General features: G+C 56.3%; 53 protein-coding genes (2 of these 53 only partly in view). 23 read left to right on the top strand and 30 right to left on the bottom strand.

All coding sequences use genetic code 11. The features are described 5' to 3' along the window. From ACR0NW_RS10715 to ACR0NW_RS10700, 4 genes are all read right to left on the bottom strand, one after another. On the bottom strand, window positions 1–999 hold the 5' portion of the coding sequence (locus ACR0NW_RS10715; protein WP_480791735.1) for a sigma-54-dependent transcriptional regulator. It extends 342 nt beyond the left edge of the window; 999 of the gene's 1,341 nt are visible here — the first part of the coding sequence; its start codon is at window positions 997–999; the stop codon falls past the left edge of the window. After that, window positions 996–2,726 carry a sensor histidine kinase gene (locus ACR0NW_RS10710; RefSeq protein WP_480791734.1) on the bottom strand — a complete coding sequence of 577 codons (1,731 nt, stop codon included), beginning with the start codon at window positions 2,724–2,726 and terminating at the stop codon, window positions 996–998. The genes ACR0NW_RS10715 and ACR0NW_RS10710 overlap by 4 nt, the downstream gene beginning before the upstream one ends. Window positions 2,727–3,090: 364 nt before the next feature. Continuing rightward, window positions 3,091–3,444, bottom strand: a complete 354-nt coding sequence (locus ACR0NW_RS10705) for a Rieske (2Fe-2S) protein (RefSeq protein WP_480791733.1) — start codon at window positions 3,442–3,444, stop codon at window positions 3,091–3,093. A gap of 16 nt (window positions 3,445–3,460) precedes the next feature. Beyond that, window positions 3,461–4,543, bottom strand: a complete 1,083-nt coding sequence (locus tag ACR0NW_RS10700) for an amidohydrolase family protein (protein ID WP_170817893.1) — start codon at window positions 4,541–4,543, stop codon at window positions 3,461–3,463. 125 nt (window positions 4,544–4,668) lie between these two features. Here ACR0NW_RS10700 and ACR0NW_RS10695 point away from each other — a divergent pair, with 125 nt between their 5' ends. From ACR0NW_RS10695 to ACR0NW_RS10685, 3 genes are all read left to right on the top strand, one after another. Then, window positions 4,669–5,544 carry a LysR family transcriptional regulator gene (locus tag ACR0NW_RS10695; RefSeq protein WP_480791732.1) on the top strand — a complete coding sequence of 292 codons (876 nt, stop codon included), beginning with the start codon at window positions 4,669–4,671 and terminating at the stop codon, window positions 5,542–5,544. A gap of 78 nt (window positions 5,545–5,622) precedes the next feature. Beyond that, window positions 5,623–6,681 carry an FAD-binding oxidoreductase gene (locus ACR0NW_RS10690; protein WP_480791731.1) on the top strand — a complete coding sequence of 353 codons (1,059 nt, stop codon included), beginning with the start codon at window positions 5,623–5,625 and terminating at the stop codon, window positions 6,679–6,681. A 27-nt stretch (window positions 6,682–6,708) separates the two neighbouring features. After that, the gene (locus ACR0NW_RS10685) at window positions 6,709–8,388 is read left to right on the top strand and encodes a BCCT family transporter (protein WP_480791730.1); all 1,680 of its coding nucleotides are present in this window, start codon (window positions 6,709–6,711) and stop codon (window positions 8,386–8,388) included. A 99-nt stretch (window positions 8,389–8,487) separates the two neighbouring features. Here ACR0NW_RS10685 and ACR0NW_RS10680 read toward each other — a convergent pair whose 3' ends face one another. Beyond that, complete coding sequence (locus ACR0NW_RS10680; RefSeq protein WP_480791729.1) at window positions 8,488–9,378, bottom strand: LysR substrate-binding domain-containing protein; 891 nt, start codon at window positions 9,376–9,378, stop codon at window positions 8,488–8,490. Window positions 9,379–9,479: 101 nt separating this feature from the next. On the opposite strand from ACR0NW_RS10680, the gene ACR0NW_RS10675 reads away from it, so the two are divergent. Together ACR0NW_RS10675 and ACR0NW_RS10670 are read left to right on the top strand one after the other, a co-directional pair. After that, entirely contained in the window at window positions 9,480–10,265 is a 786-nt protein-coding gene (locus ACR0NW_RS10675) for a HalD/BesD family halogenase (protein WP_480791728.1), read from the top strand. Further along, the gene (locus ACR0NW_RS10670) at window positions 10,262–11,512 is read left to right on the top strand and encodes a M24 family metallopeptidase (protein ID WP_480791727.1); all 1,251 of its coding nucleotides are present in this window, start codon (window positions 10,262–10,264) and stop codon (window positions 11,510–11,512) included. The genes ACR0NW_RS10675 and ACR0NW_RS10670 overlap by 4 nt, the downstream gene beginning before the upstream one ends. Window positions 11,513–11,667: 155 nt before the next feature. On the opposite strand, the gene ACR0NW_RS10665 is transcribed toward ACR0NW_RS10670, so the two are convergent. Further along, the gene (locus ACR0NW_RS10665) at window positions 11,668–12,531 is read right to left on the bottom strand and encodes an MBL fold metallo-hydrolase (RefSeq protein ID WP_480791726.1); all 864 of its coding nucleotides are present in this window, start codon (window positions 12,529–12,531) and stop codon (window positions 11,668–11,670) included. 131 nt (window positions 12,532–12,662) lie between these two features. Here ACR0NW_RS10665 and ACR0NW_RS10660 point away from each other — a divergent pair, with 131 nt between their 5' ends. Then, entirely contained in the window at window positions 12,663–13,565 is a 903-nt protein-coding gene (locus ACR0NW_RS10660) for a LysR family transcriptional regulator (protein ID WP_480791725.1), read from the top strand. A gap of 181 nt (window positions 13,566–13,746) precedes the next feature. Here the strand turns inward: ACR0NW_RS10660 and ACR0NW_RS10655 are convergent, their stop codons facing one another. Continuing rightward, on the bottom strand, window positions 13,747–14,298 hold the full coding sequence (locus tag ACR0NW_RS10655) for a TetR/AcrR family transcriptional regulator (RefSeq protein ID WP_480791724.1): 552 nt from the start codon (window positions 14,296–14,298) through the stop codon (window positions 13,747–13,749). Window positions 14,299–14,412: 114 nt separating this feature from the next. Between ACR0NW_RS10655 and ACR0NW_RS10650 the strand changes: the two genes are divergently transcribed. Both ACR0NW_RS10650 and ACR0NW_RS10645 read left to right on the top strand, forming a co-directional pair. Beyond that, entirely contained in the window at window positions 14,413–14,565 is a 153-nt protein-coding gene (locus tag ACR0NW_RS10650; RefSeq protein WP_480791723.1) for a hypothetical protein, read from the top strand. A gap of 19 nt (window positions 14,566–14,584) precedes the next feature. Beyond that, a complete protein-coding gene (locus ACR0NW_RS10645) occupies window positions 14,585–15,421 on the top strand; it encodes an SDR family oxidoreductase (protein ID WP_480791722.1) in 837 nt (278 codons plus the stop codon). A gap of 107 nt (window positions 15,422–15,528) precedes the next feature. Here the strand turns inward: ACR0NW_RS10645 and ACR0NW_RS10640 are convergent, their stop codons facing one another. Together ACR0NW_RS10640 and ACR0NW_RS10635 are read right to left on the bottom strand one after the other, a co-directional pair. Continuing rightward, window positions 15,529–16,164 (bottom strand): NAD(P)-dependent oxidoreductase, encoded by a 636-nt coding sequence (locus tag ACR0NW_RS10640; protein ID WP_480791721.1) that lies wholly within the window; start codon window positions 16,162–16,164, stop codon window positions 15,529–15,531. Window positions 16,165–16,171: 7 nt separating this feature from the next. After that, window positions 16,172–17,269: an NAD(P)/FAD-dependent oxidoreductase gene (locus ACR0NW_RS10635; protein ID WP_480791720.1), complete on the bottom strand. Its 1,098-nt coding sequence runs from the start codon at window positions 17,267–17,269 to the stop codon at window positions 16,172–16,174. A 114-nt stretch (window positions 17,270–17,383) separates the two neighbouring features. Between ACR0NW_RS10635 and ACR0NW_RS10630 the strand changes: the two genes are divergently transcribed. After that, the gene (locus tag ACR0NW_RS10630; protein WP_480791719.1) at window positions 17,384–17,785 is read left to right on the top strand and encodes a MarR family winged helix-turn-helix transcriptional regulator; all 402 of its coding nucleotides are present in this window, start codon (window positions 17,384–17,386) and stop codon (window positions 17,783–17,785) included. Between the two features lie 196 nt (window positions 17,786–17,981). On the opposite strand, the gene ACR0NW_RS10625 is transcribed toward ACR0NW_RS10630, so the two are convergent. From ACR0NW_RS10625 to ACR0NW_RS10615, 3 genes are read right to left on the bottom strand one after another with little or no spacing between them, the layout of a single operon-like run. After that, a complete protein-coding gene (locus tag ACR0NW_RS10625) occupies window positions 17,982–20,450 on the bottom strand; it encodes a GcvT family protein (protein ID WP_480791718.1) in 2,469 nt (822 codons plus the stop codon). Window positions 20,451–20,462: 12 nt separating this feature from the next. After that, a complete protein-coding gene (locus tag ACR0NW_RS10620) occupies window positions 20,463–21,638 on the bottom strand; it encodes a mandelate racemase/muconate lactonizing enzyme family protein (protein WP_480791717.1) in 1,176 nt (391 codons plus the stop codon). Beyond that, complete coding sequence (locus tag ACR0NW_RS10615) at window positions 21,625–23,145, bottom strand: trimethylamine methyltransferase family protein (RefSeq protein WP_480791716.1); 1,521 nt, start codon at window positions 23,143–23,145, stop codon at window positions 21,625–21,627. The genes ACR0NW_RS10620 and ACR0NW_RS10615 overlap by 14 nt, the downstream gene beginning before the upstream one ends. A gap of 92 nt (window positions 23,146–23,237) precedes the next feature. On the opposite strand from ACR0NW_RS10615, the gene ACR0NW_RS10610 reads away from it, so the two are divergent. Further along, window positions 23,238–24,146: a LysR substrate-binding domain-containing protein gene (locus ACR0NW_RS10610; RefSeq protein ID WP_480791715.1), complete on the top strand. Its 909-nt coding sequence runs from the start codon at window positions 23,238–23,240 to the stop codon at window positions 24,144–24,146. Between the two features lie 5 nt (window positions 24,147–24,151). Here the strand turns inward: ACR0NW_RS10610 and ACR0NW_RS10605 are convergent, their stop codons facing one another. Beyond that, the gene (locus tag ACR0NW_RS10605) at window positions 24,152–25,627 is read right to left on the bottom strand and encodes a M81 family metallopeptidase (protein WP_480791714.1); all 1,476 of its coding nucleotides are present in this window, start codon (window positions 25,625–25,627) and stop codon (window positions 24,152–24,154) included. A gap of 83 nt (window positions 25,628–25,710) precedes the next feature. Then, window positions 25,711–27,312 (bottom strand): ABC transporter substrate-binding protein, encoded by a 1,602-nt coding sequence (locus ACR0NW_RS10600; RefSeq protein WP_480791713.1) that lies wholly within the window; start codon window positions 27,310–27,312, stop codon window positions 25,711–25,713. A 120-nt stretch (window positions 27,313–27,432) separates the two neighbouring features. Between ACR0NW_RS10600 and ACR0NW_RS10595 the strand changes: the two genes are divergently transcribed. Beyond that, window positions 27,433–28,197 (top strand): helix-turn-helix domain-containing protein, encoded by a 765-nt coding sequence (locus ACR0NW_RS10595; protein WP_480791712.1) that lies wholly within the window; start codon window positions 27,433–27,435, stop codon window positions 28,195–28,197. Between the two features lie 227 nt (window positions 28,198–28,424). On the opposite strand, the gene ACR0NW_RS10590 is transcribed toward ACR0NW_RS10595, so the two are convergent. From ACR0NW_RS10590 to ACR0NW_RS10560, 7 genes are read right to left on the bottom strand one after another with little or no spacing between them, the layout of a single operon-like run. Next, window positions 28,425–29,210: an SDR family NAD(P)-dependent oxidoreductase gene (locus ACR0NW_RS10590; RefSeq protein ID WP_480791711.1), complete on the bottom strand. Its 786-nt coding sequence runs from the start codon at window positions 29,208–29,210 to the stop codon at window positions 28,425–28,427. Further along, window positions 29,207–30,307, bottom strand: a complete 1,101-nt coding sequence (locus tag ACR0NW_RS10585; RefSeq protein WP_480791710.1) for an NAD(P)/FAD-dependent oxidoreductase — start codon at window positions 30,305–30,307, stop codon at window positions 29,207–29,209. The genes ACR0NW_RS10590 and ACR0NW_RS10585 overlap by 4 nt, the downstream gene beginning before the upstream one ends. Further along, entirely contained in the window at window positions 30,304–31,725 is a 1,422-nt protein-coding gene (locus tag ACR0NW_RS10580) for an FAD-dependent oxidoreductase (protein ID WP_480791709.1), read from the bottom strand. Before ACR0NW_RS10580 ends, ACR0NW_RS10585 begins: the two co-directional genes overlap by 4 nt. Then, on the bottom strand, window positions 31,722–32,021 hold the full coding sequence (locus ACR0NW_RS10575; RefSeq protein WP_480791708.1) for a (2Fe-2S)-binding protein: 300 nt from the start codon (window positions 32,019–32,021) through the stop codon (window positions 31,722–31,724). The genes ACR0NW_RS10580 and ACR0NW_RS10575 overlap by 4 nt, the downstream gene beginning before the upstream one ends. Further along, a complete protein-coding gene (locus tag ACR0NW_RS10570) occupies window positions 32,018–32,917 on the bottom strand; it encodes a dihydrodipicolinate synthase family protein (protein WP_480791707.1) in 900 nt (299 codons plus the stop codon). Before ACR0NW_RS10570 ends, ACR0NW_RS10575 begins: the two co-directional genes overlap by 4 nt. A gap of 10 nt (window positions 32,918–32,927) precedes the next feature. Then, window positions 32,928–33,815: an SMP-30/gluconolactonase/LRE family protein gene (locus ACR0NW_RS10565; RefSeq protein WP_480791706.1), complete on the bottom strand. Its 888-nt coding sequence runs from the start codon at window positions 33,813–33,815 to the stop codon at window positions 32,928–32,930. Further along, window positions 33,812–34,978: a CaiB/BaiF CoA transferase family protein gene (locus ACR0NW_RS10560; protein ID WP_480791705.1), complete on the bottom strand. Its 1,167-nt coding sequence runs from the start codon at window positions 34,976–34,978 to the stop codon at window positions 33,812–33,814. The genes ACR0NW_RS10565 and ACR0NW_RS10560 overlap by 4 nt, the downstream gene beginning before the upstream one ends. 101 nt (window positions 34,979–35,079) lie before the next feature. Between ACR0NW_RS10560 and ACR0NW_RS10555 the strand changes: the two genes are divergently transcribed. Genes ACR0NW_RS10555 through ACR0NW_RS10545 form a run of 3 tightly spaced genes read left to right on the top strand, consistent with a single transcriptional unit; the run spans window position 35,080 to window position 38,477 of the window. Then, on the top strand, window positions 35,080–36,411 hold the full coding sequence (locus ACR0NW_RS10555; RefSeq protein ID WP_480791704.1) for an aspartate aminotransferase family protein: 1,332 nt from the start codon (window positions 35,080–35,082) through the stop codon (window positions 36,409–36,411). A gap of 1 nt (window position 36,412) precedes the next feature. Continuing rightward, the gene (locus ACR0NW_RS10550; RefSeq protein ID WP_480791703.1) at window positions 36,413–37,291 is read left to right on the top strand and encodes a beta-keto acid cleavage family enzyme; all 879 of its coding nucleotides are present in this window, start codon (window positions 36,413–36,415) and stop codon (window positions 37,289–37,291) included. Window positions 37,292–37,298: 7 nt separating this feature from the next. Continuing rightward, window positions 37,299–38,477 carry a cytochrome P450 gene (locus ACR0NW_RS10545; RefSeq protein WP_480791702.1) on the top strand — a complete coding sequence of 393 codons (1,179 nt, stop codon included), beginning with the start codon at window positions 37,299–37,301 and terminating at the stop codon, window positions 38,475–38,477. Between the two features lie 5 nt (window positions 38,478–38,482). Here ACR0NW_RS10545 and ACR0NW_RS10540 read toward each other — a convergent pair whose 3' ends face one another. Then, window positions 38,483–39,271, bottom strand: coding sequence for an IclR family transcriptional regulator (locus tag ACR0NW_RS10540; protein ID WP_480791701.1), 789 nt, complete (start codon window positions 39,269–39,271; stop codon window positions 38,483–38,485). Window positions 39,272–39,348: 77 nt separating this feature from the next. Here ACR0NW_RS10540 and ACR0NW_RS10535 point away from each other — a divergent pair, with 77 nt between their 5' ends. The 3 genes from ACR0NW_RS10535 to ACR0NW_RS10525 are packed head-to-tail and all read left to right on the top strand — an operon-like array spanning window position 39,349 to window position 41,174. Beyond that, on the top strand, window positions 39,349–39,954 hold the full coding sequence (locus ACR0NW_RS10535) for a dioxygenase family protein (RefSeq protein WP_480791700.1): 606 nt from the start codon (window positions 39,349–39,351) through the stop codon (window positions 39,952–39,954). A gap of 15 nt (window positions 39,955–39,969) precedes the next feature. Beyond that, a complete protein-coding gene (locus ACR0NW_RS10530) occupies window positions 39,970–40,638 on the top strand; it encodes a dioxygenase family protein (RefSeq protein ID WP_480791699.1) in 669 nt (222 codons plus the stop codon). Further along, window positions 40,635–41,174, top strand: coding sequence for a gamma carbonic anhydrase family protein (locus ACR0NW_RS10525; protein WP_480791698.1), 540 nt, complete (start codon window positions 40,635–40,637; stop codon window positions 41,172–41,174). Before ACR0NW_RS10530 ends, ACR0NW_RS10525 begins: the two co-directional genes overlap by 4 nt. A 25-nt stretch (window positions 41,175–41,199) precedes the next feature. Here the strand turns inward: ACR0NW_RS10525 and ACR0NW_RS10520 are convergent, their stop codons facing one another. The 5 genes from ACR0NW_RS10520 to ACR0NW_RS10500 are packed head-to-tail and all read right to left on the bottom strand — an operon-like array spanning window position 41,200 to window position 46,126. After that, complete coding sequence (locus tag ACR0NW_RS10520; RefSeq protein ID WP_480791697.1) at window positions 41,200–42,612, bottom strand: FAD-binding oxidoreductase; 1,413 nt, start codon at window positions 42,610–42,612, stop codon at window positions 41,200–41,202. Window positions 42,613–42,615: 3 nt separating this feature from the next. After that, on the bottom strand, window positions 42,616–44,139 hold the full coding sequence (locus ACR0NW_RS10515; RefSeq protein ID WP_480791696.1) for a tripartite tricarboxylate transporter permease: 1,524 nt from the start codon (window positions 44,137–44,139) through the stop codon (window positions 42,616–42,618). An 11-nt stretch (window positions 44,140–44,150) separates the two neighbouring features. After that, window positions 44,151–44,576, bottom strand: a complete 426-nt coding sequence (locus ACR0NW_RS10510; protein ID WP_480791695.1) for a tripartite tricarboxylate transporter TctB family protein — start codon at window positions 44,574–44,576, stop codon at window positions 44,151–44,153. Between the two features lie 57 nt (window positions 44,577–44,633). Then, the gene (locus tag ACR0NW_RS10505) at window positions 44,634–45,581 is read right to left on the bottom strand and encodes a tripartite tricarboxylate transporter substrate binding protein (protein WP_480791694.1); all 948 of its coding nucleotides are present in this window, start codon (window positions 45,579–45,581) and stop codon (window positions 44,634–44,636) included. Further along, entirely contained in the window at window positions 45,578–46,126 is a 549-nt protein-coding gene (locus ACR0NW_RS10500; protein WP_480791693.1) for a MarR family winged helix-turn-helix transcriptional regulator, read from the bottom strand. Before ACR0NW_RS10500 ends, ACR0NW_RS10505 begins: the two co-directional genes overlap by 4 nt. 155 nt (window positions 46,127–46,281) lie before the next feature. Here ACR0NW_RS10500 and ACR0NW_RS10495 point away from each other — a divergent pair, with 155 nt between their 5' ends. Both ACR0NW_RS10495 and ACR0NW_RS10490 read left to right on the top strand, forming a co-directional pair. Beyond that, on the top strand, window positions 46,282–47,115 hold the full coding sequence (locus tag ACR0NW_RS10495) for a universal stress protein (RefSeq protein WP_480791692.1): 834 nt from the start codon (window positions 46,282–46,284) through the stop codon (window positions 47,113–47,115). Window positions 47,116–47,126: 11 nt separating this feature from the next. Further along, window positions 47,127–48,740: an alkaline phosphatase family protein gene (locus ACR0NW_RS10490; RefSeq protein ID WP_480791691.1), complete on the top strand. Its 1,614-nt coding sequence runs from the start codon at window positions 47,127–47,129 to the stop codon at window positions 48,738–48,740. Window positions 48,741–48,801: 61 nt separating this feature from the next. On the opposite strand, the gene ACR0NW_RS10485 is transcribed toward ACR0NW_RS10490, so the two are convergent. Continuing rightward, window positions 48,802–49,419 (bottom strand): TetR/AcrR family transcriptional regulator, encoded by a 618-nt coding sequence (locus tag ACR0NW_RS10485; protein ID WP_480791690.1) that lies wholly within the window; start codon window positions 49,417–49,419, stop codon window positions 48,802–48,804. A gap of 100 nt (window positions 49,420–49,519) precedes the next feature. Here ACR0NW_RS10485 and ACR0NW_RS10480 point away from each other — a divergent pair, with 100 nt between their 5' ends. Genes ACR0NW_RS10480 through ACR0NW_RS10465 form a run of 4 tightly spaced genes read left to right on the top strand, consistent with a single transcriptional unit; the run spans window position 49,520 to window position 55,071 of the window. Next, complete coding sequence (locus tag ACR0NW_RS10480; protein ID WP_480791689.1) at window positions 49,520–50,668, top strand: efflux RND transporter periplasmic adaptor subunit; 1,149 nt, start codon at window positions 49,520–49,522, stop codon at window positions 50,666–50,668. Between the two features lie 3 nt (window positions 50,669–50,671). Beyond that, window positions 50,672–53,800 carry an efflux RND transporter permease subunit gene (locus ACR0NW_RS10475; protein WP_480791688.1) on the top strand — a complete coding sequence of 1,043 codons (3,129 nt, stop codon included), beginning with the start codon at window positions 50,672–50,674 and terminating at the stop codon, window positions 53,798–53,800. Next, a complete protein-coding gene (locus tag ACR0NW_RS10470; protein ID WP_480791687.1) occupies window positions 53,797–54,216 on the top strand; it encodes a DUF2141 domain-containing protein in 420 nt (139 codons plus the stop codon). The genes ACR0NW_RS10475 and ACR0NW_RS10470 overlap by 4 nt, the downstream gene beginning before the upstream one ends. Window positions 54,217–54,222: 6 nt before the next feature. Further along, the gene (locus ACR0NW_RS10465; protein WP_480791686.1) at window positions 54,223–55,071 is read left to right on the top strand and encodes an ABC transporter six-transmembrane domain-containing protein; all 849 of its coding nucleotides are present in this window, start codon (window positions 54,223–54,225) and stop codon (window positions 55,069–55,071) included. Between the two features lie 100 nt (window positions 55,072–55,171). Here ACR0NW_RS10465 and ACR0NW_RS10460 read toward each other — a convergent pair whose 3' ends face one another. Both ACR0NW_RS10460 and ACR0NW_RS10455 read right to left on the bottom strand, forming a co-directional pair. Then, entirely contained in the window at window positions 55,172–55,918 is a 747-nt protein-coding gene (locus ACR0NW_RS10460; RefSeq protein WP_480791685.1) for a hypothetical protein, read from the bottom strand. A 66-nt stretch (window positions 55,919–55,984) separates the two neighbouring features. Beyond that, a protein-coding gene (locus tag ACR0NW_RS10455) for a sulfatase-like hydrolase/transferase (protein ID WP_480791684.1) crosses the window boundary here: on the bottom strand, window positions 55,985–56,502 show its final stretch. Its footprint extends 1,123 nt past the window's final position; the window shows 518 of its 1,641 coding nt (coding positions 1,124–1,641); its start codon lies off the right edge, out of view; it ends in the stop codon at window positions 55,985–55,987.

Genomic DNA, 56,502 nt, shown 5'->3' with positions numbered 1-56,502 from the left:
CTCGTAAACCTGAGCGTATTCGGTCAGGAAGTGCGTTACCAAAAGAACCAGATCATCCCTTCGCTGACGCAGCGGAGGTAAGGTCAAAACGAATGTATTCAGCCTGAACAGAAGATCCTGGCGCAGTCGTCCCTCCCGGGCGGCCAGCTCTACGTCTTCGTTGGTCGCAGACAAGACCCGGAAGCTGACTGGTGTGGGTGAGACAGCACCTACCGGTAACACGTGCTGATCTTCGATGACCCTGAGCAACTTTGCATGAACCGAAAGCGAGCACGAGCAGATTTCATCCAGAAACAAGGTTCCGCCGGATGCCGCCACCAGCCTTCCATCCGATGTCCCCGCGACACCGAACATTTCGGCCTCGAACGTGTCGGCGGACAAAGCTGCACAATTCAGCGCCAGAAACGGCGCATCTGGAGTTCCGCCCAGATCATGCAGGGCATGGGCAACCAGTTCCTTTCCGGTCCCTGTATCGCCCTGCAACAGCACCGCGACAGAGGTATCTGCAAGATCAAGAACATCCTGCCGCAGGGCTGCAATCGCATCAGTTTCGCCAAGCAGAATACGATCCAGTCCAGACAGCTTTAACAGCCTGTCCTTTAGCCGTGTGTTGCTTTTGCGCATACGGCTTTGCTCGGCCGCGTGCGTCAGAACGGTAAGTAAGCGCCGCGGCTCATATGGCTTTTCGATGAACCCGTACGCCCCATCCTGAATGGCTTGCACCGCCATTGGTATATCGCCATGTGCTGAGATGAGCACGACCGGCGGCGCGATCCGTTTGTCCAGACTGGCAAGCAATTCGATGCCCGACATGCCAGGCATTCGAACATCCGAAAGGATGACGTCCGGCGTTGCGTTGGCCAGATACTCCGACACCTGCGTCGCCCGCGGCACAGCGCTGACGCTCCACCCGGCGGCTTCGAGCAACTCGACCAGAGATTGCCGCATCGACTTGTCATCGTCGACGACAAGGACTTTGAAAGGTTGCTGTTGGGTCATTCGTTTGTTTCTTCGGATCTTGCGACCATCGGGAAGGTTACACGGAACACCGTGCCGCCACCCTCGCGGTTTCGGGCCGTCATTGTACCATCGTGATCTTTGACAATGCTTGCGGAAATGGCCAGCCCCAGCCCCATTCCACGCCCGCTTTCCCTTGTGGTTACAAATGGCTCTTGCAGTTCAGCCAGCGTCGCATCCCCCAAACCATGGCCGTTATCCTGAATTTCCAGCGTAGCCCTGTCATCGGAACTTGTTACAGCGACTTGAATTTCAGGAGAGCTTGTTTCGTCTGTTGCGTCGATGGCATTGCGCAAGAGATTTGTAATGACCTGCTCGATCCGCAGCGCGATGCCCCGGATAAAAACCGGGTCGGCGGGCATATCGAGCGTGATTCTCACCTTGCCCTGCTCGACATTCGGAGCGACCAAAGCCAGAGCGGCGTTGACCGAGACGCATAGGTCTATGTCCTTGAAAGCCTCGCTCTCTGAACGCGCGAAAAACCGCAATTGGCGCGTAATCCCTTCCATCCTGTCAACCAGACTTCCGATTTTTTGCGACAGCTTGGTTTCGCTGGACGTTCCGATCTCGGCTGCGACCAAATGATTGCGCATGGCGGCAATAGGCTGGCCCAGTTCATGAGTGACAGATGCGGAAAGTTGCCCCAGAGCCGCCAACCGGCTTGCGCGCTCAAGCTCACCTTGTGTGCGTTTCAGGCGACGTTCTGCGGTCCTGCGATCTTCGATTTCGACAGCAAGGCGTTCATTGGCTTTGCGCAGCTGTGCTTCTTCCTGTTCGGACCGCGCCAGCGCCGCGGTTACGCGACGCGCACGCTGTATTTGGAAAAAGATGAATGCGAGTCCTGCCAGAAAGACAAAAAGCGCAGTAACCAGCCAGCTTCGCGCCACAGCCCGGTCGTCACTTGCAAAATAGTGAAGCGACCATCCATGCGGCAGGTCGGTGGCGGCCAGATGCAAACGTCTTGCGCCCGAGATTCTGGCTTGATCGCCCGCCAGTTCGGTCCAGTCCAATGGATCAAGCTCCTGCCCCGGAAACTGTCTTGCCAACCGGATTCTATCCTGTTGCTGTTCCGACAGCGGATTCAGCGCACGGTACTGCCAATTCGGATCTGACGACAAAAGAACAACTCCGTCCTCATTTGCCAGTAGGACCTGTTCACCCGAGTTTCTCCAACTTTCCTGAAGGTCGGAAAAATCAATCTTTATAGCAATCACCCCGGTTGGTGTGGCCGCACCATCGAGCACTACATTGGCAATAAAGTATCCTGGCAAACCGGTTGTCGCTCCGATCGCATAAAACCGACCTTGCTCGCCCGCGAGGGCGGTCTGGAAATATGGACGGAAAGCATAATTCTGCCCCACAAAGCTGCTGACATCGCGGTAGTTAGATGCGGAAATGGTGATCCCGTCTTCATCCATCAGGTAGATCGCATCCAGCCCCGCCTGTGTCGCAAAATCCTCGAGCCGTCGGTTCAAGGTTCCGGTGCCGTCCCCTTCTGCCGTTCCAATGACAAAGGAATCCTGTGACAGCACATATGTGAGGTGAGAAAACCGTTCGAGTTCGCCGTTCACCGAGCTTTGGTAGAGAGAAAGCCGGCCCTGAGCTTTGGAAAGCTCCTCCGAAAGGAAGTATTGGTAGGACACCAGATAAAGGCCAATGCTAGCGGCAGTGGCTACTGCAAAAATAAGGAAGTACGAAGTTGACCGCATTGATTGCCCATTAACTGCGACAGCATAGGACCACAGCAGGTTTTAGTCGTCCATCCCAAGACTTTGAGGGGTTGTGTCGCAATCTTGGGATCGAGGTTGAGCTAATCACCTGACCTGACGCTTGTTGCACTCTAATCAATTGCAAGCAGGTCCCAGTATGGTCTTTTTGACAGGTCTTCATTTTCTCAAGATCGTAAAGCGGTTTGGCTGCCCCGCGAAAATTAATGGGTTCTGACCTCAAATTCTCAAATAGCCTCTAGAACTGAAAAAGGCATTGCCCAAGTTAGGACAATGCCAGTTTAGGCAGCTGGGAAGAGAGAGTGAACTGCCTAAAATATCAGTGTTTTGTCGTGAATCCTGCAGCCTATAGATGCACGAAGAGATCGTTTCCCTCTACTGACACATCAAAGCGTCGTGTTTTGATCGACGGATCTACGAGAAACTCACCGCTCCGAATGTCAAACTCCCACCCGTGCCAGGCGCAACGGACAATTTCGCCGGGCTTGTCATAGATGAACTCAGTCTTGTCAGTTTTACGGGTGGTGCCACACACAGGGCCTTCGCACAGAGCCGCGCCTTTGTGTGGGCAGATGTTGAGCAATGCATGAAACCCATCCTCAAGTCGGAACACACCTATCGGCATGTTCGAGACGGTTACGATCTTGGCCGCATCGACGGGTACTTCATCGGTTTTGCAGGCGAAATGCTTGTTTGCCATGGTCGAAGTCTCCTATTTATTCGGCGGCATGCGCCATCGGGCGCGGCAGGCGGGTATAGACGTCCAGCGCATTGAGCCCGAAGATCTTCTCGCGCCATGCGGGCGGAACGTGCAGCTTGTTGACGTCGTCGTAATCCCAGTGCGGATAGTCCGACGCGAACATCAGGGTGTTCTCACCATCCATCGCTTCGAGCGTGGCCCACAGGTGCTGAATGTTTTCGGGCTGCTCCAGCGGCTGGGTCGACATGCGGATGTTCGACTTGAAGTATTCGGACGGCAGACGCTTGAGCCACGGTGTTTCCTTGCGCAGCGCCTTGTAATTCGCATCCAGACGCCACAGGACTGACGGCACCCAGGCGACGCCACATTCGATAATCACCACCTTCAGCTCGGGCCATTTCTCAAACACACCGTGGGCGATCAGGCTGGCCATGTGGGTCATTGCGGTTTGCGGCAGGATCGCGTGGGTTTCCCAGAAGAAGGTCGATGGCCCGGCCCCGATGGGAGTCGAGTTGATGCCGCCCTGTCCACCGAGGTGCATGGCAAACGGCAGGCCCATTTCGGCGCAAGCCTCATAGATCGGGTGATAGAACGGGTCGCCATAGGGGCGCGCGGCACCGTGGCTCACCAAAACTTGAACGACGCGGGGATGCCCGCCAACCCGGCGGATTTCAGCGGCGGCCAGATGCGGATCCTGCGGTGCGACGACAATCGAACCCCAGAAGCGCTCGTCCTTGGGAAGCCAGTAGTCGATCATGTAGTCGTTATAGGCTTTGCACAGCGCATTGGCGTAATAAGGGTTGGCCAGCGTCGAGGCTTCGATGGGTTCGTCGCCGGTTAGAATCGCAACGTCGATATTGTATTTATCGAGGTGCTTTTCCTTCATGATCAGGTAGTTGTCGTCTTCCTCAACCGGGTTCACATCATGGCGTGCAAAGCCTTCGGGGTGAAACCAAGGACGGTGGCCATGAGGGAATGCACCGCGCGGGCCGGTGCGTTCGCCGCGGACAAACATGTCCTTGAAAAGACCTTCCATGTAGGGTTCCAGAACCGTGGCGCTGCACCAATAATTGTGGCAGTCGCAATCGACGATGAACATGAACTTCTCCTGTTGCTGGCGCCAAAAGGGCGGGCTTTTATCTTGTTCAACGACGCTTGATATCTGCGAAGCTTTGGCAAATAAATACAATTGAAATGCATCTATCAATCGGGATTTCCGATTAAATGAATCGCCAGCTGTTAGTGACCTACATGGATGTTCTGGAAACGCGGAATTTCAACCGCACTGCCGAACGTCTGAATATTACCCAATCCACGGTCAGCGCCCGCATCCGTCAGTTGGAGCAGGAGCTGGACACACGCCTGTTCGAACGCGGGCGTGGCGGCGCCGAACCTACAGCAGCAGGGCGCCGGTTTGAAACTCATTGCCGGTCGCTGCTGGCCGCTTGGAGTCTGGCGCGACGCGATGTTGAGGCCGGTGGCGGCGGCAACAGACAACGCTTGCGGATATCGGTCCAGTTCAGCTTGGCGCGATCCGTGCTGATTGACTGGACGAAGGCGGTTCGGGAGAGAAACCCACATCTGGACCTTTATCTCGAGGCCAACTTCTCGCAGCAGATTCAGCGCGATGTCCTGACCGGCGAGACTGATATCGGCATTGTTTTTGTCCCGCACCAGGCGCCGGACATGTTTGTCAGCGAATTAGGCAGCGAAAGCTATGTAATGCTGTCCACCGATTGCGACCGGATCGAAGACGTCCCTTGGTCGCGCTACATTCAGGTGGCCTACACATCCTATTTCGACCGCCAGCATGACGAGGTGTTCTCGGATCAACCACAAAGCTCGACATTGGTGGGCAGCAATGACCTTGCGCTGGATTTCCTGAAAGCCAACGGTGGAACCGCCTATTTTCCCGGCTTTGCGGCCCCGGGCTTGTGCGCTGAGTACCCGACATTGCAACAGGTGACGGATGCACCGGTGATCCCGCAGCCCATCTATTCTATCGTGCATGTACGCAAACGTCATGACCCACTGGTGGCGCAGGCAGTCACCCTGTTCAAAGAACTGATCCAACACCGATCAATCGCTTTAACCGATTGATACCGCAATTCTGCACAGTTTTTCAGTTTCCCCGCACCATTATCCTCGCGCGAACCCTATTTTGGAGGTTTCCGCAAGATGCTCGTTGCGACGGACAGTCCGTTTTCCCTGAGTTCAGCCAATAACCAACCCTGCTACGCGGGTGGGCCTGCCACTTTGACCTGCAAAGCGGTGATCGACGAAACGCATGACAGCAAGACCTTCGTCTTTGAGGACACGCAAAGCCGCAGTTTCGACTTCAAGCCCGGCCAATACGTGACCTTCTGCTTCGAGATCGAGGGCAAGCAGCATGTGCGCGCCTATTCGATCTCTTCCACGCCAACGCGACCCCACAACATTCAGGTCACCGTCAAGCGCGTGCCCGGTGGGATAGTGTCCAACTATCTGAATGATCAGATGGTCCCCGGAACAGAGATCGAGATTGCCGATATCACCGGCGGCTTCAACTGGGTGGATATCCCCAGCGATAAGCCATTGTTCCTGTCCGGTGGCTCGGGCGTCACCCCGGTCATGTCGATGCTGCAATACGTCACCGACGTGGCCTTGCCGAAAGACATCGTCTTCGTGCATTTCGCACGCTCGCCTAGGGACATCATCTTCCGTGACCAACTTGAGTTTTTGAACCGACGCTTCGCCAATGTGACCATCCATACCATCGTGGATGAAGCGAATGATGGGTTCGATGGTGAAACTGGTCAGATATCGGCTGATTTGCTGCAGCGACTTGTGCCCGATCACGCCGAGCGCAGCATTTTCATGTGCGGTCCCGAAGGGTTCATGAAAGCAGCCCGTGATGTGGCTTCTGTCATTCCGTTTGCCGCTGTCCACGAAGAAAGCTTTGGCGAAAAGATCACTATCGAAGAAAGCAGCGGCACGGGTGGCGAGGTCTATTTCTCGCTCAGCGGTCTGCATGGTCATGCCGCCGAGGGCGAGACCTTGCTAGAGGCCGCGCTGAACGCTGGCGTCTGGATCGACTCGGCCTGCCAGCAGGGCGTTTGCGGCAATTGCAAAGTGCGCCTCACTCAAGGCGATGTTGAGATGCAGGACATGGGCGGCCTGCAACCTGGTGATACCCAGCAAGGGTATGTGCTGGCCTGTTGCAGTTGGCCGAAAGGCCCTGTCGCACTCGACGCGTGAAGTGGAGATTCTAAGGGAGGAATACAAATGTCAATGAAACCACCACTATCGGAACTTCCGATAAAAACCGCTGACAACGGTTTTTACCGGGGGTTCAGCGTCAACGTGACCGTGATCAGCAAGATCGTTATCAGCCTGCTGGTTGTCTGGTGTATTGTTTGGCCAACCCAAGCCGGTAGAATTCTTGGCGATTGGAACGCCGCCATTCTTTCGCAGTTTGCTGCTTGGTATATCTGGGTTGTTACCGGCTTTGTCATCGTCTGCATTGGGCTGGCCATCTGGCCAACTGCAGGACGTATGAAACTTGGCGTAGCGGGCGAGAAACCAGAGTTCTCAAACTTTTCCTGGTTCTCCATGATGTTTGGCGCGGGCATCGGTGTCGGAATGCTAACTTGGGCGGTCGCCGAACCTGTCGCACATTTCAAAAACAACCCGTCCGTTATTCAGGGGGTGACGACCGCGCTGGACGCCGACAACGTCCGAACGGCTTATGTGTGGTCATACCTGCATTGGGGTTTCGGGGCGTGGGCATGTTACGCGATAGCTGGCTTGGCGCTTGCTTTCTTCAGCTACCGTCGCGGACTGCCACTGACGATCCGCTCCTCATTGACCCCTCTGTTTGGAAAATCGCTGTCGGGCAACCTTGGTCATCTGATCGACATCGTTGCCGTTGTTGCCACTATTCTTGGCGTTGCTCAGACATTGGGTTTTGGGGTCGAGCAGTTCGTTGCTGGTCTGACACGTATCGGTATCGGCGGCCTTGCTCAGCCTGATGGTTCGGCCACGACGCTGGGCATCATCGTTGCTCTGATTGTCATCATGGGCGCGTCGACCTTGTCGGCCCTATCCGGTGTCGGGAAAGGCATCAAATGGCTGTCGAATATCAACATGGGCTTGTCCATCTTCCTTCTGGGGTTCTTCATTCTGTTCGGTGCAACATTCTTTGGTGCCAAAGCGTTCTTCGTGGGCATCTGGGACTATGTGGTCGCGCTGCCATGGCTGAGCTTCAACGTCTACACCTCAGATGGTGTTGAGGGATCGGAAGCGTTCCTGCTTGCACAGTGGCAGGGCTGGTGGCCGGTCTTCTACTGGGCCTGGTGGATCGCGTTCGCACCTTTCGTCGGTTTGTTCCTCGCCCGGATTTCCCGTGGCCGGACGATTCGTGAATTCGTGCTTGGCGCAATGATCGTTCCCGCGCTGATGTGCTTTGTCTGGTTCGCCTGGGCCGGCGGAACGGCCATCGACCTGGAACTGAACGGGGAGGCAAACGGCGTCATCCTGGATGCGGCGAACGGCGACAAGATCTTCGCAATGACGGAATACATGCTTGCTCCGATTGCAGAAGCATTGGCCTGGGCGATGGCCGCAGTGATCGTTGTCCTGCTGATGACGTTCCTCGTCACGTCTGCAGACTCGGCCGTACTGATCGTGAATACGATCAACGCAGCGGGCGACGAAGGCCCCAAGGCAAGACCTCACATCATGTTCTGGGGCGCGGCTCTGGCACTTGTCGTCGGGGGTTTGCTTGTCTCAGGTGGTACAGGGGCAATCCAGACCGCAATGGTCATCGGTGCATTGCCTTTTTCTATTGTAATGGCGCTGATGTGCGTCGCGCTGATCAAAGCAATCTGGAATGATGGACGGCGCGAAGCAGCGGGCATCGCAACAACAATCTCGGCAGAGGCTTCGACTATGCCTGCCGAATAAAGGTAGGTGCATTACCTCTGAATGGCCTCCGATGTTTCGGAGGCCATTTTCTGTCCTACCCTCGACGCGACATCTGTTATCCGGTCGGGCCCAACCGGGTCAGTGTTCCTGCGCATTCCGCAATTTTTCAAGAATTAGTCGGACCTCAGGGTTGGATCTGAGCCTCTTTGGGTAAGCCAGCATATAGTTCTGTTTAAGTTCTAGCGGCTCAAACTCCATTTTTGTGATCCTGCCTGCGGCAAGATCATCGGCCGCCATCATACTTGGCACCAAGGCAACACCCAAACCGTGCTTGGCAAAGTTCAGAGCTGTGCTGCTGGATTGAACAAGCAATCCAGAAGAGCGATCGACGCCCCTCCGCCCTAACAACGCAGTTTCCCAGTCAGGAGACGACGCAAACCCGCGCCCCCAATCAGTATGTATGAAGGAACTATCCTCTAGGGCTTCCAAATCGACGCCATGACGCTTGGCGAAACCCGGACTGGCGACGGCTATCAACCTGTCCGCAAACAGCGCTTCAACCTGGTAATCACCATAAAGATCGTGACCGTAGAATATCCGCAAATCCACTTTGTTCAGCACCAGGTCGACGGGATCTTCTTCAACACGGATACTGAGAGGTACCAAAGCGTCAGCATGCGCGAGCTCAGCGATTTTCGGCGCGAGCCAGGTTTCAGCCACGGATTGAGGTACGCTTAGTGTCAGTCGTTTTTTCCGTTGCCGCTTGCGCTGCATCTTCGCTGACAACGCGCCCAATTCACTCATGGCATGAGCCAGCTGCGGATAGGCGGTTTGCCCGGCTTCGGTTAATGAAATTCGATTACCTTGCCGTATGAACAACGTTTCCTGCCAAAAGTCCTCAAGCAGTTTCACCTGTTGACTGATTGCAGCCGAACTAACCCCCAGCTCACGCGCTGCGTTGGTGAATGATCCGGTGCGGGCTGCGGCCTCGAAAGCACGAAGGGCGTTAAGCGGAGCGTTTTTGTCCATTGGTCTTCCGAAAGTTTTACTTATTGACCATAATTAGAATGCCTATTGATTGAAAGAGCAGCACACATTTAACCTCTGCGCATTACGGTGGAGGAACTGAGATGAAAGACCTGATCGATCTGGAGAGATATCCCCTGGACAAGCCTGATAGCCGTGATTGGAAGGATCTGGTCGAGACCTGCAAGGCAAGCCTGGCCAAAGACGGCCTGTTCAATTTGCCGGGTTTTATCCGGCCAGAAGCGCTGCCAGGCGCAGTTGAAGAATTGAAGCCGGTTCTTGATCGCAAGGCGTTCACGCATGCACGGTTCCACAACATCTACTTCAAGAAGGATATCGACGGTCTGGCCGCAGATCACCCGGCGTTGATAGAGTTCGAAACCTCGAACCGCACAATCTGCGCCGATCAGATGGGCCGTTCCGCGGTGATCTGTTTGTATGAATGGCCGCCCTTCGCCAAATTTCTTGCCGCTGTCATGGACAAGGCCGAATTATTCACGATGCAGGACCCGCTCGCACGGGTGAATGTCATGGGTTACTCGGATGGTCAGGCACTCAACTGGCATTTCGATCGCTCTGAATTCACGACGACGTTGCTGTTGCAGGCCCCCGACGAAGGCGGTGAATTCGAATATGATCAGGATCTGCGGAGTGACACAAATCCGAATTTCGATGGCGTGGCAGATCTGCTGGAAGGGCGCCGCACACCAACGCTCATCACGCTAGAACCCGGTACTCTCAACATTTTCAAAGGTAAGAACACGGCACATCGCGTCACACCTGTCAAAGGTGATCTGGACCGCATCATCGCTGTATTTTCCTACTACGAACGCCCCGGTGTACAATTCTCGGAACAGGAACGCATCGGGTTCTATGGGCGTGCGTCATGAATGTAAGTGCGGCATTCAAAGATGATCGCAAACTGACCTATCTGAATGCTGAGGGCGCAGATAAACCCCTAAAAAGTCCCGTACCCGATGCGGTTTTGAACCGCGCGCGTAAATATCGGCTGCAACGTCTGCGCGATCAGTTGGAGCAATCGGATTGCGCTGCGCTGTTGCTTTATGATCCGTGCAATATTCGCTACGCGTTTGATTGTTCGAACATGCAGGTTTGGACGCTGCATAATCCCATGCGCTACGCCCTAATCCTTGCTGGTGGCCCGGCGATCATGTTCGAATTCAAGGGTTGCCTGCATCAAAGCGAGGATTTGCCAGGTATTGACGAAATTCGTGTCGCCAAAACGTGGATGTTCATGGCCTCTGGCGACAAGGTGGGCGCGGCTGTTCAAAACTGGGCCGATGAAATTGCCGACCTAGTCCGAGAGCATGGTGGCGGAAATGGCCGAATTGCCTGTGACACTCTGGATGGAAGCGGCGTCCATGCGTTGGAAGCGCGCGGGCTGACCTATATCGAGGGCACGCAAATCACCGAGGTTGCGCGCTCGATCAAATCAAACGATGAGATCGAATTGATGCGTTGGACAATCCGTGTTTGTGAGGCCGGTATGGCGCGCATTTACGACCACTCCCACCCCGGCGTGACCGAGCGGGAGCTTTGGGCGCATCTGCATTTTGAAAACGCCCGCTCAGGTGGGGATTGGCTGGAAACCAAGTTGTTAACCTGTGGCCCCCGGACCAACCCATGGTATCAGGAATGCTCAGACAGGGTCTGCAAGACCGGTGAGATGATCTCATTCGATACAGATATGATAGGGCCTTACGGTTATTGCGCCGACCTGTCTCGATCCTGGACATGCGGTTATACCAAGATGACCGGTATTCAGCGCCGCTTGTATGACACCGCGTTGGACCAGATTTATCATAATCTTGAACTTGTGCGGCCCGGTACGAGTTTCACCGAGTTTAATGAGCTGAGTTGGCGCATTCCCGATGCGCACGTGCCCTACCGCTATTCCCTCGCAGTGCACGGGGTTGGCATGGCTGATGAATGGCCGGTGGTGCCTTTGCACGTGGATTGGGGGCCCGGCGCGATGTCAGGGCGGTTCGAGCCTGGCATGGTTGTCTGCGTCGAAAGCTTGATGGCTGAAGAAGGCTCTGAGAGCGTAAAACTTGAAACCCAAGTTCTGGTAACTGACGAAGGGTACGAGCGATTAGACAGCTTCCCGTTTGAATGAAGCCCCGCGATCTCTCAGCTAGGAGATAGCGGTTCAATTTCCGCGCCCCAATTTCCGAACAACGCAGGGGCAGAGCGTCGGATTGAAAAACCCGGCGCTCTGTTTGCTAGGGTGGCAAGGCCCGATAACCTCGCACCCAAACATCAATCTTGATCTCAGGGCCAGGAACGCTCGCCCTCAATAACTTGCGCGCTTAGTTCAAGATCGCCCACGTTCTCAAAGCCGGGATAGGCTTCCCGCATCGCCGCAACCAACTCGGCAGAGTTCTCCGCCTTTTCCGACGCAGCTTCAAACGCAGCGACGTATTCTTTGGTAAACTCAACGGTGCTTTCATCCTCGGCGCTATCGCCAATGACGTGCCCGGGAATGATCCGGTCGGGGTTAAGCGCGGTAATCTGGTCTAATGTTGCGCGCCAGTTGTCGCGGCTTTCAGGTGTTTGGTTGTCTGCAAGCCAGACATGGACGTTTTCGTACAGAACCACGCCGCCCAGCACAGTTTTTTCGGTAGGTGCCCAAAGAAATGTGTGGACGGGATCGTGGCCATCAAGACCGACAACCTGAATTGTATTTCCATCCACCGTCAGGCTATCGCCCTCCAGAACGTCCGGAATGATCAACTCGGTCGGAGCATTTTCCTTCAGAATTGGCCCCCAGAAATCATATTTGAGCTGGATCGTCTTCTCGATCCCTTTCACGGTTTCAGGCGTGGCGACGATTTTGACATCGGGATAGGCCGTGCGGATCGAATCCAGACCAAAGTAGAAATCGGGGTCTTTGTGGCTGATGAAAACGGTCGTGAGCGGCTTTCCGGTGGCCTTGATCATGCTGACCAATTGTGCGGCATCATCCTTTTCGAACTGCGCATCGATCAGAAGAACTTCGGTGGGACCTTCGACCAGATTTGAAGACACCGGGAACAGGCTGCCTTTGTTAGGGGTAAAATGAGTAATTTTTAGATCGGCAGCCATTGCAGCCGTCGAGAGCATCATTGCTGCGGTAGCGGTCAGGATTGCTTTCATAGTCATCTCCTTTGTCAGGGGGCAACCTTGAATGACCGTCGCGATTGCCCTGTGCGTGACAAATAGGGAGTCGACGCCGTCAACAAAATGCGCATTATATGGACTTATCGTCAGTCAAAAGTTGACCTTAAATGACAAAATCAAACCTGAACCGCTTGGAATATTTTGTGGCCATAGCCGAGGCCGGAACCATCACGGCAGCGGCGGATCGCATGCGCGTCAGCAAGGCAGTTGTCAGCAAGCAACTGCAGCTCCTTGAGGAAGAACTGGGGGCAAGTTTGGTTGTTCGAAACTCCCGTCATTTGAACCTGACGGAAACCGGCCAGTCATTTTACGCGGCAGCACAAGCGTCTGTCGCTCAGGCAGAAGAAGCCTATGCGATGGTGCGACGCGGCAGCACCGAACCTTCCGGGACGCTGCGCATCACCGCACCACTTGATTTGGGCGCTGATTATGTTGCTCCGGTCGCGGCCGAGTTTCGTAGAATGTACCCTGCAGTGACCATAGAACTGACGCTGAGCGATGCACGAATAGATCCGGTCAAAGCGCGGTTCGACATCGCGTATCGCGTTGGCTGGCTCGTCGACTCCGCAAACATCGCCCGCAAACTGGGGGATTTCAGGCAGATCGTCGTAGCCTCTGAAAAAGTCGTCGAAGAATTTGGCGACCCTAAAGTACCAAGCGACTTGGCAAATTTTCCGTTTATCGAGCACCAAGCACTATCAACCCCTCTCCGCTGGCTTTTTTCGGGGCCAACGGGCGATGCAATAGAGGTAGAAATGATGCGCGCTTTAGCGGCGGACGTAACTCCTGCAATCAAAGCGATGACGTTAGAAGGGTCTGGTATATCAATCCTTCCAGACTTCTACATCCGAAAAGAACTTGCGGAAAAATCTCTGATCCAGCTTCTCCCCGACTGGACACTCCAGTCCGGAGGTATCTACTCAGTTTATCCGCCAACACAGTACAGATCGACCGCCACACAACGCTTCTCGCAACACTTCGCCGAGTATATTCGAAAAGAACTAGTTTAAGCGGCAATGGAAAACCGGACACCCGCAAAATGAGCAGCGTGCCCCGCCTCGCAGGCGGCGTGGCTCTTTACGCCAGAGAGATGGGACAACCCGTGCTCAGGATGCTGCGCCGTGGTCATACGACAGCAAGTTGCACAATCTGGGGACTTGCGAGCGCGGCGGGTGCTGGCACAGAGATGGACTAACTGAGAAGGCTCTGGATTGTATCCGCGAACAGAGTTGAAACCTTCTGTTGATCAGCTTCAGAAAATACCTCGACCTCAAAGATCCTGTTGAGGGCGTCAAAGCCAAACAGCAATGCAACAATCAAGCCAGCTCGCTGTTGTGCATTTTCCTGATCAATCTGTTCAGACAATTTCCCGATCACGTCGCTATCGACAACTTCTTTGAACATCGATTGAACAGCTTCGCTACCGGCAGAACGAAGAACGGCCAGCATTGGGTCAAAGACGTCTTTTGAGTAGTCCTTGTTCACCATGTACTCCCCGAGGCGATGGGCCAAATCCTGCGTGTCACCGGCCAACAAGGGATCCAGACTCAAAAACGGGATCACCGCTTCACGAAACAACCCATCTTTGGAGCCGAAGTAGCGGTTAATCAGCGCTACGTTTACGCCGGCAGTCTCTGCAATTTCTCTGACACCTGCTGCATCATACCCCTTTTCAGTAAATTTGAGGCGGGCCGCGTGAAGGATGGCTTCCCGTGTTTTTGCTGCGTCTCTTTGTTTTCCCACTGGTGTCGGACCCCTCTTGTAAACACTTGTTGACATATCTATCTACCGCATGTAAACGACCGTTTAACTACGGCTGTACTGATCAAAATGCAAGGCAGAGCTCAGGAAAAAGCCATGACAAACATCGATCAAACAGACGTCAAAGCAGGGAAAAACCCGATCAACTTTGTGCCCAGTGGATACCTGCTGTCGGCCGATCTCTATGACGATCAGGTGATGGAGCGCGCGGACACGTTCTTTCAGACATGCGGTCAAGACCAAGCTTAAGTGAAGTAGGACAAGAAATATGACAAAGACTGTTTTAATTACCGGAGCATCGTCCGGGTTTGGCTACCACACAGCTCTGAAATTCCAGCAAGAGGGCTGGAATGTTGTAGCAACCATGCGCTCACCCGAGAAAGACACGGAATTGCGCAACCTCGACCGGGTCCTTGTTACCCAGCTCGATGTGAAAGACCGCGCAAGCGTCAAGGCAGCCGTGGCCGAGACGATTGACAAGTTTGGCAGTTTGGACGTGCTCATCAATAACGCAGGATTTGGAGTTGCCGGTTTTTTGGAAGAGGCGAGCGACGAAGACATCGACAACCAGATCGATACCAACCTGAAAGGTGTTGTTGTCGTCACTCAGGAAGTCCTGCCGCAAATGCGCAAACAGAAAAACGGTATGATCGTCAATGTCACTTCGCTTGCCGGTAGCGTCGGCCTGCCCATGATGGCCCTCTACAACGCCACCAAATTCGCGGTTGAGGGGCTAACGGAATCCATGCGTTTCGAACTGGAACGATTTGGCATCAAGGCCTGTACGGTTGCTCCGGGCGCATTCAAGACCGGATTTGGACATGCAACCAACTGGACGGAAGGGAACCCAAGCCCGGAATTGAGCGAGCTGCGCGAGAATTTCAAAGCCCATTATTCGGGTGTGTTGGCACAGCCACCGAAGCCGTTCGGATTTGGCGATCCAAAGGATGTGGCTGACCTGATCTTTGATGCGGCACAGGGCAACCGTCGCCTCCGCAACTTTGCCGGAAAGGACGCAAAGCTGCTGACCACCCTGCGTAAGTTCCTGCCCCAAAGCATGCTGGACAATATGTTCAAAAGCACAATTCTACCTAAGAATTGGTAGGTCTCAAGAATGGAAAGCGCGGAGATGGTGATCGTCGAAAAGGACAATGCCAAGACACGCAAAGTTCGCGCTGAGCTGAAAACGCTCAGTGCGAACGGAAATCCAACCTAAGATCCAACAAAGGGCGCCTTCCCCATCCAGGCACTTTCATCCAGTTGGTCAAGCATGAACTTGGCGAGCAGTTCCTGATCCACACGCATTCCCTGTGGGTGCTCTGCGTTGGCGCGAATTTCGCCCCCGATGCCAGTTCTGATCATTGGCGGGCGAACGCTTGTCCAATTCAGCCCAGACTGAGAAAGCACAGCCAGTTCGTTTTCTTTGCCGGGAATAACAACCGGAGCGACAAAGCGAAGGACAAGGCGCAGAAGTCGTCTTCCCCATCCATAAGGCTCGGACCCAAAACGCGTGGCCGTACTGGCCACGTTGATGATCCGACTAATCCCGATACGCTTCATCTCGGCAATCAAATGTTCCATCGCTTGCCCATAGTCTTTGGGTGTGACAGCGTCCGTTCGGTGTTGCGGCGGGCCGATCGTGGACAGAACCGCCTCAGCATCAACCAGAGTTTCCCTGATTGCAGCGGGATCGAAATAGTCGCCTCGGATCAGTTCAACGCCTTTAGGCAAGTCGCCGGGCGGGATGGCACGGCGGCTGAGTAGGCGCACGGTGTGACCACGTGCCAAGGCTTGTTTGACCAATTCCCGCCCCAGCGGCCCTGTCGCGCCGAAGATCGCGAGTTTCATGGCAATCTCACGCTTTCGTCGCTGCGCCAACTGCCTTTCGATACATGCCCACCAGCATGTCCCGTGCCTTGACCATCCGAATTATCCAACCCGCCTTGATCATGCGAAACCCCGGAAGGTGCGCCACACCGCCATCACGCCCAAGCGTCACAACCATTATGTCATTGCCGGTTTGCGGCTTATAGCGGGCCTTAGGCGGGCGCTCCTTCAGCACTGAAATGATATTGCGCGCAGCCACCTTCACGTGACTGTTCACATAGATAGCCTTTTTGACTTCATTGAGGTCGGCGATGTCCCCTAGTGCGAACACGTTTTGCATCCCATCAACCCGAAATTGCGCATCAACGGGAATTCGTCCATTTGATGAAAGGAAATCCTTAGACAAGTAGTCGGTATTTGGGGTGCTGCCGACTGCCCAGAAAATAAGATCAAATGACAGTTCTTGACTCTGATCTGTACGCGCAATGCCCCCTGCCGTGGTTTCGGAAAATGCAGGATCAACGATCCGCTGCCCCAATACAAACCGCACCCCACGCTTTTCCAGTTCCTTGCGGGCATAGGCGGCGACTGCGCGGCTGGTGCCGGTCAAAATGTCATCATTGCTTTCGACAATTGTGATCTGCTTACCGGCGTAGTCTCGCGTGATTTCACCGGCCAACTCTACTCCGATTGGACCGCCACCGACAATCAGAATGCGATTTGCCTGGACAAGCGCGGTATTGAAATCGGCGAATTCCTGATGGCGGGCACTCCAGGTGCCGCTTTGCGCCCGTGTCACCGAATTGGCATATCGGCTGCCAGTGGCCAGCACAGTGATATCCCCGGTGAGTGTGATTTTCTCACCCTCATGGGTTTCTATGGTGCTTGTCTTGCCATCAAAAGACACCACGCGACCGTGCAGGTGACGAGTTTTGGGAAGGGCCTCGGTGAAAGGCACCACCGAGCGTTTGGCAATCTGCGGTTCGACCAATGCCCGCGGCAAGGCCATCGGGATTTCGAAGTAGTCCAGCGGACTGACCAAAGTCACTTCTGCCTCGCTCTCCAATGCACGGGCAAGCTTTGCACCCGCCATCCCGCCGCCATGGATCACCACTGATTTTGTCATCTAACGCTCCGTCGAATCTTGATGGGCAGCATATAGAGAGTATTCAATATGGTTCAATAATATAATTATTTATCTGAACTAGAATCTTGTATGCTAAGCTGTTAAATCCCTGCCATGGTTACGAAACCCGATCTTCCGCCGGCAATGTCCGTGCTGTTCCTGTTTAACCATATGGCAGAACAGGTCGGCGCACGGATTTCTGCAACGCGTCCCGACATAACTCCCAATGAAATCAGCCTGTTACTGCATCTCAGCAGCCCTCAGCGTATGAAGGATCTGGCGCAAATGCTGACCTGCCAGCCGTCGAACATGACGCCTCTGGTTGCGCGCAGCGAGCATAAGGGCTGGGTCAAAAAAGTGCGGTCACCGCAGGATGCGCGCGTTGTATTGGTCGAGTTAACGGAAGAAGGTGTCGCCTTGCGTCAGGAACTGATCGACGAGATCATGGCACAGATTGACCAGGTTACCGGCATGTCTGACGATACGTTTCGCAAGATCCTAGCGCTGCTAGCGTGAAGTACGACGAGCGGCAAAAACCGGTTGAAGGTTCGATCATAAACAAGCGAGGCGTTTCGGTAGGCCACACCACACTAAACCGTTGGGCGGCACGGTATTCCCCGGACGCTGACAAGTTCGGGGCGGAATCTCAGAACTTTGTGGGATGTGTCGCAAAATTCTGAAAGACCGCCCCTGAGGTTAGAATTCCTTTGGCTTATCCCCGCACATTCGCGCCATTGGCGTCGTATAGGGGGCCGCCCAGCACTTCGGCATCGTAGAACTCGCCCAGGATTTCAACCTGAAGCTTGGTTCCAGGCACAGCGCTTTCGATGGCGACATAGCCCATCGCCAACGATTTTCCGACGCGATGCCCGTAGCCACCGGATGAGACATAGCCAACCGCTTCGCCGTCTTTCAGGATCGCTTCGTCGTTGGACACATCGATACCGTCTACGTTGATGGTCATGGTGACCAGCTTGCGGACAACGCCGTCCTCCTTGAACTTCAGGGTGGCGTCCTTGCCGACAAAGTCCTTCTTCCAGTTGATGAAGACATCCATGCCGGATTCGACAGCGTTGAAGTCTGGACGGAAGTCTGTAGTCCATACCCCCCAACCTTTTTCGAGGCGCAGCGACATCAGAGCTCGCGCGCCGTACCAGCGATACCCCAGATCAGCTCCGGCCTCTTCGATCGCTTCAGCCAGACGCAGCAGATATTGGGGGCGGCAGTAGATTTCAAAGCCCAACTCGCCCGAAAATGAGATGCGATTCAGGATCACCGGCACGCCACCCACGAAGGTCTGGCGCAAGTCGCGGAACTTCAACGCATCGGCGCTGACGTCGTCGCGGGTGATGCGGGCCAGCAGCTCGCGCGATTTCGGGCCGGACAGGGCAATCCCGTGCCACTCGTCTGAGACGTTGGCATAGTTCACATCTGTGGGCAGGTCCTTTTCGAACCAGCGACGGTGCGCATCCTGCATTGCGCCCGAGCCGAACAGCATGAAATGGTCGTCCGCCAGACAGGCCACCGTCAGATCACCATAAAGGCGACCCTTTTCGGTCAACATCGGCGTCAGAGCCAGACGGCCTGGTTTTGGGATGTAACCGGCCAACGTCTTGTTCAGGTATTCGCGAGCCCCTGCGCCTTTGAACTCGTGCTTGGCGAAGTTAGCAATCTCGATGCCGCCGACGGCCTCTTGCACGGCCCTGACTTCACGCGCCACGTAATCGTGCGAGCGGTTGCGCTCGAAGGTGGGCGTTTCATGAGCGTCTTGGGCACTGTCGGCAAACCACAGGGCGTTCTCAAGACCAAAGCCCTGCCCCATCACGGCGCCCTTGGCGACCAGACGGTCATAAAGAGCAGTGGTTTTCTGCATCCGGCCCTTGGGCAACGTTTCGTTCGGGAAGGTCATAACGAAGCGACGCTCGTAGTTTTCCGAAGATTTGATGGTACCCCAGTCGGGTGTCGCGAATTCGCCAAACCGCGCCACGTCCATCGCCCAGACGTCAATAGAAGGCTCGCCGTCGATCATCCACTCGGCCATGGTCAGACCGACGCCGCCGCCCTGACAGAAGCCTGCCATGACGCCCACGGCGACCCAGTAGTTCTTCATGCCCGGCACGGGACCAATCATCGGGTTGCCATCAGGTCCGAAGGTGAACGGGCCGTTGATGGTGTCCTTGATGCCGGATTCGCCAATCGCGGGGATGCGCTCGAACGACATTTCCAGCCGGTCCGCGATGCGGTCGAGGTCGGGTTGCAGCAGCTCATGGCCAAAATCCCATGGTGTGCCGTCAACCTTCCACGGGGTCGATTTCGGCTCATAGGTGCCCAGCAGCATGCCGTGGCGTTCCTGACGGAAGTAGATGTTGGCCTCATAGTCGATGCCCGCAGGCAAACGACCGGCTTCGCCCATGCTCTCCATGCGATCTTTGATCAGTGGGATCGCATCAGTGATCAGATAATGATGCTCCATCGGCTGAACCGGCAGGTGGATGCCCGACATATGGCCAACTTCACGCGCCCACAGGCCACCGCAATTCACCACCTGTTCGGCGTTGATCACGCCTTTGGGCGTCGTTAGATCCCAGCTGCCATCAGGGCGCTGTTTCATGTCAGTCACGCCGCAATGGGTGAAGTATTGCGCGCCATGCACACGGGCTGATTTGGCAAACGCATAGGTCGCGCCCGAGGGGTCGAGATCACCGTCCTGCTCGTCCCAGAGGGCTGCATAATAGTGTTTCGGGTCAATCAGCGGGTGACGCTCGGCCAGTTCCTTGGGGCTGATGAACTCCTGATGCAGACCCATGTAGCGGGCTTTCGAGCGTTCACGCTTGAGATAATCGTACCATTCCTTGGTCGAGGCCGCATAGAAGCCACCAGTGATGTGCAGGCCGACCGAGTGGCCCGAGGTCTCTTCGATTTCTTTATACAGATCAATCGTATAACTCTGCAGGCGCGAGATGTTGGGGTCCGAGCTGATCGTGTGGATCTGACCCGCTGCGTGCCAGCTGGAACCCGAGGTCAACTCGTCACGTTCCAACAGCACAACGTCTTTCCAGCCGAACTTGGCCAGATGGAACAGGATCGAGCAACCAACAACGCCGCCACCGATGACGACGACCTTGGCGTGGGACGGCAGCTTTTTGCCGCTGGTGCTTTCGTCTTTTTGAATCTCAGGCATGGGTGGTCCTTCTTAGTTCAGGGGCAACCGGCGGAAGCGGCCGGGCAGAGCGGGGTCATGGAAATGGTCCAGCGGTCCATTCTCGATCAGATGATTGTGCCAATAAGCAAGGGCATCACGATCCAGCGTCACGCCGAGGCCGGGGCCTTCGGGCACGGAAATCACGTTGTTTTTCTGGCGGAAAGGACCACCTTGGATGACGTCGCCCATTTGCCAGCGGAACAGCGATTGCGATGGCTCGGAAATCCACGGCATGGCCGCCGACATGTGGAGGTATCCAGCCGTCGCGATCCCGGCATCACCGGAGTAACACCAGAAGCCCACACCCATCGCCTCACACGCGCCGATAAATCGCACGGCGCGGGAAATCCCGCCCAGTACGGCAAAGTTCGTCACGATGTAATCGGGCGCACCCAAAGCCACCGCTTTGCGGATGTCCGGCACATGGGTCGAGATCGGGATGGTGAAGTGGCGGCGCAGTTCCGCCATTTCCTCGAACGTGGCAACCGGGTCTTCGTAGTTGCGAATGTTATAGGGCTCGATCTCGCGGAAGACTCGCATGGCGGTGGGAAAGCTCCACTGCATGTTGCTGTCCAGACGGATCATCGCCTCGCGACCCAGACCTTCGCGCAGAGCTTTGACGGTATCGATCTCAAGCTCGGGATTTCCGAGGATCAGCTTGCCCTCGAACATGGTGCTGCCATGTTCTTCGCGCATGCGGATGCAGTAGTTGGCAACCGCCTCGGGGCTCATCTCGCCGCCTTCGCGGTATCCGAAATACTCGGTGAAAGGGATTTCCTTGCGCACCGCACCGCCCAACAGACGATAAAGGGGCTCGTTCGCAACCTTGCCACGCAGGTCCCAAAGGGCAATCTCGATGGCACCAAAGGCTTTGACCACCGAACTGTCATCGGTGTTCTGCACGATCTGCCAGGGCGGCACGCATCGGCTTTCGCAACCCGCAATGTCCAGCGGGTCCGCTCCTATCAGGCGTTCGCCCATTGCGCGGATCGGTTCGACGACATCCACCGAAGGCGCCTCGCCCAATCCGACGAGGCCCTGATCCGTTTCCACCTCGATAATAGTCTTCGAGGTGCCCGGGTAATGCCCGCCGGTCCACCACATCGGCTTCTCCAGTGGTATGTTGACCGGAGTCGCCCGGATACTGGTGATCTTAATACCAGGCATCAGGGATCTCTTCTTTGCGGCGCGCGACATAGGCGGAAAGTTCTTCTTTCTTCGCTTCGTCCATTGCAGGCGGCTGGTATTCGTTCAGCATTTGGTTCCAGCGCTCATAGGCGCGGCGGCGCATGTCCTTCGACCCAGCCTCTTCCCAGCTTTCGACATTCTCACTGTCGCTAAGTTTCGGCTCATAGAACGCGGTCTGGTAGTTGCGCATGGTGTGGGCGCAGCCCAAAAAGTGACCGCCAGCCTCAACCTCGCTATAGGCGTCACGGGCAAAGGCCTCTTCACTGGTATCCAGACCCTGGCTTAAAATCTTCTGGTACGATCCCAGACGATCGGCATCCATAATCAGCTTTTCAAAGCCGGTGCACAGGCCACCTTCGAGCCAACCGGCTGAATGCAGCACAAAATTCGCGCCCGCAAGCATGGTTGAATGCATTGAATCCGCAGATTCATAAGCCGCCTGTGCATCTTCGATCTTGGACGCGGTCAACGAACCACCACAGCGCAAGGGCAAACCGGCACGGCGCGCAAGCTGACCGATTGCATAGTTCGACATGACTGGTTCGGGCATGCCAAATGTCGGTGCACCGGATTTCAACGACATCGAAGACAGGAAGTTACCCAGAACAAACGGCGCGCCGGGGCGTAGCAGTTGAACATATGCACAGACCATCATCGCTTCGGCCATGGCTTGAGCGACACTGGCTGCGGTGCTGACCGGACCCATGGCGCCGGACAAGATAAACGGCACCACGATCAAACCCTGGCCACGCGCCGAATAGACACGTGCCGACTCGGTGACCACCCGGTCCACCAGTAGTGGTGAGTTCGTGTTCACATTGCCCATGATGACGCAGTTCTCTTCCATGAAATCCGCGCCAAAGACGATCTCGGCCATCTCGACGCTGTCCTGCGCCCGGCTCATCTCGGTGATCGCGCCCAGATGCGGTTTATCGCTCAGCGTCATATGCGCGAACATCATGTCCAAGTGGCGTTTACTGACCGGAACGTCACAGGGTTCGCAGGTAACAAACCCGCCGTGATGAAGGTTCGGGTGCATATAGGTCAGTTTGACCAGCTTTTCGAAAGACTCGATATCGCCATATCGGCGACCGCCTTCTAGATCGCGCACAAAAGGTGCTCCGTAGACAGGGGCAAAGACCTGATTGCCATCCCCGATCACCACCGAACGCTCTGGATTGCGCGCGACCTGTTTGAAGCTTTTAGGCGCCTTAGAACACAAATCACGTATCCAACTGGCGTCGGCACGAACAATGTCACCATCGATTTTGGCGCCCTCTCGACGCCACAAGTCCAGCGCTTCGGGGTCATCGCGGAACGCAATCCCCACGTCCTCGAGAATCCAGTCGACCTGCGCCTCGAGGCGGTTCAATTCCTCTTCATTGAGAGGGTCAAAATAGGCCAAACTGCGCCGGATATAGGGGGATTCCGGAACTGAGGCAGCTTCTGAACTGCGGGAACGGGATTGACGTGTGCGCCGAGCCATCGTGAGTCACTCCAATGTTTCGCGTGATATTACCCTTTTGAAAATAGCTTTGTGACGCTTGAAAAATTGTATGCTTAGCATAAACACAGATTATGCAAGAACTTTGGAAACAACTAGGATCACCCCGCCATCTGGTCGTCTTTGAGGCCGCCGCCCGGCTGCAATCGTTCACACGAGCGGCCCAGGAGCTTAACGTGCAGCAACCGGCGGTGAGTGCTTCGATCAAGCAGTTGGAGACATCGCTTGGCGTTGTACTATTCCGCCGCAGCCATCGCCGGATTACTTTGACGAACGCTGGAAATCGTCTGTTTGCCGACGTGACCCGCGCCTTTGAGATGCTATCACATTCCGCCGCCTCGATCCGGCAATTTGCCAGCAATGATCACGTCACGCTCAGCGCTTCTTCGGCTTTCAACAATTACTGGCTTATGCCCCGCATCGCGACATTCCAGCAAAATCACCCTGATATCGACTTACGCCTGCAGTCCAGTGACCGCGAACCGGATCTGAACGTAGAAACCATCAGCTTAGCGGTAAGGCTTGGCGATGGTAACTGGCCCGATTGCGAGGCACGGTTGATTTCTGACGAGGTGATCTATCCCGTCGCCGCGCCCCGCGTAATGGCTGCGGCGGTAAACCTGCGCAGTGTGCCGAGCCTGCTGAACCAACGCCTTATTCATCTGGAAGAACCCGTTCGCGAACGCCCTTCGTGGGATCAATGGTTCCGCGAATTCGGTATCACCGAGGTCACGCCTCGCAGTGGTCTGCGCCTAAACGACTACGCATTGGTTCTGCAGGCGGCAATGGCGGGTGAAGGATTTGCCTTCGGCTGGCACCACATTGTCGATCCTCTGGTTCAGCAAGGCATACTGGCTGCGCGGCCGGAATGGACGTGGAAAACCGGAAAGGGGTTTTATCTGGTCTGGTCTAAGTCCCGCCCCCTGACGACAGAGGCCGAGATTGTTCGCGATTGGATTCTGTCCGCTCGGACTGTCGTTTGAAATCACTATCCGGCGTCCGCAAGGCATTCATCCGCAAATGGCTGCGCAACCGCGGGCCAGAACGGTAGTTTTCGTTTGGTCAGTGCGAGGTCGTGAAACGCCGGTTGGGTTCCGCCGGGACTGGCAACCTGAAGAATATGATCCGAGATTTGGCTGAACGGGCCATAGAAATGAAACAGGGATTTCACTGCCACCACCGATTTCTCAGCTAACCTGATGCCGATCTGTTCGAAGGCTTCAGGGTGATAAACCTGAACGCGCAGGTCGTTGACCAATAGGTCGACCTCGCCCTTCAGACGCAACCAGACCACGGTGCCCATGGGTTCAAGACCGGTACCGAGATGCTGACCCAAACCCGTTTTGATATTCATAACCCGTGCGGTCAGGTCAATCGGCTCCCCCGAAACCACACCCGTTTTTCCACCAAGCCGAAGTGTCAATTCGCTGCCGATGCCCGCATCCTGACAAATACGAACAACACCGGGATCCCAGAACAGACCACTGGCAAAATTGGTCAATCCGTGCGCCAGCATCGCTTTCAGCAAGTGGGTGGCGTCGCCCGGCGCACCACCGCCTGAATTATCACCCATATCGGCCAGGACACACAGCCCGGAACGCGTCCCAACGTGATCAAGTGCCTCCGAGATCGTAAGGTAACGCGTGGTCACTTCGTTGCGCAGATCAAAGAAGCGCCGGCCCAACTCCTTGGCCAGTTGCGCGGCCAGTTGTGGTTGGTCATCTGTTATTACCAGCATCCGCGCGCCAACATCTTCGACGTCTGCCCAAGGAAAACCGTGACTCAATGAAACCGACAACACACCGGGTCTGGCCTGAACTGCAGCCATCTCGGCCACAAAGTCCTTCATCGCTCCGGTTTTGGTCAGGTAGAGGTTCACCATGCGGGTGTCAAAATACGCCATTCGCGGCGTGATTTCACCCGCATGTGCCCGCCTAGCAAGATCGAACAGCTCGACCGCGCAGGCTGATGCATCGTCATGCGGATATTCCCTAAAATGAACAATCAGATCGCTGGCTTCCAGCATCTTGTCCGTCAGGTGAGAATGCAGGTCCAGTGAAACGCCAATTGTTGCGTCTGGGCACAGGGCGCGAACGCGGGCCAGAATGTCGCCCTCACAATCCTCGATATGCGCAGCAACCATCGCGCCGTGAAGCTGCAGCAAAATGATATCTGCGCCGCCACATTCTGCCAGATCAGAAAGGATCTCGCCGCTCAGCGCATCATAACAGCTGCGCGTGGTCAGCCCGGCGGGTTCGGCTATGGCGGTCAAGCTTTCGACGACCTGCCAACCCAGGACTTCAGCCTTTTTCCGCCACACATGTAGTGCCTCGGTCATAAGATTTGGAGGCTCTTGAGTCGCCGTCCCATGGCAAAGGAAGTAGTCCTCAAACCCCGACATAGCGGTCGGCATGGTGCAAAACGTATTCGTCTCGGTCGACAACGTTGCAATGAAAAGTTTCATGAATTTCCTATTCCGAACACATCAGAGGACGACTACTAGTGCCATCCTCTGATCTCATTCGATATTATCACATTTCGGCAGCGCTATTCGGCTTTCCACCAACGTTCCATAAAGCTGCTTCCATCCAGGTCCAGATTCGAGCCGAATTTCTCGGGTGTGCCGACACTTGGGCGCGTGGCAAACACATAAGAAGCAAACATCGGGATCGCGACACCGCCCTGGTTGGCCACGATATCCTGCATCTCGCCGTACATCTGGCGACGCTTGCCGGTATCCAGCTCAGCCCGGGCCTCAACCAGAATCTTGTCGAACTTCTCATGCGACCAGAGAGATTCGTTCCAAGCCACACCCGATTGGAACGCCAACGAGAACATTAGATCCTCGACTGGTCGTCCAGCCCAGTAACTGGCGCACCAAGGTTTTTTTGTCCAAACCTCAGACCAATAGCCATCATTTGGTTCACGTTTGACGGAAACGTTGATCCCGCATTTCGCAGCCGAGTTCGAAATCAGCGTCGCCGCGTCCACCGCACCGGGGAAGGCGGCGTCAGAAGACGAGAGTTCGACATCCAGCGAATCCAACCCTGCCTGTTTCAGGAAGTACCTGGCCTTGTCCGGGTCAAAGGTCTTTTGTTCCAACTCGGCATTGAAATACTTCTGACCGGAACCAATCGGATGGTCATTGCCGACCTGGCCATAGCCCAGCAGGATCTTGTCAACCAGCTCCTGTCGGTCGATACCCCATTTGATTGCCTGACGGATATTGTTGTCGTCAAACGGCGCGGCGTTGGTCAGCATCGGGAAGGAATAATGCTGCGTACCGGCAACCGAATGCAGCGTTACGTTTGGATCACGCGAGACAAATTTGGCCGTCTTGGGATCGACCTTGTCTGCAATGTCGACTGAGCCCGCCGAGAGCGCCGCCATTCGTGCGGTTGTATCCAGCAGCACCAGAAGCTTCCATTCGTCCACATGCGCGACATCAGGGTTCCAGTGGTTCACGTGACGGATCAAATCCGCAGAGACCCCCGGCCGGAAATCCTTTAGCTGATAAGCTCCGCACCCAATGCCGGATTGCCAGTCAATGGTGTCTCCCTCTGCTGGCAGAATGGCAAAGCGGTAATCGCTGAGTATTGCCGGGAAATCCGCATTGCCGCCCTCAAGCTCAAAGACAATGGTTTGTGGCCCATCTGCGCGAAGTTCCTTTACCCCTGCCAGCAGAGGTGCTCCGGTCGAGGTTGAATCAGCCCCGCGGTGATAATTGATCGAGGCGATCACGTCCTCAGCTGTCACAGAACGGCCATTGTGGAACTCGACACCGTCGCGCAGTTCGAAAGTCCAAACCGACGCGTCCGGCGACGCCTCCCAAGACTGCGCAAGCGATGGCTGCACGTTGCTGTCCGCGTCGATCGCGGTCAGGAACCCGTTCACGCCCAGGCTCAGCGGTATCAGGAAACCCGCCGAGATCTGACCGGGATCAAGCTGTTCGGTGGATGCGCCATGACCGATCCCAGCTACCATAGTACCGCCCTTTTTCGGCGTGGCTGCAATAGCCCGATCTGCCAGAAGCGTTGCTGCGCTGACCGTCATCCCGGTGGCCAGTACACCCCGCATAAATTGGCGGCGATCCACGTGACGCAATTGCAGGCGCTGTTCCATCTGCCGTACGTATTGAAGTTTATCCATCGTTTGACCTCCCTGGGCATCCTTCTGTTGCCCACAAGATCACGCACCAATTTAGGGTTAACAATGACGCCACATTATGCTTTCTTTAGCGAGTTTACGCGACTTGAGACCTAACTGCTTATGCACCAGGATTTAGCTGCAAACCTGCGCCACCTTTGTGCCGACTACCCGTCGGTGGCGGCTGTCTGCAGGGAGATTGGCATCAACCATCAGCAATTTGCCAAATACCTCAACGGCCGCAGTATGCCCTCGCCCAACAACTTGCGCCGCATCAGCCGGTTCTTCGATTTGAGCGAGAGTATATTGCTGGGAGATCCTGCAGAGCTGCGCCGACACACCACCCAGCTGGCAAAAACTGAAGCGGATCGCCGACGTGACCCTCTGATCAATGTGTTCCCAGGTGATCTGCAACGGCTGCGGCCCTTTCTGGGATCTTATCAGGTGTTCTTTCGCGCCCCGAACGATCCGAATAAAGTCATCATCAACGTTGCCTTTTTGGACGAGCGAAACGGGACGGTTTACAGTCGGGTCGTCGAAGCGTTGAGCGAAGGGAAGTCATCGGCGCGCCGCTGGACAAGATGTGACGGCAAAGCCGCATTCCGTGCAGGGCAGGTATTTGTCGTCGATTCCGAACGCGGGCCGGACGCGCCTCTTAGCATGTATATTCTGAACAAACCCCATCGCGATAAATCCAAGCTTTTGTTCGGCACTATGTCTTATCTCGCTTCGTTGTCTGGGCGGGCAGCAACCTCATCTCCTGTTGTTTGGAAAAGAGCTGAAAATTACCGCTCCGTTCGAGAGCTGTTCTCGAAAAGCGGTATCGTCGATCTGCAAAGCACTCGAATAGATATGAAAATCCGGCAACACCTACTGCGTGCTGCATAAGGATCTGTTGCAACGGAACCCATTGGCTGTTCCAAAAGTTTGCGGCACATCCGAATTGTGCCCATAACGTCTGGATATCCACAGGAAGCCGATAAGCGATCGCCCATCCCTACGGCAAAGGAATTAATAGGTCACCTAACTTATTCACGTCTGACCGCAACGCAGTTATCCACATGACGTTCAATCCGGGATCAAAAGGTACGGTCCGGATTCTGTCCAGACGCTAATTAAAATCTCCCGCAATCCACTTTCATCTTGTCTCCCGTGATGGCCGATGAAAGGTCTGACGCGTAGTACAACGCCGCGCGGCCAACCTCTTCCGGGGCGACCCAGCGTTTCAGTGCCGCAACATCCGTGTAGTTTTCGCGCTCGATTTCTTCGACGGGGCGACCTTCGGCCTCGGACCGGCGTTGCAGAATGCGGTCCATGTTTTCGCCAGACACCGCGCCCGGCATCAGGGCGTTGACGCGCACGTTCACCGGACCCAATTCGCGGGCCATGGTTTCCGTGATCCCGATCAGCGCGAATTTCGATGCGACATAGGCCGAGCGCATCGGATAGCCCTGTATGCCCATCAGGGACGACATGTTGATGATTGAACCGGACTTCTGCGCACTCATGATTTTGGCCGCTTCTTGCAGGCAATACATCGCACCAACAAGGTTGATGTTCATGCAGGCGATCCAAGCCTCCATGTCCACCTCAGCGACCGGCGCAATCGGGCCGGGGCCTCCGGCATTGTTCAGCAGAATATCGACTTTGCCGGTGATATCTTTGGCTTCTGCAAACGTTGCCTGAACTTGAGCTTGGTCCGAGACATCACAGGCGATGGCGTGCCCACCGATTTCGGCGGCCACGCGCTGCAGGGGTTCCAAACGTCGACCCGTCACGACCACCTTTGCACCGGCATCCGCGAAAACCTTGGCCGTCGCTTCGCCAATGCCGCTTCCGCCCCCGGTCACCACGGCCAGTTTGCCATCCAGACGGCAGGTGTCGGTTGAAATCAGGCTCATTTTGTTTCCTCGTCAAAGTCGCGCCCCGGATCGAACAGAGGCAGTTCGGGCTCTCGCCCCAAGATGAAATCACCCATCAGCTTTCCGATATTGGGGCCGATGGTATACCCGCCGCGCACGCAGCCCAGAACGAAGGCATCCTTGATGTCGGGCAACGCGCCGGCCAGCGGATAGAAATCCGGTACATTGGCCTCGAACCCGGTCCAGCTGCGCAGCACGCGGGCCTTCGCCAGCGCGGGCAAGGCAAATTGTGCCAGTGCAATATTGGGCATAACGGTTTCGGCGGTCACATCACCCCTGCCCTCCTGCGGTGTTCCACGCCCTTGCCAGCCGCCACCAACCAACACGGTGCCGTTGGCCTTTTGCTTCATTGTCAGAAGGCCGGTTGCATGGCCGATGACGGTGGACGTCAGCGGTGGCATCCGTTCAGTCACTGATACAGTGTTGATCCGCGCGCGCACTGGCAGGTCTACGCCAAGAAAGGCCGCCACAGGCTTTAGCCACGCGCCTGCGGCCAAAAGAAGGCGGGACGCGTGGACAGAGCCGTGAGTGGTCATGAGTTCAAAACCTGTGGCTGTCCGGCTTATTGCCGTCACGGCTGAACGTTCCCGATAGGGTATGTCAGCCCCCTGCAGGCGCGCGCGGTAGTACTGCCCTGTCAGCGAGGAATTGGCATAGCCATCCTCGGGGCAGTAGCTGGCAGCCAGAACCTTTTGGGTCAGGTTTGGTTCGGCCGCCCTTAAAGCGTTGTTTGACACGAAAGTGATAGGCGCCCCGGCCTCGGCCTTTAGCTTTTGCCGCTCGTGCAGCAGCTCGACCTCGCGTTCGGTGAAAGCCAGCGTATAGCCGCCACTTTTTTTGAACCCGACCGCATCGCCCATCGCCTCCCATTCGTGGTGGCCGCGTAACGCGTAAGGCATAAGCTTGACCCTCTTGATCTGAAGGCTGAGCGTTCCGGCATTCACACCGGATGCCCCCTGCCCCAGATCACCCTGGTCCAGTACAATTGGGTGCATGCCACCCGCGGCCATTTGTAAAGCGGCTGCGCAGCCCATGATGCCGCCACCGATAATTGCGATATCATACTTGCCGGTCATAGCGGGGCCGGTTTCGGGATGGGCAGGTCATCATAGTCGAAATCACCCGCAAGCGCGCTTGCGGGGGCTGGCCGCAACGGTGGGCGCGGTGTTGGCGGTGGCACCTCGGACTCGGCGCATCCCTTTTGGCGCGCAATCATGCGTGCCACTGCTGTTTGGCAGTACTTACCTCCGCAAGGCCCCATGCCAGCCCGCAGGCCGGATTTAACGGCGTTGGTACTGGTAGCACCCGATGAGATTTCCGTGGCGATGTCGGACTGGCGCAAACTCTCGCACCTGCACACCACTGTGTCAGGCGTCGTCAGTTCAGCCAATCCGGGTCGCGGAACGCTAAGCACGGTCATGGCCCTTCCAAACCGGGAAGCGCGTTCGTAATCGGCCCGCAAACGCGATCGTTCCGACATTGTATCTTGGCCCAAAAAAGCCAACGCACTTAGCCCAGTTAGTTTACCCTGAATCTCGGCTGCAGCAGCCCCTCGAATGCCTGCGCCGTCTCCGCACAGGAACAAGCTCTCAATTTCCGTTCTTCCGTCCAGCTCTGCCTTTGGAACCCAGCCACCCATCTGGGGTCGATGCTGCAGGGTCAACCCGGCCAATTGGGCCGCTTCAACAGCCGGGATCAGACCGTTTCCAAGGCATAGACTGTCCGCATCGATCATGTGTTCAGCACCTATCGGCGTCCAATCTGCCGTCAGCTTTCGCATTCCAACCGCAGCGACTCGCTGTTCCCCTTCCACTCTGGTCACACCATGCCGCCAGAGGATCGGCACACGTGCCAGCAAAAGGTCAGCCACCCAGCGGGCACCCCGGAATAACAGATCAGGCCTGCCGCGCATCGCCGGTAAGGTACGCGCCCAATCACCTCGCGAATTTGGAGTTGCGACCGCTGCGACGTCACCGCCCAACCGGCGAATCTCACTGGCCACGAAAAACACCAAAGGGCCGGTCCCGCTGACAACCGTGCGTTTGCCCGGCAAAGTCAGGTCCTGCTTGAACAGGGCGGTTGCCCCAGCCAGTCCAATCACACCGGGCGTGGTCCAACCCGGTACCGGCTGCACGAATTCACGGGCACCCGTCGCAAGGATCAGGGCCTTTGCGGCAATCACATCCGTTGCGCCGCCGCGCAGAACATAAATGCTCCACCCTGCATCGTGGTGCTCAATTTGCCAAACACGCGAGTCACCCAAATGGTTCACGCGGCTCTCGGCGACAGCGCGGCGCAACGCATCACCCGCATGTGTTTCGGGTGTTTCAGGCGCACTTAGAATTGCGTCACTTTTCGCACGCCAAACCTGACCACCAGGTTTGGATTGCTCATCAATCACAACCACCCGACGACCCTGGCCAGCAGCAGTCAACGCCGCGTTGGCTCCGGCGGGGCCAGCCCCGATGACAGCGATATCGAAAATCTGCGTCATTTTCTCTGCCGCTTGAGCGATTCAACGGCCAGCCCGATTAACGCTGGCTGGCGGCAGCTTTCAACAACAGCCCCATCCACTCGAACCGCGCACTCCTGACACAGCCCCATAAGGCAGAATGCACCCCGCGCCGCGCCATCTTCGGGCGCATCGCGCAGATGCAGATGCCCGGCGCGCAGCAAAGCTACGGCCACGGTCTCACCCGCATGGGCCATCACCGGCATGCCATCGAAGGTAAAGCTGACCTTTTCAGCACGCCGGATTTGGTCAGAATGATCTGGGACCAGACGGATCATCCGTAGCTGATCCCCAGCTGATCGAAGGTCCGCTTGATCTTGTCGATATCCGCCTCAGATGCAGGCAACACCGGATCGCGCGGCACACCGGCCGGCTGCCCAATAAGGTTCAGCGCCGCCTTGAACGAGGCAGGCCAGGTCGCGGTGCCCATCAACAGTTCATACAAAACGGTCAACTGATAATGCGTGTTGCGATAGATCTCATCCGGTGCGCCAGTGCCGACGACAGCCATGTCCGAGGGCAACAGATCAGTGAACTCCGGCCCGGTGGCGATAAAGCCTTTTGCCCCCAGCCCAAAGGCAGGCATGATATAGTGGCACGGCCCCGTCATGACCGACAGCTTGTCACCCAGACGGTTCAGCAGGTGCGTGTGATAGAAGAAATCGCGCTGGCTTTCCTTGATCCCGATGACGTTGTGATTGTTCAGCAGCGTTTCGGTCTGATCCACAGTCAGTGAAAAGCCCATACGGCGCGGAGAGTTATACAGCACCAGTGGCTTGTCGGTTGCGGCTGAGACTTTCTCGAACCGACCCATCAACTCGGCCTCGGACGCCTTGAGAACATAGGTTTGCGGCATCGACAGCAACACGTCGGCCCCGTTTTCCTCGGCAGCGCGCACATAGGTCAGCGACGCGTCGATGGTCGGTGCGGAAATCCCCATCATGATCGGAACGCGACCTTTGGCGGTGTCCTTCGCCAGCCTTACCAGACGGCCTCGCTCTTCCGCTGACAGAGCCCAGCTTTCACCGTTGTCACCTGCGATACAGACGCAGGTCGCGCCCCGGCTCAGCAGGAATTCAAACAGGTCAACGAAAGCGTCTTCCATGATGTTGCCCTTTTCGTCAAAGGGCGTCGCGATTGCAGGCACATAGCCGTGCAGATCTTGCTTTTTCATTGGGTCCTCGTCAGTCGGGAAGCTCGCAGGTGAACACGCCACCGTGCTGAGCGTCGATGATGTACAAAAGCTGATCGTTATCGGGGTGGAACACGACGGAAGTGGTCCACAGCCCCTCCGGCAAACGGATCTCAGAGATCGGATCGCCAAGGGCATCAAAAACATAAGCCCGTCCGGCCTGTGCCTGTGCCACAGCTAGCCAGCCCAGGGCGTTTGTAGCCAGCCCGTCAGGTCCCAATCCGCCAGAAAGATGCAGAAAGGTCCCGACCATGGGCTGGCCGGTTTCAGGCAGGCGGTGGGAGAAACGCCAGACCTGATTGGCCCGGGTGGCCGCGACATAAATCCAAGCCCCATCGGGCGAAACACAGATACCGTTGGAATAGGGGACGCAATCCAGCACCAGACGCATCGGTCCATCCGGGGGCTGACAATAGACGCGCCCTGTCGGGTCGCTGTATGAGCTGCGTCCGCTATCGGTGAACCAAAGCGTTCCGTCAGGCCCGTAGCACATGTCCGATAGCCCGAGGAAAGGTTGCCCCTCAAGCCCCGTGCTGAGCACCTGAAACTCGGTCTCACCAGTCAGTTCTGTCAAACCATGCAAATAGTCGACTGCAATGCGACGACCGTCAGGCGCGATGCGCATCGAATGCGGCTCGCCATCAATCTGATGTTCGACCATCCACGTTCCGTCGGGGGTGATACAGAACACACGGCCATAGGGAACGTCCGACAGCCAGAGATTTCGCGCATCGTCAAAAAACGCTCCTTCCAGAAAGGAATGCATGGCCTGCCCCGGACGAGTCATTTTTGCCCAACGCGAGGGCTCACCTTTGTGGCGCAGCGCATCTGGCAAAGTGGTTAAGGGCCGGGCGATTTGGATCGGGGCGTCGCGCATCATTTCACAACTCCCTCCGCCATCAACCGTTCGACTGTATCAGAGGTCAGCCCCAGTTCCTCCAGCACGTCGCGGCTGTGTTCACCATGCCGTGGTGGAGCGCTCGATAAGTCAGGACCGCCATTGCTCATTCGAAACGCCGTTAGCGGAAGTGTAGCCGCGCTGTCTTTGGGGTTGGGTCGGAAGTACTCCCGCGCTGCCAATTGCGGGTTTGCAACCGCATCCGACAGGCTTTGCACCTCGGAGCCGGGTAAATCAGTGGCGCGCAGCAGGCCAACCCAGTCCGAGGTCGTACGGGTGCGAAACACGTCCGTCAGCTCGGTCCGCACAGAATCCGGTATATCCCAAACGTCCGGCCAGCTGTCGACCTGATCCAAACCCGATACTGGCGTTCCGATCTGGCGCAGCAACGTCGCCAGTTTGACATATTGCTGAGGCCGAAACGCCCCCAACATCAGACGCCCGTCCGCCGTATCGAAGGGCGAGATACCAATCTCTTTGCTGCGGGTTGTCTTGACAGGATGCTGTGCGGCCGCGGCTTCTGGCGACATCATCTGCATCGCCACTTCCAGCATGGAAACGCTGATATGGCACCCCTGACCCGTATGCGCGCGTTGAAGCAATGCCGAAGTGACCGCAAAGGCAGCGGAATAGCCTGTACTATAGTCGATGAAGGATACACCCGGTTTCGTACCGCCACATTGGCCGATGGTGCCGCTGATCGCCTGAATCACGTTGTCATAAGCACCTGCGTCGGCGTCCGGTCCGATATCCCCAAATCCGGTAATCGAGCAATATACTAATCCCGGGTTGATCTCTCTAAGCGCGTCATATCCCAGGCCCAGACGATCCAGCGCGCCAGTGCTATAATTCTCGACAAGCACGTCCGCGCCCCGAACCAGTTCAAGCATGATCTCGCGGCCGCGAGGCGTCTTCAGATCCATTGACAAGGCACGCTTGTTGCCGCCCTGCACTTGATAGGTCAGCCCAAGACCTTTTGCGTTGGCCTCTGCGTCAGGGCCCCGACCCCGAGCGCAGTCAGGGTCCGTCGGTGATTCTATCTTGATGACATCCGCACCCAACAAAGCCAGCTGATAGGTGCAGAACGGACCCGCTAGAACATGCGTAATATCCAGAACTTTCAGATTGTTGAGAGCGCCTGCCATCGTTTCCGCTGTTCCACCCGTCTGTTGCCTTTAACGCCTATTGCACTTTGCGTTGTCGTCTAATATACAAAACACCGTTCCATATGCAAGACGATATCCTCATGACCTATGTGCTGCACCGCAACCTAAAATCCTCGCTCCCCAATGTTGTCGGCGGGGATGGAAACTATCTGATCGATGAGGACGGGCGTCGCTATCTTGACGCCTGTGGCGGGGCCGCCGTTTCTTGTCTGGGGCACGACAATGCTGCTGTTCGGAACGCCATCAAGGCGCAGCTGGATAAGACGGCCTTTGCCCATACCAGCTTTTTCACCAACGAACCTGCCGAAGAACTGGCCGAGTTCCTGATCACACGCGCGCCAAATGGCACCGGCGCGGGACGGGTCATGTATCTGGGCAGCGGGTCCGAGGCGATGGAAGCCGCGCTGAAACTGGCACGACAGTACTATCTCGAACGCGGCGAAACCAACCGTACCCGGATCATTGCCCGAGCGCCGTCTTACCACGGCAATACCCTCGGTGCGCTCGCCACCGGAGGTCATGCAGGCCGCCGCGCGCCGTTCCAGCCGTTGCTGATGGATGTTGATCATATTGACGCGGCCTATGACTACCGGCTGCGCAATGACGGTGAAAGCGAAGCGGACTTCGCGCTTCGCATGGCCGACCTGCTGGACGAACGCATCCGCGAGGTCGGGCCCGAGAACGTGATGGCCTTTGTGGCCGAGCCGGTGGTCGGCGCATCCCTGGGCACACAGCCCGCGCCTGAAGGATACTTCCAGCGTATTCGCGAAATTTGCGATGCACACGGCGTGCTTTACATCGCGGACGAGGTCATGTGCGGCATGGGTCGGACCGGCAGCCTGTTTGCATTGGAACAGGAAGGCATTGCCGCAGACATCACCACCATGGCCAAGGGTTTGGGCGCCGGATATCAGCCGATAGCCGCAGTCATGGCCGCCGAAAAGGTCATCAAAACCATCGAAGCCGGCAGCGCAACGCTATGGAACGGCCACACCTATATGTCGCACGCGATAGCCACCGCTGGCGCATTGGCTGTTCAAAAGGTCATCGAACAGGAAAACCTTCTGGAAAACGTCCGGGCGCGTGGCGCGCAGCTTGAAGATGCGCTGCGCCAATCCTTTGGGCAACACGCAAACGTCGGTGATATTCGCGGGCGCGGGCTGTTCTGGACGATTGAGCTTGTGGCCGACAAGGAAACCAAGGCCCCATTCCCGCCCAGCCGAAAACTGGCCCAGCGAATTCAAAGCGAGGCACTGGATCTAGGAATGATGTGCTATCCAGCGCAAGGGTGCGCCGACGGTACCTCCGGGGATCACGTGTTGCTTGCGCCGTCCTATACTTCAACGCCTGAAGAAATTGACCTGATTGTCGAAACGCTGGACAAAGCTGTGGCCAGCGCGCTGGAGGCCTGACATGGGCAAAAAGACCATCCTGACCGCTGCGATCACGGGTAACCTCATGACGCCCGAGATCAGCCCCCATCTGCCAGTCACGCCCGAACAAATTGCCGAACAGGCCCTGGACGCAGCCAAGGCCGGGGCTTCGATTGTACATTTGCACGTACGAGACCTTGAAACGGCCAAGGGCTCGATGGACATGGCACTCTATCGCGAATTGGTGGAGCGCATCCGCGCCAAGAACGAAGACGTCATTCTGAACCTGACCACAGGTGAAGGTGGTCGCTTTGTCCCATCTGACGACGATCCGCAAATTGCGGCCCCCGGTTCGACCCTGTGTGCGCCAGAAAAACGTGTGGCTCATGTCGAAGAGCTACGCCCGGAAATCTGTACCCTGGACTTCAACACCATGTGGTCCGGTCAGGCCAGCGTCATCAACAGCCCCCGCAACATCGAAATCATGGCCAATCGGATTTACGCGGCAGGCGTGAAACCTGAAATCGAGATTTTCGACTCCGGTGATCTGCATATGGTCAAGGATTTTGTGGCGCGTGGCATTTTGAAAACGCCGCTGATGGTACAGATGGTTCTGGGCGTCCGATTTGGCGCAGTTGCAAACCCCGAAACCATGGCGTTCCTTGCCAGCCAACTACCAATAGGCACAGAATGGGCCGGGTTTGGCATTGGCCGCATGGCGTTTCCGATGCTTGCACAGGCCTATCTGCTGGGCGGACATTGCCGGATTGGTATGGAAGATACTGCATATATCCGCAAAGGCGAACATTGCACATCCAACGCTCAACTGGTCGAAAAAGCAGTGTCGATCATTGATCATCTTGGCGGCACTATCGCATCGCCAGAGGATGCGCGCGACATCCTGGGCATCGGGACGTGAGGGTAGCATGAGCAATATTCCCATCATAGAAGGGGTATCCATCGCAGATCTGCATCGCGATCCAATTGGCATTTATGCCCGTCTGCGCCGCGAGGCCCCTGTAGCGTTGATGAAGTCGACCGGGCGGGTCCTGCTCACCAAAGCCGAAGACGTACGGCGCGCCAAAGAAGATCTTGAAGCCTTCACTTCCGAAGACACGGGAACCCCTGCGGAACGCGCCTTTCAGGCGACGTCGATGATGCGCAAGGATGGCGCGCAACATCGGTCCGAACGCATGGCTATGGCACCGGGTCTCTCCGCGAACAAAATCAAGACAACCTGGCATACACTTGCTGAAAATCTGACAGCACACTACCTGGACATTCTGACACAAAAGCAAGGGCGCATTGATCTGTTCAAAGAGCTTGCCGCACCCTATGCCGGTGCCGTTTTGGGCGAAGTTCTAGGCCTGCATGGCGCCAGCGCGGATCAAGTTGTTCAATGGAGCCAGACCCTGATTGATGGCGCAGGCAACGTGGCCGGTGACGAAGAAGTTTTTGCCCGTAGCGATATCGCCAATGACGAGATCAACCAATTGGTCGATGAGAATATGGCACGTTTTCGCAACACGCCCGATGACAGCGTTCTGAGTGCGATGACCCATGCAAAAAACCCAATTCCGCTGGACCGTATCCGCTGCAACATCAAAGTGGCTATCGGTGGCGGCGTGAACGAACCGCGCGATGCTTTGCTCACCGTTGTGTACGGCCTGCTGACCAACCCAGAGCAACGCGACGCAGCAATGGCAGATCCCGCCATGATGGCACGCGCCTTTGAAGAAGGCATCCGCTGGGTTGCACCGATTCAAACCAGTCCGCGCAAAACACTCAAACCAGTAACGCTCAGCGGCGTGGACCTTCCTGCGGGCACACCGGTTTCTACAATTCAGGCTTCGGCGAACCATGACGAAGACGTCTATGAGAACCCTGAAAAGTTCGACATCTTTCGTAAGGAAGACCGCCACTTCTCATTCGGTAATGGCGCTCATTTCTGCATGGGCACACATTTGTCACGCATGAGTGTCGCGCAGGTCATGTTGCCCGCTCTGTTTCAACGCTTTCCGCACATGAGGTTGGCAGAAGCCGACGCTGTTGAATGGTATGGCTTCACCTTCCGTGGCCCACTGTCTTTGGACGTTTTCTTGTGAAGCGGTCAGGGGCCTGCATATCCCAGCTCGCGCGAGATTTGCAGCGCCGTTGCTTTGATTTCGGGCACGTAAAACTCGTCAATCCGGTCAAAGTCAAACCCGCTATCCGGTCCAGACAGGTTCACACAGGCCACGATCTGCCGGGTGTTATCGCGGACCGGTACAGCCACACTGGACCCTCCGGGATCACGAAACCCTTGCGAAAAGACGTATCCGTTTTCGCGAACCTCCTGCACACGCTGACGCAGCTGCGTGTAAGAAGTCGGCGTATGTTCCGTGAATGGAACCATTTCGATCCCGTCGCAAAAGGCCTTCAACTCTTCGTCGGTGCGATCCCCCAACAGGCACCAGCCAATCGCCGAGGCGTAGGCCTGGGTCCGCGTTCCTGTCACCATGCTGGAGACAAACCCGCTGCGTGCCTGATGGCTGCCCAGATACAGAACGTCATGCCCCTCGAGCACGCTGAGATGTGCGCCAACGCCCGTCTTGTCACGCAGCGCCGACAGGAATGGCCGTGCAATGGCCGTGATTGGCTGCTGGTTGAGGTAGGCAAACCCGAGGTTCAGAACCCGCGCACCCAGCGTATAGGTGTTCTTCTGCTCCGCCTCTTTCAGAAAATCCATCTGCCGCAGCGTATAGACCAGACGAAAAGCAGACGACCGGCTCAGGTCCATCGCGCGGGCGATCTCGCTCAGGGACATGGGTTCATTTGCGGAGCCAAGGATTTCCAGAACCCGCAGACCGCGATGAAGTCCGGGCACGAAATAGACATTGTGATTTGGGGATTCGGTCATTCCTGGCTCGACTGCTCTCTAAAGTATGCGCGAACGTTTTATATGCAAAACAATAGACTTGCAATGGAGGAAACACCATGACGCAAGAGCACGGGCAAAACGCCCTCTTGCCGACCAATGAAGACACCTGCGGGCCATATTTCCCGATCTATTTCCGCGATCCCAGCCTTGAAGACCTTACGCGGGTCGATCCGGGTGTGGTCGCCAGTGCCAGCGGCCAACACATTATCCTGCGCGGACGGGTGCTGGACCGGCATGGCAATCTGGCCAATGGCGTCGTGATGGAGTTCTGGCAGGCTAACGCCAAGGGCGTCTATCGGACCCCCGCCACCGAAGGGAACCCGGACATCGATCCCTGGTTCGATGGATATGGCCGCTTGCGTTCGGACCACGGAGACTATTCCTTCCGCACCATCATGCCCGGTGCCTCCGGGGATCGCGCGCCGAACATCACGCTGACGATCTTTTCGGACGGTATCAATCGCATCGTCACGCAAATTTTCTTTGCCGACCAAGCCGCAAACGACAGCGACCCGTTGCTGGCCACGCTGGACGATGCCGACAAGCTGAAATTAATCGCGCGCCATGACGGACGCACAGCTGACGGCGCCGAAGTGTACCTGCTGGACATCATCATGGCCGGTGATGGTGAAACCCCGTTTTTCGACGATTTTGAAAGCTGAGAAGAGGACGCCAGGATGACCAAGCTCGGAAGACAGATTGAAATCGGTCCGACAGACAACACCTCGGACCAGCGCACACCGCGACAGCGCCTCAAACTGATCCCAGACGGCGCACGGGAAAGCTTTGTTCCCTATATCCCCACCCGCCACGTGACGCGCGCGCATGAATGGGACCTGACCCGCATCTCGCCAGACCGGCCACGTGCCGATGGCGTGCCGATCGAAGTGACCGGGACCGTACGCACAGAAAGCGGTGCTCCGGTCCGCAACGGCCTGCTTGAGATATGGAATGCCAACCACTATGGCCGGTACCGTCATGTCGAGGACGGCTCGGGCCTGCAACTGGACGAGAATTTCTTTGGGATGGGCCGGGTTCTGACCGACGAGAACGGCAAATACAGGTTCTGGACCATCAGCCCCGGTGCCTATCTGGCCCGCCCGGATATCGGACGCTGGCGACCGAAACATATCCACCTGTCGATCAGCGGCGGATCATCGCGCCTGATCACGCAGATGTATTTCCCGGACGAGCCGAACAACGCGACGGACCCAATGGCGATCCTGATGGGTGACACGTTCAAGCGGAACATCGGCAAACTCTACGACACTCCGGATATCGATGTGGATCACGGCTTCCGGTTTGACATCGTCGTTGGCGGCCGCAACGCGACCTTCTTCGAATGACCAGGCTAAGCAATCTCTATGCGCTGGGGGATTTGACCCCCAGCCTACCCGACAATGGCGATTACTGGATCGCGCCGGATGCGCGGGTGGTCGGCCAAGTTACACTGAGCGAAGGGGCTTCGATCTGGTGGGGCTCGGTTCTGCGGGGTGACAACGAACCCATCGTTGTTGGCCCGGGCAGTAATGTGCAGGAACACTGTGTCTTTCACGTCGATCCCGGCTTTCCCCTGACAATCGGAGCGAACTGCACCATCGGTCACAAAGCGATGCTGCACGGCTGCACGATCGGTGATGGCACTTTGATTGGAATGGGCGCGACAGTGCTGAACGGTGCGAAGATCGGCAAGAATTGCCTGATCGGCGCAGGTGCTTTGGTCACCGAAGGAATGGATGTGCCCGATGGTAGCCTTGTCGTCGGAATGCCCGCGAAAGTTAAGCGCCAACTGTCCGAAGAGACCATCACAGGCCTAGCCCGCTCAGCGGAGAAATACCGCTGGAACAAGGATCAGTTCAAAACCAAACTTGCTGCCCTGTGATCCAGGATGGCGGGCTAAAAGCCCGTCAGTCGAGCTGCAGCAACTTGCCGGGATTCATGATGCCTTTTGGGTCAAAACTGCGTTTCACGGACTGCATCATCCGGTACTCCACATCGCTTTTCTGCCGCCTCATCCGGTCGACAAAGATGGCCCCAACGCCATGTTCCGCAACGATCGAACCACCAAGATCCCAGATCAGAGCGTCTACCTTTTCATAGATCGGCTGACTGACCGCAGCGGCCGTGTCTTCGGTCGGAAACACGCTGTAGTGGATGTTGCCATCGCCGACATGGCCCACCGCATAGCAGATTGCGCCGGGGTCGATCTTGTGAACGAGTGTTTCGGCACTGCGCAGAAACTCCACCATCCGATGCGTCGGAACTGAAACATCCCATTTCAGCATTTTGCGTTGAAAGTACTGATGAGGGATCATTTGTTCGCGGATTTCCCACAGGTTCCTCTCTTGCGCGACCGATTGCGAAAGGACTGCATCGGTAAGGATATCTTGGCCAAACCCCTGTTCGAACAGGTGCATCAGCGGTTCTTCTACACTCTCGCGTCCGGCAAAACGGACCAGCAGATACCAATCCGCACGGGTTTCGAGCGGACGCTGAAGGTCCGGGTAGCGTTCCAATGCCTTCTCGACCCCCAGACCAGGCAGCAGCTCGAACGCTGTCAGGTTTTGCCCCCCAATCTGACGGGCCATGTCAAAGAACTCGGGCAGACGTGTCATGTCGCCAAGCACAGCCATCATCGACTGGGTCACCGGCTGACTGGGATGCAAACGGAACACCAGTTTGGTGATCACGCCCAACGTGCCCTCGGACCCGATAAACAGATGTTTCAGATCATAGCCCGAATTGTCCTTGATCAAGCCACGCAGCCCGTTCCAGACAGTCCCGTCGGGCAGCGCGACCTCCAGCCCCAGCACCTGTTCGCGCGTTGTGCCGTAGCGCAGAACATTGAGGCCACCACCGTTTGTGGCGACAGCACCACCAACAGTGGCCGTGCCGCGCGCGCCCCAATCCGGCGCGAAGACGCGATCTGCCTCCAGCGCAGCGTCCTGAAGCGTCTGCATCAGCACGCCAGCTTCAACTGTGGCTGAATTCGCCAACGGATTCACCTCGATGACCCGGTTCATACGCGCCAGAGACAATAGGACCGTTTGCTGCCCGTCCAATGGCACCGCCATGCGGCAGACATTGGTGTTACCACCTTGCGGAACGATGGCCACGCCACTTTGAGCGCAGAGTTTGACCAGATCGGCGACCTGCTGCGTCGTTTCAGGTCGCGCAATCAGCAGACACGCCCCGACGGACCCAAGAATATCAATGAGGTACTGCGACCCCTCTTCCGGCGACACCCACCCGTTTGGACCCAGCAGATCTTTCAGGGCTTGGATCAAATGCTGCATCTCGCCGCCTTTCTGGTAACGCACATCTTAATCCTCGATACTGACGGAACCCGAAGTGTCATCGGAAGGCCTGCGAGACAGGAACCATGCAGTCGTGCCAACCGCCATTACCAGAAGGATCAGGGCGATGGGGTAATTCACAACCCGTGTCCAATCGCCGTTCATCAAAGCCAGGCTTTGGGACAGGGATACCTCGAACCGAGGCCCAAGGAAGAAAGCGATGATGAAAATCACCACCGAGTAGCCATAGCTGGTCATCAGATACCCGATCCCAGCAAAGATCAGCATGACAGCGACGCCAAAGATACCTCCGGTCGCCATTGATACCCCAACGATGCACAGCAGCAGGGCTGAAGCAAAAATGATCGATTCCGGGGCCGAGACAACCTTGACCCAGAACCGAAGACCGGCCTGCCCGACCCACAGATTCAGGAAGTTCGCCATGATCATCGCTCCAAACAGCCCGTAGATCAGACGCCCCTGATCCTGAAACAGAAGTGGACCCGGTTGTATGCCGTGGATCATGAACGCGCTGATGATAAGCGCCGCACCAACACTGCCGGGAATACCCAGCGTGAGCAGCGGGATGAGATTTGATCCAACCACCGCCGAATTTGCAGACTCGGCCGCGGCGATACCTTGCAGATTGCCCTTGCCGAATGTCTCGGGCTCTTTCGAAGTACTTTTCGCTGTTGCATAAGACATAAAGGCCGCAGCCGTTGAGCCGATCCCGGGCAGCGCGCCCAGGATGGTGCCGATCACCGCACCGCGCAGCATGGTAAAGCGGCAGGCCCAATATTCGGCCCATGTCACACGGCGATCATTGGGGTCACCGGTGTCCCTGACTTCAACCGCGCCCTTCATTTCGCCTTGAATCTGCGAAAGCCGTCGTAGAATTTCGGATATGGCCAACATGCCAATTGCGACCGAAGCCAGCGGCAGGCCATCAAACAGATCCCAATATCCGAACAACAGGCGCGGTGTGTAGTTTTCAGGGTCACTGCCGATCATCGCACATAGCAAACCAAACGCCGCCGCAATGATGCCTTTGATCAGAGAGTTTCCGATCAGGCTAGACAACACCGCAAAGGCAAAAATCATCAGGGCAAAGACCTCGACCGGGCCCATCCGCAACGCCAGAATCGCCAGCGGTGCGGAGACGGTAATCAGAACCAAATCGCTGAATGTGTCCCCGGTGACCGACGAAAATAGGGCCATCTTGGTGGCTTTCAGAGGTTTGCCGTCCCGTGCCAGCGGGTATCCGTCCATCGCCGTTGCTGCAGCATCCGGTGTGCCGGGCGTGTTCATCAACACTGCTGGTACCGCACCCCCGACCAGACCGCCCTTGTTGACACCGACCAGAAAGGCAATGGCGGGCAAGGGGTCAAGCCCGAAGGTGAAAGGTATCGCGATGGCCATTGCCATAACCGGACCAATCCCCGGAACGGCACCGACGAACTGTCCGACGACAACCCCGAACAGGACAAAAGCCAGGTTCCACAGGGTAAAAGCATCGCCGAAACCGGCAAGAATTGTAGCCAGATCAACCATAATTCACCCTCCTAGGGCAGAGCCCGTTCCAGAATAACTGCAACCAGCAGCCAAATGCTTGCGGGCAAGACGACTACGCCGAGGAAGAGCCAGAACAACCGGCGCTCACCGATCAGCAACATGATCGCCAAAGCCAGAACGGGCGCGGCATAGACAAAACCCACATAAGACATCAGCAGCAATCCAGCCGCCAGCAGCGCGAAATAGAGACCGGCAAGCATGAATTCACGCGGGCCTTGCGCTTTGTGAGCTGTGGGCTTGAGCATCAAAAGAGTACCGCAAATGGCCAGCACAATGGCCACGGCATTGGGAATGGTTGATGGCAACACCCATCCGTCATCAACGGATTCGACATAAGTGGGAATAATCACGAAATAGAGCAGCAGCCCAAACAACAGGAAGAAACCACCTGTCGCGCGATCTGCGGAATGTGTCATGGTTATCCCCTCCGGTAAAGACGCCCGTCGAACACCTCCGACGGGCGTGCAATTGTCTTATTCTGCAAACAGAACTTTGACGTTTTCTATTCCTTCAACCATCATCTGCTTGGTGCCCTCGGGGCCCAGATTCAGCGTTTCGGATGTGGCCGCATTGCGCACGACTTCAGCCACCTCTTCCGAGGCAATGGCGTTTTCAAGCGCCGCGGTCAGAGCAGCAAGAGCTTCAGGATCGGTGCCCGCGGTCGTGGCAAAATAGAAGAACGGATCGACATAGGCGTCGTAGCCGGACTCACGAACCGTAGGTGTATCGGGCGCATAAGTATGACGCGCGTCATTGGCACTGGCGATCATTTTGAAATCACCGGACTCGAGATACTTCAGATGCGTTCCTGCCGAAAACCCCGCCAAAACCTGGCCGCCCAGAAGCAACTTTTGGGTTTCAGCCTCACCCTTGGTGGACACAAACCTAAAGCCGGCGTCGGTTTCGCGGTCTACAACTTCCATCAGCAGTTTTTGCGGCGGCGCACCAAAGCCGATGGCCATACCATCATTGGCTTTTGAATACTCGATCATCTCTTCCAGCGTATTGAACGGGGCATCTGCACGCGCAATCAGCGCCAATTGGGCGCGCGAGACCGTGCCGAGATAGTCAAAGCTGTCCACATCGAACGGCAATTCGTCGGCGCGTTTGACCAGATTGATCAGGATCGGCATATTCACACCCATACCGATCACATTTCCCTTGGGCGGCATTTTGGAAATGCCCGTGAACATGGCGACACCGCCACCACCGGTTTTGTTTTCAGCAATGATGTTCCAGCCGGTCTGTTCTTTCATCACTTTTGCGATGACCCGTCCCATCGTATCGGTCGATCCACCGGCACCAAAACCGATCTGCAATTTCAGCGTGCCTTTGGGCTCCCAATCTTCGGCCTGCGCCGCACCTGTGAGAGCGAGAACCGCACCGGCAATGGCACCGGCAAGTCTGGATTTGAGTTTCATAGTGTTACCTCCTGAAGGGTATTTTCCGTTTCGTCCTTGATAGTTGGCTGACTTGATATGGGCAGATCATTGGCCGCCTTTCTGGCGGCCTGTTCGATGCGCTCGCACATCTCGAGAAACTGCAACTGCTCCTGATGCGAGAGCGCCGAGTCCATTGCATCAGCCATGCGCGTGACATCCGGATGCAGGTGACTGTGCTTTTGACGGCCTTTGTCCGTAAGGAAAAACAGCTTGGTGCGCCTGTCCACCTGCGATGCCCGGGTGTTTATCAAACCCTGCCGTATCATATCCGCCAGATGTCGGCTGACCTGGGCCTGCTCCATCCGCGTAAATTCTATTAGCTGCTTCTGGGTCGCTTCATCCACCAGCGACAGGCCCATCAAGATCCGCCAAGAGACCAGCCCCAACCCGTCGTCTCTTGCAACAACCTTCGTGACCTCTGATTTCAACGTGCGGGAAAGCCGGAAAGCCGCGACCGCCAACAGGCTGACACCCTTTGGCACATGCCTGAGTTCTATACCTTTCAGACGGTATGTTCCACCCATCGACGATTCCTCCCTGATGTTTTATAAATCAAACCTTGTTTTGTATGCAATACAAATTTATGACTTGTCATATACCACCGAAAATCCAGTGGATTCGGATCAGGCATCGAGCGGCTTGAGCTTGATGAGAAAGCAGAAAGCGCAGGAGGGGTAATATGACATTCCGGAACGTACTTGTTGCGTACAACGGAGGGCCCGGGTCCAGGGCGGCTCTGGAATTCGCGATCTGGTTCGTCAACCATCACGATGCGCATCTGACTGGGATACTGGCCCATGGGGCATCTCAGTTTACGCAGAAAATACCGTCCTGGCTGACAAAGTCTTTGAAATCTTCCCTGACCAACATAATGGAAGATCGCATTTCAGAACTGACTCAATCCTTCCGCGATGCGACCACAGGTAAAGTGGCCGCAGACCGGGTACATTGGCTGGATGTTCGTGAAGAACCCGATCAGGCCGTTGCCCGATATGCGCGATTGTATGACCTGACCATTGTTGGACAGTACGAAAACCTGCTAGGCGCGGATGAGCTTGTGCTGCACCCCGACCGAATTGCCTATGCCAGCGGACGGCCCACTCTTTTGATTCCGCGCGATATGGACATGAACGGCGTAAAAGCAGATACCGCTGTTGTCGCCTGGGACGGGGGCCGCCGGGCTGCGCGGGCGTTCTTCGATGCGATGCCGATCCTGCAAACGCGCAAGCGGGTCATTCTGGCCACCGTCGATCAGGGGCGCGGCCGCGAACATCTGATGAGCAAAGACAATCTGGAACGTGTTCTTGGACGGCACAACCTGAACCTGGAACACCGCAATTTGGCAGTTACCGGGTCAACCGCTGCAACATTACTACAACTCTGTCAGGATGAAGGCGCCTCGCCACTGATCATGGGGGCGTATGAACACTCGCGCTGGTCCGAAGACCTGATGGGCGGTGTCACACAAGAGATAGCCCAGACGCTGAACGTTCCGATTCTGATGTCACACTAAGCAGAGGCAAAATGCCCAAGAAAATCCTATTCATTATGTGCGACCAGCTCAGGTTTGACTATCTGGGTTGCTCTGGCCACCCCAGCATCCGCACCCCCAACATAGACGCGCTGGCCGCACGCGGCGTTCGGTTCGACCGAACCTATGTACAATCGACCATCTGTGGCCCCAGCCGGATGAGCTTTTACACCGGACGTTATGTGCGTTCGCATGGGTCTTACTGGAATGAGCATCCGCTGCGCGTAGGGGAAATGACGTTGGGCGATCACCTGCGGCCTCTGGGCACGCGCACCGTTCTGTGCGGCAAGACCCATATGACCGCAGACACCGAAGGATTGGCCCGCTTGGGTATCGACGCATCCACTGGTATCGGCGCCTTGGTTGCTGAATGCGGCTTTGAGATCTGGGACCGCAATGATGGCGTCGTTCCGGATGGGGCTAAAAAGCAACCGTCTCACTACAACAAGCACCTTTCTGCCTTGGGGTATAACGGGCCGAACCCATGGCACCAATGGGCCAATTCCGGGCGCGGCGATGACGGAGAGATTCTGTCGGGTTGGCTTCTGAAGCATGCCTCAGAACCTGCGGCGATTGTGGAAGAGGAATCCGAGACACCATATACAACGACCCGCGCCATCGAATTCATGGAGCAGGCCAAAGATGAAAGCTGGTGCCTGCACCTCAGCTTTATCAAACCGCACTGGCCCTATATCGTGCCGGCGCCCTATCACGACATGTACGGGCCTGACGATATCCAGCCCGTCAATCGCAGCGAGGAGGAACGCAAGGATCCCCATCCCCTGTTGGCTGGTTACTTCAATCACCGCTACAGCCATGCCTTCAGCCGCGATGACGTCCGCGAAACGGTGATCCCGGCCTATATGGGCCTGATCACTCAGATTGACGACCAGATCGGGCGGCTCGTGAAGTATCTGGAAGACAGCGGACAGATGCAGGACACTCTGATCGTGTTCACCTCAGACCATGGCGATTATCTGGGTGATCACTGGCTGGGTGAAAAAGAACTGTTCCACGACGCTTCGGCCCGCATCCCGCTGATCGTTGTCGATCCATCATCCGAGGCAGATGCGACGCGCGGGACTGTCAGTTCCGAGTTGACCGAAGCCATCGACCTTGCCCCCACATTCGTCGAATATCTGGGCGGTACCGTGCCAGACCATATTCTCGAAGGGAAATCCTTGTTGCCGGGTTTGCGAGGGCAGCAGCATCAGGTGCGCGACTTTGTTGTTTCAGAATATGACTACTCTGCACGCCCCTACCTGCGCCATCTGGGGCAGGACACCAAGAGCTGTGCATTGACCATGATCTTTGACGGGCGATGGAAGATGATCTGGGTCGAAGGCCATCGCCCGATGCTGTTTGATCTGGAAACCGATCCGCGGGAATTGCGGGACCTCGGAAACCTGCCTGACTATGCCGATCAGGTCACCCGCCTGCGCGAGATGATGTTTGGTTGGACTCGCAGGCAACACAACCGCGTTGCGATTTCGGATGAGAAGATTGAGACCACCTTGTGCCGGGATGACGCAGACTATGGTGTTTATCTTGGTTTCTGGGACGAAGACGAATTGGAGGCCTGGAAGGCCAGCCAAAATCGGACTTAGCGGAGTATGCGGCTGCCCTTGCAGGAAATCGGATCCCAGCTGAACCCACGCAACACATGAGTTATCGATGAGCCAGCAGGGAACTGAGAACAAAATCTTCAGCGCAGCCAATTATCCCGGCCATTGGTATTTCTGACAGCACACTACGATATGCGCTGCCTTCCAGAACCTCTATCACCAGTTGTGACGCTTGAAGGGGATCCGGAACAGCACGCAAATCACCGTCTGTTATCCCCCGCCTCACAACGGTTTCCAGAGCACCAGTTAAGCTGGAGCGGTTCTCGACAAACAGCTGCGCAATGTCTGACTGACGAATGGCTTCACTCGAAATTTCCAAGGTGAGGATAACGTTTTCCGGTGCTGCCAGATATTTGGCGTAGGCTCTGATGAACTTTTTTAACACTTTGGGCGCAGGCGCATTTGAGTTCAGTATTTTCAGAAACGGCTCCATCTCGCGGCGTTCGAGCATTGCGATTTCCACAAGCACATCATGTTTGCCGCGAAAATGGTTGTAGAGGTTTCCAAGGCTGACGCCCGCCCGCGCTGCGATATCGCGGACACCGGTTTGATGATAGCCACGCTCAAGAAAACACATAACTGCGGCCTCCAGAATCTGGTTGCGCCGCTTGGCTGTCGCCTTTTCCCGAATTGAACCCGGCTTTTTGGTGTCTTTGGTCATTTTCGCATTTTATGTTGAACGAACGATCGTTCATATTATATGAAATTCTACCGCATACCACAAGGCGCAATGGATTCGGCAGAACTGGAAAAACAGGACAATGGCGGACAAAACGTTGGAAACTAAGCAAAGGCCAGGCCGAAGATGGCTCTGGATTGGACTATCGCTGGCGCTGTTTGTCGCGATCGTCATCCTGTTGTTTGACACCGAAGATACAATTGATGTTCAGGCAACGAACACCGTTCCCCCGCCACCGACCGTCTCTATCGTCAGCGTTGCCATGGAAACTGTGCAGGCGCGGGTATCGGCGTTTGCCGAGGTTCGGCCTCGTTGGGATGCCGAACTGCGATCTGCTGTGTCCGGGCGTATCACCGCAGTACATGCCGCCGCTTTGGTCGGGGCACAGGTGGAACGGGACGCCCCTTTGTTTTCAATCGAAAATGCACCTTATCAAAGTGCCGTTGCTGCGGCCGAATTGGAGCTTGAGCAAGCGAAACTGGCATTGTTGCGCGCGCAGAACAACGTAACCGTTGCGCAGCGACAGTTTAACCGGGCTGAGACAGAACCGCCGAACGAATTGGCTGTGAACCTGCCGCAATTGCGCATTGCAGAAAAATCCGTTGCGGCAGCGCAGGCACGCTTGAACGCAGCGCGGAGTGAGTTGAAGGACGCCGAGGTTGTCGCCCCGTTTTCGGGATTTGTCACCCATCGCTTTGCCAGCCTTGGCCAAACGGTCAATCCAGGCGATGCCCTGATACACCTTTCGGACGACCGGCAATTCGAACTGGTAGCAGAGTTCAGTCAGGCGGATTGGGCGTTATTGGATCATCCGATCTCTGGCGCCACTGCTGATCTGACAGGGCGCTCGGGCAGATCCTTGGGGCAGGCTCAAGTCCGGCGTGGAGGTGGGTTTCTGGATCAAAACACGCGACAGGTGCGCGTCTTTTTGGACATCAAAAATCCCGATGAAGGCATTCTCGCCGGAGATTTCCTGCAGGTACATATTCCCGGACGTCGGATTACAGGCACCGTGACCCTACCGGAAGGCGCCCTGACCCGCGCAGGATACATCTGGCTGGTGGATGAAGAGGACCACCTGCAAAGGCTCAACCCGAACATCCTGTTCCGCGGTGAAGGTACTGTAACAATTTTGGCCCCCGAAGGGACCGGCCCGTGGCGCGTGGCCAGAACACCTCTGGCCTCGTATTTGCCAGGCCAGAGGGTGACGCCGCAATCGGATGGGGTTTGAGCTATGCGCGCGCTGACATCCTGGTTCATCCGCAATCCAGTCGCTGCCAATCTGATGATGGCGCTGATCCTGTTCCTCGGTGTTCAGACGCTGTTGAACATAAGGATCGAAGGCTTTCCACGTATTCCTCCTGAAAGCGTCACAATCGCGATCGAGTTCCCGGACGCAACAGCCGAACAGGTCGACGAACTGGTGACGCAGAAGGTTGAGCAAGCGCTTGAGGGGTTGGAAGGGGTGCGCAGTGTCACCTCGCAGTCGCAAAACGACCTCAGCGTGGTCACGGTCCGCCGCGCGGGTGGTCAGAAACTGCAGGCCGTGCTGGACCGGGTGCGCATTCGGATCGACGGATTGACCGATCTGCCTGACACCGCGCGCCGACCTGTGATCGAAGCATCGGGATTTGATTTCCCGGCGCTCTATCTAAACCTGTATGGCGAAACGGACCCGGCCACGTTGCAAAGCCTGGCACAGCGCCTCAAGGAAGAGTTGCTGGCACAACCGGAATTGTCCCGACTGCAAATCTGGGGTCTGATCCCGCGGGAATTGCGCATCGAAATCGACCCGGCGCTGTTGCGCCATTATGGGCTGACCGTTTCGGATGTGACGCGCGCCATCGAGGGTAATTCGCTGGCCTTTCAAGCAGGCCGTCTGCGGACTGAGGGCGGCACGATTTATCTGCGCGCCGATGATAGGGCAAAATACGTGCCGGAATACGCGGCCCTGCCGATCATTGAACGCGAAGACGGGTCTTTTGTGCCTTTGGGCGACATTGCCGAAATCGAGGACGGGTTTCAGGACGGCGAATACTTGTTTCGGCTGAACGGCAGACCGACCGTGGGCATGGAGGTTCTGGTCGGGCAGAAAGAGAACCTGCTGGACATCAGTAACGTTGTGCGCAGCACAGTCAAAGAGTTCAGCCACCAGTTGCCATCGCAGGTTCAGGTCGAGGTTTGGGGCGATAGTGCCGGCTATATCTCGGATCGTCTGGCGCTGTTGCGGTCGAATGGGGTGCAGGGGCTGATCCTTGTGACCTTGATGCTGTCGGTATTCTTGAACGTGCGGCTGGCCTTCTGGGTTGCCATGGGCATTCCCGTTTCGGTCATGGGGGCGATAGCGGTCTCGGGCTCCAAATGGGTGGATTATTCTCTGAACGATGTCACCACCTTTGGTCTGATCATCGCCTTGGGAATTCTGGTTGATGACGCCGTTGTGGTCGGTGAAAGCGTTTTCGAAGAACGCCGCAAGGGCAAAGACCCGATAAGGGACACGGAACGCGGCGTGCATCGCGTGGCGGTTGCGACCGTCTTTGGCGTGCTGACCACAATCGCGGCCTTTTTCCCGATGCTGTTGATCGACAATCCGCTGGGTAAGGTGCTGGCTGGGTTTGCGGGGATCGTGATCCTGACGCTGATCTTCTCGCTCATCGAAAGCAAATTCATCCTGCCCGCCCATCTGGCGCAGGTTTCGATGGGGCAAGATCGTCGGTACATTTTGACCCGCGTCTGGGGTTGGGTACAGGATACTGCACAGGGCGGCTTGGACTGGGTGCGGGATCGCATCTACCAGCCTTTGCTCGTTGCGGCGGTACGACAGCGCTACGCCGTACTGATCCTGTTCATTGCCGCTGCAACGTTGGGGCTTGGCCTTATGTACAAGGGCAAAGTCAAGACGGTGTTCTTTCCCGAGGTGCCCGGTCAGGTCATCACGATGAATCTGGAAATGGACGCCCGCGCGCCCTTTGCTCTGACCCGCACTAATGTGGACCGGATCGAAGCTGCGTTGAATGGCCTGAACGCCGAACTTGCCGAGGACGCAGGTATGGCCACGCCACCCGTTCAGACGGTGTTCAGCATCATCAACAGCGCTGGTAACGCGCAAATATACGCCGAGTTGATCCCAGTGGCCGAGCGCCCGGACGTTCCAATCCTGAATGTGGTTCGTGAATGGCGCGACCGGGTTGGTGCGGTCGAAGGCGCGACTGAGCTGGAGTTCACCGGATCGGAAACGCTCGCCGGGGGCTTCCGCATCCGGTTGGCGTCAAAAGACGAAGACCTGCTGCGACAGGCCAGCACCGAGATGAAAGACTTCCTGTCGAACATCGAGGGTGTGGCGAATGTGCGGGATGGGCTGGCGGGCGGCCAGCCCGAGCTGAAACTCCGCCTGCGCCCGGACGCACGGCACTTAGGGTTCAATGCCGAGGCTCTGGCCCGACAGATTGGCTATGGGTTTGGCGGGGCCGAGGTGACCAAGGTCAGGCGCGATGGGTCCGAAGTTCGCGTGGTCGTACAGAACGCGCGGGAAAACCGCGATACGCTGGCCGATCTGATGCAGACCCAATTGCGCAGCGCATCCGGTGCTTGGGTGCCGCTCGAGACGGTTGCTGAGATCGAAGGCGCCTACACTTCTGGCTCTGTCGATCGCCGCGACGGCAAGCGCATGAACATCGTGGCCGCGTCCATCGACCGCGATCGTGTCGCCCCCGAAGAGGTTGGTCAGGCGGTGTTCGATCAGCTGGTTCCGAAACTCCGCGCCAAGTATCCCAGCGTAGCAGTCCTGCCTGCCGGTGAACTGGAAGAGATGGCTGATATCAGCGATGGCCTGAAACGTGCGCTGCTGCTGGCGGCGGTTTTGATCTATGTGCTGATGGCCGTGCCGCTGAAAAGCTATTGGCAGCCGTTCGTCATTCTGGCCATTATCCCCTTTGGCTTTATCGCGGCCGCCTTCGGGCACCTGATCATGGATGTTTCACTGTCGCTGTTTTCGTTTTTCGGCATGCTAGCTCTGACCGGTGTGATCGTGAACGACAGTCTGGTCATGATCACCCGATACAATCAGGCGCGCGAGGAAGGCCAGCCCGTGGATCTGTCCCTGAAGAGCGCAGGCATTGGACGTTTCAAGGCGATATTTCTGACCACCGCAACGACGGTAATAGGCCTGCTGCCCTTGCTGACCGAAACCTCCGAGCAGGCGCAGTATCTGATCCCTGCAGCAATCTCTCTGGCCTTTGGAGAACTCTTCGGCACCGCCCTAATGCTGCTGCTGGTGCCGGTACTGATCGCAATCACCGAGGATGTCCTCGCCGTTTTCAAGCCACCCCTTCCACAGCCTTATGAAGAAAGGGCAAAGCCATGACAAGGACCCTTCTAGCCCCCGTATTCGCCCTGATGACGCTGGCGCCGCCTGCCGCCGCTGATGGTCTGAATGTGACCGTGGACGGCATCCGCAACGCCAAAGGAAACATCGTGATGCTAGTGTTTGATGACGCGCGCGCCTTTGACAGTTTGGATGTCTGGAGCGCCGTTGGCTACGCCCAGATTCCGTCCCGCAAAGACAGTGTCAGCCATGAGTTTTCTGACCTGAACGCAGGCCCATATGCTGTGCTGCTGTTTCATGATGAAAACAAGGACGAAGATTTGAACATGACTGCGACGAAACTGTTGGAGGGTCTGGGGTCCACAGGCGCGCCAAATCCTGACGATGAGCCTGATTTTAAGGCCGCCTCGGTCTGGCCGGGCGATGTCCGTATTCGCATTCACTATGATCAGTAGTGCACCATGCTGACAGATCGAAAGCTGACCATCGGCGTCCTTCTGAGTGTGTTTCGCTGGCGCGTAGGGCTTACGTGGTTTCTGATCCTGGCGGAAACGGCCTTAACTGTGTTGATCCCGCTTTTCATTGGCTTCGCTATAGATGGATTGCTGAGCGGAAAGTTTCAGCCTTTTGTGCATCTAGGCGCTCTCTTGGTCGCCCTCACTTTGATCGGCGTGATCCGGCGGATTTACGATACGCGTGTATACGGAACGATCCGTGTCGAATTGGGCAAGGCGCTTGCTAAGCGATTTTCGAACCTGCCAATTTCATCGTTGAACGCCCGGATCGGAATGGGGCGTGAACTGGCCGACTTTTTGGAGGAGATACTGCCTTCGGCAATCTCAGGGGTCGTGCAGTTCGTCGTGTCAGCAATTCTGTTGTTTTATTTCTCCCCGGCTCTGGCTTTGTCAGCCTGCGGAATTCTTGTCGGAATGATATCCGTCTATGCTCTGTTTCATTCGACATTTTGGCAATGGAACCGTGCGCTGAATGAGCAAATGGAGCATCAGGTCAGCGTTTTGGAACAACGCCGCGACCGCCCGGTGCTGGTTCACCTGAAAAAACTGCGTCGGTTCGAAGTAAAACTCTCGGATACCGAAGCCATTCTCTACGGTGTGATCTTTGTTCTGCTGATAGGCTTGATCCTGTTCAATCTGTGGTTCGCAACGCAAAACCTGGATGCGACACCTGGAATGATATTTTCGATTGTCAGCTATTCGTGGGAGTTTGCTGAAGCGGCGCTTACCTTGCCAGTGACCTTGCAGTCCTGGTCACGACTGTCCGAAATCACGACCCGATTGCAGAGCGATTGATCAAAGGCAATCAACGGCAGCATCAGAAGACCTGCACCAAGCGCCATGGTGCCAAGTGATAGGGTATGGGAAATAGCTGAATCCTAGGGGGTCATGAAACTTAGTAGTTGAATCTGAGACCGATTCCAGCGCCCTGGTCGTAAGGGCGATCAGCGCCGATCCCGATCAGCACATCTGCATAAAGGGCAATACCGGGGCTAAGATTTTTGCCAATCTGAAACTCAGCGGTTGCAGGCCAGGCGTCGTTTTCCCAATCATAGGGCGCTTTTATATCTGCTTTGACCCAATACCCATCGCCAAATGGTTGAAGCGCAATCAGGCGCATAGCAGTTTGGCTGACATCAGTCGGTCCATTATACGATGCGAAATGCTGAACCAGAGGGATCAGCGTCAACCCGGTGTTATTGTTTGCAAAGGCGAAACCGCCAAACGGGGCGATCTGATCAGATCCAGTGCCAATACCTTCATCGGGGTCGCCGAAATCAAGGATCCACTCCAGTCCAAGTGCGGATTTGACGGCCCAGGTGTCATTCAGCGGTTTCTGTGAAGGGAAGTAGATCAGCTTGAAACTGGTCTTTTCAAACCCGTTGAACCTCTCCCCGGTCGCATTCGTCGAGTTGTAGTGGAGCTCGTATTTCAGCTTCAGGTCGGGGCGCAGCATATATGCGCCGTCGATGAACGCATCCTGACGGTCTGCCCCGCCTTCCAGATCAAAATATTGATAGCGAATGTCCGTGTTGTTGACTGCAGCCAATGGGTTGGACGCGTTTTCTTCTGCTCGTGCAGCACTACCCGCCATCAGCAACGCGGATGTCAGGATTGAATGAATAATGAAATGGCGGGCCATCGTGTACCTGAAAAGAATTCGTGCGATTGGTGGGACGGTGGCTTTGCCACCACCATCCCGAATTTGTTATTGCCAGCTTGAAAAGACTTCTCTGGTCAGTTCGCTTTCGGGGCGAAGATTCTCGATTCCTTCATAAGGAACACCCTTTCCAAGTGGTAAGTGCGGGTGTTTGGCGATGGTTTTCTGATGGCGCTTTACCATGTCCTGGAACGACGCTCCTGACCAAAGCGAATATCCCACGAGGGGATGTTCTTCACGTGGGTCGCGGTAGACATTGAACACAGGAGCCGCCGCGCCGGGTTGCCCGGGGGCAGGCAGGTGCATCTTGAACTCCTGCTTGACTACTGAGCGCAATACCGGTCCTTCGTACACGTAGACGTAGTCACGGCGCGAATTGCCTTCGCCCTCAAGCAACAGCGCGGTCTGGTCAATCCCGTCAATCACCCGGTCGCGTGGAATGCGATCGGTCGCACCTGCGATCCGGACAAAGGTGGTGAACAGATCCGAGACATGCACGATATCACCAGCTGCGCTTCCCGGCTCGATTACTCCGGGCCACCGGATAAATGCATCTGTACGCACGC

Source organism: Ruegeria sp. CF5, assembly GCF_056537325.1.
The sequence above is the reverse complement of the archived record's forward strand: the minus strand, read 5'-3'. Positions and strand labels throughout refer to the sequence as shown.

Bases quoted from the DNA above. Each gene is read 5' to 3' on its own strand.
- ACR0NW_RS10710 (WP_480791734.1), bottom strand. From the start codon at position 2,726: ATGCGGTCAACTTCGTACTTCCTTATTTTTGCAGTAGCCACTGCCGCT.
- ACR0NW_RS10705 (WP_480791733.1), bottom strand. From the start codon at position 3,444: ATGGCAAACAAGCATTTCGCCTGCAAAACCGATGAAGTACCCGTCGAT.
- ACR0NW_RS10700 (WP_170817893.1), bottom strand. From the start codon at position 4,543: ATGTTCATCGTCGATTGCGACTGCCACAATTATTGGTGCAGCGCCACG.
- ACR0NW_RS10695 (WP_480791732.1), top strand. From the start codon at position 4,669: ATGAATCGCCAGCTGTTAGTGACCTACATGGATGTTCTGGAAACGCGG.
- ACR0NW_RS10690 (WP_480791731.1), top strand. From the start codon at position 5,623: ATGCTCGTTGCGACGGACAGTCCGTTTTCCCTGAGTTCAGCCAATAAC.
- ACR0NW_RS10685 (WP_480791730.1), top strand. From the start codon at position 6,709: ATGTCAATGAAACCACCACTATCGGAACTTCCGATAAAAACCGCTGAC.
- ACR0NW_RS10680 (WP_480791729.1), bottom strand. From the start codon at position 9,378: ATGGACAAAAACGCTCCGCTTAACGCCCTTCGTGCTTTCGAGGCCGCA.
- ACR0NW_RS10675 (WP_480791728.1), top strand. From the start codon at position 9,480: ATGAAAGACCTGATCGATCTGGAGAGATATCCCCTGGACAAGCCTGAT.
- ACR0NW_RS10670 (WP_480791727.1), top strand. From the start codon at position 10,262: ATGAATGTAAGTGCGGCATTCAAAGATGATCGCAAACTGACCTATCTG.
- ACR0NW_RS10665 (WP_480791726.1), bottom strand. From the start codon at position 12,531: ATGAAAGCAATCCTGACCGCTACCGCAGCAATGATGCTCTCGACGGCT.
- ACR0NW_RS10660 (WP_480791725.1), top strand. From the start codon at position 12,663: ATGACAAAATCAAACCTGAACCGCTTGGAATATTTTGTGGCCATAGCC.
- ACR0NW_RS10650 (WP_480791723.1), top strand. From the start codon at position 14,413: ATGACAAACATCGATCAAACAGACGTCAAAGCAGGGAAAAACCCGATC.
- ACR0NW_RS10645 (WP_480791722.1), top strand. From the start codon at position 14,585: ATGACAAAGACTGTTTTAATTACCGGAGCATCGTCCGGGTTTGGCTAC.
- ACR0NW_RS10640 (WP_480791721.1), bottom strand. From the start codon at position 16,164: ATGAAACTCGCGATCTTCGGCGCGACAGGGCCGCTGGGGCGGGAATTG.
- ACR0NW_RS10635 (WP_480791720.1), bottom strand. From the start codon at position 17,269: ATGACAAAATCAGTGGTGATCCATGGCGGCGGGATGGCGGGTGCAAAG.
- ACR0NW_RS10630 (WP_480791719.1), top strand. From the start codon at position 17,384: ATGGTTACGAAACCCGATCTTCCGCCGGCAATGTCCGTGCTGTTCCTG.
- ACR0NW_RS10625 (WP_480791718.1), bottom strand. From the start codon at position 20,450: ATGCCTGAGATTCAAAAAGACGAAAGCACCAGCGGCAAAAAGCTGCCG.
- ACR0NW_RS10620 (WP_480791717.1), bottom strand. From the start codon at position 21,638: ATGCCTGGTATTAAGATCACCAGTATCCGGGCGACTCCGGTCAACATA.
- ACR0NW_RS10615 (WP_480791716.1), bottom strand. From the start codon at position 23,145: ATGGCTCGGCGCACACGTCAATCCCGTTCCCGCAGTTCAGAAGCTGCC.
- ACR0NW_RS10610 (WP_480791715.1), top strand. From the start codon at position 23,238: ATGCAAGAACTTTGGAAACAACTAGGATCACCCCGCCATCTGGTCGTC.
- ACR0NW_RS10605 (WP_480791714.1), bottom strand. From the start codon at position 25,627: ATGAAACTTTTCATTGCAACGTTGTCGACCGAGACGAATACGTTTTGC.
- ACR0NW_RS10600 (WP_480791713.1), bottom strand. From the start codon at position 27,312: ATGGATAAACTTCAATACGTACGGCAGATGGAACAGCGCCTGCAATTG.
- ACR0NW_RS10595 (WP_480791712.1), top strand. From the start codon at position 27,433: ATGCACCAGGATTTAGCTGCAAACCTGCGCCACCTTTGTGCCGACTAC.
- ACR0NW_RS10590 (WP_480791711.1), bottom strand. From the start codon at position 29,210: ATGAGCCTGATTTCAACCGACACCTGCCGTCTGGATGGCAAACTGGCC.
- ACR0NW_RS10585 (WP_480791710.1), bottom strand. From the start codon at position 30,307: ATGACCGGCAAGTATGATATCGCAATTATCGGTGGCGGCATCATGGGC.
- ACR0NW_RS10580 (WP_480791709.1), bottom strand. From the start codon at position 31,725: ATGACGCAGATTTTCGATATCGCTGTCATCGGGGCTGGCCCCGCCGGA.
- ACR0NW_RS10575 (WP_480791708.1), bottom strand. From the start codon at position 32,021: ATGATCCGTCTGGTCCCAGATCATTCTGACCAAATCCGGCGTGCTGAA.
- ACR0NW_RS10570 (WP_480791707.1), bottom strand. From the start codon at position 32,917: ATGAAAAAGCAAGATCTGCACGGCTATGTGCCTGCAATCGCGACGCCC.
- ACR0NW_RS10565 (WP_480791706.1), bottom strand. From the start codon at position 33,815: ATGATGCGCGACGCCCCGATCCAAATCGCCCGGCCCTTAACCACTTTG.
- ACR0NW_RS10560 (WP_480791705.1), bottom strand. From the start codon at position 34,978: ATGGCAGGCGCTCTCAACAATCTGAAAGTTCTGGATATTACGCATGTT.
- ACR0NW_RS10555 (WP_480791704.1), top strand. From the start codon at position 35,080: ATGACCTATGTGCTGCACCGCAACCTAAAATCCTCGCTCCCCAATGTT.
- ACR0NW_RS10550 (WP_480791703.1), top strand. From the start codon at position 36,413: ATGGGCAAAAAGACCATCCTGACCGCTGCGATCACGGGTAACCTCATG.
- ACR0NW_RS10545 (WP_480791702.1), top strand. From the start codon at position 37,299: ATGAGCAATATTCCCATCATAGAAGGGGTATCCATCGCAGATCTGCAT.
- ACR0NW_RS10540 (WP_480791701.1), bottom strand. From the start codon at position 39,271: ATGACCGAATCCCCAAATCACAATGTCTATTTCGTGCCCGGACTTCAT.
- ACR0NW_RS10535 (WP_480791700.1), top strand. From the start codon at position 39,349: ATGACGCAAGAGCACGGGCAAAACGCCCTCTTGCCGACCAATGAAGAC.
- ACR0NW_RS10530 (WP_480791699.1), top strand. From the start codon at position 39,970: ATGACCAAGCTCGGAAGACAGATTGAAATCGGTCCGACAGACAACACC.
- ACR0NW_RS10525 (WP_480791698.1), top strand. From the start codon at position 40,635: ATGACCAGGCTAAGCAATCTCTATGCGCTGGGGGATTTGACCCCCAGC.
- ACR0NW_RS10515 (WP_480791696.1), bottom strand. From the start codon at position 44,139: ATGGTTGATCTGGCTACAATTCTTGCCGGTTTCGGCGATGCTTTTACC.
- ACR0NW_RS10510 (WP_480791695.1), bottom strand. From the start codon at position 44,576: ATGACACATTCCGCAGATCGCGCGACAGGTGGTTTCTTCCTGTTGTTT.
- ACR0NW_RS10505 (WP_480791694.1), bottom strand. From the start codon at position 45,581: ATGAAACTCAAATCCAGACTTGCCGGTGCCATTGCCGGTGCGGTTCTC.
- ACR0NW_RS10500 (WP_480791693.1), bottom strand. From the start codon at position 46,126: ATGGGTGGAACATACCGTCTGAAAGGTATAGAACTCAGGCATGTGCCA.
- ACR0NW_RS10495 (WP_480791692.1), top strand. From the start codon at position 46,282: ATGACATTCCGGAACGTACTTGTTGCGTACAACGGAGGGCCCGGGTCC.
- ACR0NW_RS10490 (WP_480791691.1), top strand. From the start codon at position 47,127: ATGCCCAAGAAAATCCTATTCATTATGTGCGACCAGCTCAGGTTTGAC.
- ACR0NW_RS10485 (WP_480791690.1), bottom strand. From the start codon at position 49,419: ATGACCAAAGACACCAAAAAGCCGGGTTCAATTCGGGAAAAGGCGACA.
- ACR0NW_RS10480 (WP_480791689.1), top strand. From the start codon at position 49,520: ATGGCGGACAAAACGTTGGAAACTAAGCAAAGGCCAGGCCGAAGATGG.
- ACR0NW_RS10475 (WP_480791688.1), top strand. From the start codon at position 50,672: ATGCGCGCGCTGACATCCTGGTTCATCCGCAATCCAGTCGCTGCCAAT.
- ACR0NW_RS10470 (WP_480791687.1), top strand. From the start codon at position 53,797: ATGACAAGGACCCTTCTAGCCCCCGTATTCGCCCTGATGACGCTGGCG.
- ACR0NW_RS10465 (WP_480791686.1), top strand. From the start codon at position 54,223: ATGCTGACAGATCGAAAGCTGACCATCGGCGTCCTTCTGAGTGTGTTT.
- ACR0NW_RS10460 (WP_480791685.1), bottom strand. From the start codon at position 55,918: ATGGCCCGCCATTTCATTATTCATTCAATCCTGACATCCGCGTTGCTG.